Origin of the sequence: Pseudoalteromonas undina, assembly GCF_000238275.3 — a bacterium.
In the GTDB taxonomy this organism is placed as follows: Bacteria; Pseudomonadota; Gammaproteobacteria; order Enterobacterales; family Alteromonadaceae; genus Pseudoalteromonas; species Pseudoalteromonas undina.
In genome coordinates, this window is sequence record NZ_AHCF03000004.1 from 115,343 (window position 1) to 173,013 (window position 57,671).

At 39.2% G+C, this 57,671-nt stretch carries 42 protein-coding genes (2 of these 42 running past the window's edge); 23 read left to right on the forward strand and 19 right to left on the reverse strand.

The features are described 5' to 3' along the window. Positions 1-777: the 5' portion of a substrate-binding periplasmic protein gene (locus PUND_RS15605; RefSeq protein WP_240539525.1), read on the reverse strand. It extends 54 nt beyond the left edge of the window; the window shows 777 of its 831 coding nt (coding positions 1-777); the start codon lies at positions 775-777; the stop codon falls past the left edge of the window. A 469-nt stretch (positions 778-1,246) separates the two neighbouring features. Between PUND_RS15605 and PUND_RS15610 the strand changes: the two genes are divergently transcribed. Beyond that, entirely contained in the window at positions 1,247-2,368 is a 1,122-nt protein-coding gene (locus PUND_RS15610) for a cysteine desulfurase family protein (RefSeq protein WP_010389544.1), read from the forward strand. Positions 2,369-2,378: 10 nt separating this feature from the next. On the opposite strand, the gene PUND_RS15615 is transcribed toward PUND_RS15610, so the two are convergent. The 3 genes from PUND_RS15615 to PUND_RS15625 are packed head-to-tail and all read right to left on the reverse strand — an operon-like array spanning position 2,379 to position 7,585. Beyond that, positions 2,379-3,275 carry a phosphoadenosine phosphosulfate reductase family protein gene (locus PUND_RS15615; protein WP_008465183.1) on the reverse strand — a complete coding sequence of 299 codons (897 nt, stop codon included), beginning with the start codon at positions 3,273-3,275 and terminating at the stop codon, positions 2,379-2,381. Further along, positions 3,259-6,657 carry a hypothetical protein gene (locus tag PUND_RS15620; protein WP_010389542.1) on the reverse strand — a complete coding sequence of 1,133 codons (3,399 nt, stop codon included), beginning with the start codon at positions 6,655-6,657 and terminating at the stop codon, positions 3,259-3,261. Before PUND_RS15620 ends, PUND_RS15615 begins: the two co-directional genes overlap by 17 nt. Next, positions 6,650-7,585 carry a DUF4007 family protein gene (locus PUND_RS15625; RefSeq protein ID WP_010389541.1) on the reverse strand — a complete coding sequence of 312 codons (936 nt, stop codon included), beginning with the start codon at positions 7,583-7,585 and terminating at the stop codon, positions 6,650-6,652. The genes PUND_RS15620 and PUND_RS15625 overlap by 8 nt, the downstream gene beginning before the upstream one ends. A 268-nt stretch (positions 7,586-7,853) precedes the next feature. Here PUND_RS15625 and PUND_RS15630 point away from each other — a divergent pair, with 268 nt between their 5' ends. From PUND_RS15630 to PUND_RS15650, 5 genes are read left to right on the forward strand one after another with little or no spacing between them, the layout of a single operon-like run. Beyond that, complete coding sequence (locus PUND_RS15630; protein WP_052024225.1) at positions 7,854-9,500, forward strand: DEAD/DEAH box helicase; 1,647 nt, start codon at positions 7,854-7,856, stop codon at positions 9,498-9,500. Then, positions 9,500-11,305, forward strand: a complete 1,806-nt coding sequence (locus PUND_RS15635) for an ATP-binding protein (protein WP_010389538.1) — start codon at positions 9,500-9,502, stop codon at positions 11,303-11,305. The genes PUND_RS15630 and PUND_RS15635 overlap by 1 nt, the downstream gene beginning before the upstream one ends. After that, positions 11,305-12,228, forward strand: a complete 924-nt coding sequence (locus tag PUND_RS15640; protein ID WP_010389537.1) for a phospholipase D-like domain-containing protein — start codon at positions 11,305-11,307, stop codon at positions 12,226-12,228. The genes PUND_RS15635 and PUND_RS15640 overlap by 1 nt, the downstream gene beginning before the upstream one ends. Positions 12,229-12,231: 3 nt before the next feature. After that, positions 12,232-14,604 carry a DUF262 domain-containing protein gene (locus PUND_RS15645; RefSeq protein ID WP_010389536.1) on the forward strand — a complete coding sequence of 791 codons (2,373 nt, stop codon included), beginning with the start codon at positions 12,232-12,234 and terminating at the stop codon, positions 14,602-14,604. A gap of 2 nt (positions 14,605-14,606) precedes the next feature. After that, a complete protein-coding gene (locus PUND_RS15650) occupies positions 14,607-15,401 on the forward strand; it encodes an HNH endonuclease (RefSeq protein WP_010389534.1) in 795 nt (264 codons plus the stop codon). On the opposite strand, the gene PUND_RS15655 is transcribed toward PUND_RS15650, so the two are convergent. The 3 genes from PUND_RS15655 to PUND_RS15665 are packed head-to-tail and all read right to left on the reverse strand — an operon-like array spanning position 15,398 to position 18,433. Then, a complete protein-coding gene (locus PUND_RS15655; RefSeq protein ID WP_010389533.1) occupies positions 15,398-17,428 on the reverse strand; it encodes a DNA phosphorothioation-associated putative methyltransferase in 2,031 nt (676 codons plus the stop codon). The two genes, PUND_RS15650 and PUND_RS15655, sit on opposite strands and share 4 nt — an antisense overlap. Before the next feature lie 3 nt (positions 17,429-17,431). Then, on the reverse strand, positions 17,432-18,268 hold the full coding sequence (locus tag PUND_RS15660) for a DUF6997 domain-containing protein (protein ID WP_010389532.1): 837 nt from the start codon (positions 18,266-18,268) through the stop codon (positions 17,432-17,434). Next, a complete protein-coding gene (locus tag PUND_RS15665; protein ID WP_010389531.1) occupies positions 18,269-18,433 on the reverse strand; it encodes a hypothetical protein in 165 nt (54 codons plus the stop codon). It abuts the gene before it with no gap. 218 nt (positions 18,434-18,651) lie between these two features. Here PUND_RS15665 and PUND_RS15670 point away from each other — a divergent pair, with 218 nt between their 5' ends. Together PUND_RS15670 and PUND_RS15675 are read left to right on the forward strand one after the other, a co-directional pair. Continuing rightward, positions 18,652-18,984, forward strand: a complete 333-nt coding sequence (locus tag PUND_RS15670; protein WP_084601846.1) for a putative quinol monooxygenase — start codon at positions 18,652-18,654, stop codon at positions 18,982-18,984. Positions 18,985-19,317: 333 nt separating this feature from the next. After that, complete coding sequence (locus PUND_RS15675) at positions 19,318-20,235, forward strand: histone deacetylase family protein (RefSeq protein WP_010389529.1); 918 nt, start codon at positions 19,318-19,320, stop codon at positions 20,233-20,235. 434 nt (positions 20,236-20,669) lie between these two features. Here the strand turns inward: PUND_RS15675 and PUND_RS15680 are convergent, their stop codons facing one another. The 3 genes from PUND_RS15680 to dgt form a co-directional block, all read right to left on the reverse strand. Beyond that, on the reverse strand, positions 20,670-21,518 hold the full coding sequence (locus PUND_RS15680) for a substrate-binding periplasmic protein (protein ID WP_010389528.1): 849 nt from the start codon (positions 21,516-21,518) through the stop codon (positions 20,670-20,672). Between the two features lie 345 nt (positions 21,519-21,863). Beyond that, positions 21,864-23,354, reverse strand: coding sequence for a hypothetical protein (locus PUND_RS15685; protein ID WP_010389525.1), 1,491 nt, complete (start codon positions 23,352-23,354; stop codon positions 21,864-21,866). A 93-nt stretch (positions 23,355-23,447) separates the two neighbouring features. Then, entirely contained in the window at positions 23,448-24,911 is a 1,464-nt protein-coding gene (gene dgt, locus PUND_RS15690; RefSeq protein WP_010389524.1) for a dGTPase, read from the reverse strand. Positions 24,912-25,064: 153 nt separating this feature from the next. Here dgt and PUND_RS15695 point away from each other — a divergent pair, with 153 nt between their 5' ends. After that, positions 25,065-26,279, forward strand: coding sequence for an alkaline phosphatase family protein (locus PUND_RS15695; protein WP_010389523.1), 1,215 nt, complete (start codon positions 25,065-25,067; stop codon positions 26,277-26,279). A 93-nt stretch (positions 26,280-26,372) separates the two neighbouring features. Here the strand turns inward: PUND_RS15695 and PUND_RS15700 are convergent, their stop codons facing one another. Continuing rightward, positions 26,373-27,116: a M12 family metallo-peptidase gene (locus PUND_RS15700; RefSeq protein ID WP_010389522.1), complete on the reverse strand. Its 744-nt coding sequence runs from the start codon at positions 27,114-27,116 to the stop codon at positions 26,373-26,375. A 65-nt stretch (positions 27,117-27,181) separates the two neighbouring features. Continuing rightward, on the reverse strand, positions 27,182-27,895 hold the full coding sequence (locus tag PUND_RS15705) for a hypothetical protein (protein WP_010389521.1): 714 nt from the start codon (positions 27,893-27,895) through the stop codon (positions 27,182-27,184). Between the two features lie 368 nt (positions 27,896-28,263). Here PUND_RS15705 and PUND_RS15710 point away from each other — a divergent pair, with 368 nt between their 5' ends. After that, positions 28,264-29,421 carry a benzoate/H(+) symporter BenE family transporter gene (locus PUND_RS15710; protein WP_010389519.1) on the forward strand — a complete coding sequence of 386 codons (1,158 nt, stop codon included), beginning with the start codon at positions 28,264-28,266 and terminating at the stop codon, positions 29,419-29,421. A gap of 145 nt (positions 29,422-29,566) precedes the next feature. Here the strand turns inward: PUND_RS15710 and hemH are convergent, their stop codons facing one another. From hemH to PUND_RS15730, 4 genes are all read right to left on the reverse strand, one after another. Further along, positions 29,567-30,586 (reverse strand): ferrochelatase, encoded by a 1,020-nt coding sequence (hemH, locus tag PUND_RS15715; protein ID WP_010389517.1) that lies wholly within the window; start codon positions 30,584-30,586, stop codon positions 29,567-29,569. Between the two features lie 78 nt (positions 30,587-30,664). Continuing rightward, entirely contained in the window at positions 30,665-32,002 is a 1,338-nt protein-coding gene (gene nosR, locus PUND_RS15720; protein WP_010389515.1) for a response regulator c-di-GMP phosphodiesterase, NosR family, read from the reverse strand. A 239-nt stretch (positions 32,003-32,241) separates the two neighbouring features. Beyond that, a complete protein-coding gene (locus tag PUND_RS15725) occupies positions 32,242-33,651 on the reverse strand; it encodes a sensor histidine kinase (RefSeq protein ID WP_010389514.1) in 1,410 nt (469 codons plus the stop codon). Continuing rightward, positions 33,648-34,832 (reverse strand): FIST signal transduction protein, encoded by a 1,185-nt coding sequence (locus tag PUND_RS15730; protein WP_010389513.1) that lies wholly within the window; start codon positions 34,830-34,832, stop codon positions 33,648-33,650. The genes PUND_RS15725 and PUND_RS15730 overlap by 4 nt, the downstream gene beginning before the upstream one ends. A 209-nt stretch (positions 34,833-35,041) precedes the next feature. On the opposite strand from PUND_RS15730, the gene PUND_RS15735 reads away from it, so the two are divergent. The 5 genes from PUND_RS15735 (at position 35,042) to arfA (ending at position 42,394) form a co-directional block, all read left to right on the forward strand. Next, the gene (locus PUND_RS15735) at positions 35,042-35,620 is read left to right on the forward strand and encodes a response regulator (protein WP_010389512.1); all 579 of its coding nucleotides are present in this window, start codon (positions 35,042-35,044) and stop codon (positions 35,618-35,620) included. A 3-nt stretch (positions 35,621-35,623) separates the two neighbouring features. Further along, positions 35,624-37,633, forward strand: a complete 2,010-nt coding sequence (locus PUND_RS15740; protein WP_010389511.1) for an EAL domain-containing response regulator — start codon at positions 35,624-35,626, stop codon at positions 37,631-37,633. Continuing rightward, positions 37,630-38,787: an HDOD domain-containing protein gene (locus tag PUND_RS15745; protein WP_010389510.1), complete on the forward strand. Its 1,158-nt coding sequence runs from the start codon at positions 37,630-37,632 to the stop codon at positions 38,785-38,787. Before PUND_RS15740 ends, PUND_RS15745 begins: the two co-directional genes overlap by 4 nt. Positions 38,788-39,225: 438 nt before the next feature. Further along, complete coding sequence (locus PUND_RS15750; protein ID WP_010389508.1) at positions 39,226-41,754, forward strand: TonB-dependent receptor plug domain-containing protein; 2,529 nt, start codon at positions 39,226-39,228, stop codon at positions 41,752-41,754. Positions 41,755-42,193: 439 nt separating this feature from the next. Continuing rightward, on the forward strand, positions 42,194-42,394 hold the full coding sequence (gene arfA, locus PUND_RS15755) for an alternative ribosome rescue factor ArfA (protein WP_010389506.1): 201 nt from the start codon (positions 42,194-42,196) through the stop codon (positions 42,392-42,394). Positions 42,395-42,714: 320 nt separating this feature from the next. On the opposite strand, the gene PUND_RS15760 is transcribed toward arfA, so the two are convergent. Then, complete coding sequence (locus PUND_RS15760; RefSeq protein ID WP_010389503.1) at positions 42,715-43,698, reverse strand: helix-turn-helix domain-containing protein; 984 nt, start codon at positions 43,696-43,698, stop codon at positions 42,715-42,717. A 221-nt stretch (positions 43,699-43,919) separates the two neighbouring features. Between PUND_RS15760 and PUND_RS15765 the strand changes: the two genes are divergently transcribed. Genes PUND_RS15765 through eat form a run of 3 tightly spaced genes read left to right on the forward strand, consistent with a single transcriptional unit; the run spans position 43,920 to position 47,645 of the window. Continuing rightward, on the forward strand, positions 43,920-45,326 hold the full coding sequence (locus PUND_RS15765; RefSeq protein ID WP_010389501.1) for an ethanolamine ammonia-lyase subunit EutB: 1,407 nt from the start codon (positions 43,920-43,922) through the stop codon (positions 45,324-45,326). Further along, positions 45,323-46,195 (forward strand): ethanolamine ammonia-lyase subunit EutC, encoded by an 873-nt coding sequence (gene eutC / locus PUND_RS15770; RefSeq protein ID WP_010389499.1) that lies wholly within the window; start codon positions 45,323-45,325, stop codon positions 46,193-46,195. Before PUND_RS15765 ends, eutC begins: the two co-directional genes overlap by 4 nt. A 37-nt stretch (positions 46,196-46,232) precedes the next feature. Further along, a complete protein-coding gene (gene eat, locus PUND_RS15775; RefSeq protein ID WP_008114357.1) occupies positions 46,233-47,645 on the forward strand; it encodes an ethanolamine permease in 1,413 nt (470 codons plus the stop codon). Between the two features lie 200 nt (positions 47,646-47,845). Here eat and PUND_RS15780 read toward each other — a convergent pair whose 3' ends face one another. Continuing rightward, positions 47,846-48,862, reverse strand: a complete 1,017-nt coding sequence (locus PUND_RS15780) for a LacI family DNA-binding transcriptional regulator (protein WP_010389497.1) — start codon at positions 48,860-48,862, stop codon at positions 47,846-47,848. Between the two features lie 571 nt (positions 48,863-49,433). Between PUND_RS15780 and PUND_RS15785 the strand changes: the two genes are divergently transcribed. The 5 genes from PUND_RS15785 to nagP all read left to right on the forward strand — a co-directional run bounded on the left by PUND_RS15785 (position 49,434) and on the right by nagP (position 56,653). Continuing rightward, positions 49,434-52,124 carry a family 20 glycosylhydrolase gene (locus PUND_RS15785; RefSeq protein WP_010389496.1) on the forward strand — a complete coding sequence of 897 codons (2,691 nt, stop codon included), beginning with the start codon at positions 49,434-49,436 and terminating at the stop codon, positions 52,122-52,124. A 163-nt stretch (positions 52,125-52,287) separates the two neighbouring features. Continuing rightward, positions 52,288-53,199: an N-acetylglucosamine kinase gene (gene nagK / locus PUND_RS15790; RefSeq protein WP_010389495.1), complete on the forward strand. Its 912-nt coding sequence runs from the start codon at positions 52,288-52,290 to the stop codon at positions 53,197-53,199. Then, positions 53,199-54,197, forward strand: a complete 999-nt coding sequence (nagB-II, locus tag PUND_RS15795; protein WP_010389493.1) for a glucosamine-6-phosphate deaminase NagB-II — start codon at positions 53,199-53,201, stop codon at positions 54,195-54,197. The genes nagK and nagB-II overlap by 1 nt, the downstream gene beginning before the upstream one ends. Next, positions 54,198-55,325, forward strand: a complete 1,128-nt coding sequence (gene nagA / locus PUND_RS15800; protein ID WP_010389492.1) for an N-acetylglucosamine-6-phosphate deacetylase — start codon at positions 54,198-54,200, stop codon at positions 55,323-55,325. A gap of 32 nt (positions 55,326-55,357) precedes the next feature. Next, on the forward strand, positions 55,358-56,653 hold the full coding sequence (gene nagP, locus PUND_RS15805; protein WP_010389491.1) for an N-acetylglucosamine MFS transporter NagP: 1,296 nt from the start codon (positions 55,358-55,360) through the stop codon (positions 56,651-56,653). A gap of 68 nt (positions 56,654-56,721) precedes the next feature. Here the strand turns inward: nagP and PUND_RS15810 are convergent, their stop codons facing one another. Next, positions 56,722-57,671, reverse strand: partial view of a phospholipase effector Tle1 domain-containing protein gene (locus tag PUND_RS15810; protein ID WP_010389489.1) — the 3' portion only. 550 nt of this gene lie beyond the right edge of the window; 950 of the gene's 1,500 nt are visible here — the last part of the coding sequence; the start codon falls outside the window, past its right edge — the gene reads right to left on this strand; it ends in the stop codon at positions 56,722-56,724.

Here is a 57,671-nt window from a genome sequence, read left to right on the forward strand (position 1 = left end):
CGCTTCTAGCTCACCACTGGCAAGTAACTTAGCAAAACCAGCATCAAAAATTTGTGCTAACTCGCGGCCTTTAGCGTTATCGGTAAAGGCAATGTATTGCTTTATTGGAACTATGTTTTCAATTTGGTACTGCTGTGGGTCAAAGTTTATTGTTGATAACTCAGCGGCATTAGCAATCAAGGTTTGCTGCAGCGCTTTACGGCTATCTAAAAAGAAATCAAGCCTATCGAGCTTGAGCATTTTAACGCCCTCAATCCGCTGAGTAACCTGTTGTAAATCAATCGGCACGTACAAATAATTATTGTAGTTAGATCCCCTTAATGTGCCTACCGAGCGGTTTTGTAACGAATACTCACCTTGCCAATTTTTAAATCGGCCTTTTTTAAACATCGCCGACACAAAAGTAATATCGTAATGCCAAACCGGAAAGTACAACCCCTCCACCTCATTTTGCCTTGCACTTAACATAGCATCGGCATTGCCGTTAGCCGTCCACCAATAAGCACGCGACTGAGGCACAATCATAATATTGAGCTCAATCGACTGCGCAGCAAAAATTTTAGTCAGCATATCAACGTAAAGGCCAGAGCCGTCTTTTTCTACCAGCCCGTCAATGGTGTCGGTAGCCAGTACAATTTTTTTAATATCGCTCGACGCCCAACCACTGCTAGGCACGCCTAAACAAAGCGCTAAAAGTATAGCTAAAAACCACCTAACCCTAACATTCATTGAAAGTAACACCTCGGTACTTAAACACAGCCACACTAGCCAATACATTTTTTATACTAGTAAGCGCTGAAGAGCGATCTTATGAGTAAACATAGCACACCTCGCTGACCAATAAATGAACGGTGCAATACGTGTTCATACTATTACACTGAAGGGTAAATAACAGCCATGTTTTTAGTGTGGATTAAGGTAAGTGTTTAATATCGCGTTGGCGATGGCAACCAGAGAGAGGCTGCCGCCGACCTCTCTCTGGACTCTCTCGGCGCACCCGAGGATCACACTGTGTCCTCAAGCTATAAATTGATGTGAACGTAATCGCCGTGTATTCGCCATCCATGGCGAAGTCACGGCTTAACTTGCATCCATGCAAGTGATTACTCATCAATTTATAGCTTGAGGGTGTGATCACGGGGGAGTTGTAGCGGGTCTTCGCATTATTTTAAAAGTATACTGTTAAAGGGGTTAAGGCCTTATCTCTTTGTGTTATTCTTAAACCCTCAAATGAAGGATTAATTTAATGATATACCTCGATACAGCTGCCTCATATCCAATTTTACCTGAAGTCAAAAAATCACTGATGAATGCATTTGAGAGCTGCTATGCCAACTCTGCTTCTAGCCACTTCTTAGGCGAATCTGCATTAGTCAAGGTCAATGAAGTAAGAGAGCTCTTAGCAGGTGAAATAGGAGCCTTTCCTAGCGAGGTTGTATTCACTAGCGGTGCCACTGAATCTAATAATGTAGCTTTTAAAAGTATGTTATTAGGTGATGAAACCCTCAGGAACAAAAAACACATAGTGATCTCTTCAATTGAACACAAATGCATTTTTGCTATATGCGACTACTTTCAAAATTTAGGGTATGAGATTACGCTTGTTGACCCTGATGAGAATGGCGTTATTAAAGCTGAGAATGTTAAAGCTGCTGTAAGAGAGGATACGGCTCTCGTATCTATAATGCATGTTAATAATGAGCTAGGGACAATTAACCCGATCAGCGAAATTGGGGAATTTTGCTTTTCAAAAGGTATTTTATTTCACTCAGATGCAGCTCAAAGTTTTTGTAAAACAGAAATTGACGTTGATGATATGAATGTTGATGTAATGTCATTCTCTGCGCACAAAGTTGGTGGACCTAAAGGAATTGGTGCTGTTTACATTCGCGACCTTAGAAAACGAAACTTATTACCTGTTATACATGGAGCAGGACAAGAAGAGGGTTTGCGAGGTGGAACAGTCGCAACACCGTTAATTATTGGTTTTGGTAAAGCTATTGAAGTGTTTCAAGAGGCGTATAGTTATTTTAAAAATGAAGATCCAAAATCTTATTTTTTGAAAAAGTTAAATGAAAATAAAATTGAACATACTGTAAATGGTAACGGTAGCACGCTACCCCATATCCTTTCCCTGTCCTTACAGAAAGCTAATGTAAGCTTACTAGTACGTGATAATGAAAATTCTCTGTGCCTTGCTCAAGGCTCAGCTTGTTCCTCGAAAGAAATAGAAGCTTCACATGTTTTAACTGCTTTAGGCTTATCTAGAGAACAGGCAGAGCATACGTTTAGAATTAGCTTTACTCATGAAATTACTTGTAAAGACATTGATTTTTTAGTTCAAGCTATAAAAAAAGCGGCTATTTAGCCGCTTCGTATTATTTATAACATGTCACACAGGCTCCACCGCCTTCTGCTTCGTCATAAATATCATCTAGCTCGTTAAACTCACAATAACCTTCAAAGTCACCTAATAGCGCATTACGGCGTTTTTTCTTGTTAAAGCGAGCAACTTTTTTCTCGTGATTTTCAATAATACGTTTTTGTACTGCAGGGTCTTCTAATGTTTCTAATGGCTGACCTTGGCCCATCCAGTAAAAACGTTCACCAACGGTCGTATTATTGTCATCGCCTTTTTCAAAAGCTTTTGCTTCTTCAAACAAGTCAGGGTGCTTTTCCATGAGCTTAACCCATTCAATCTTTCTCTGATAAAAACAAAATGTACATCCAGAGCGAGAGCGCCATTTGTAATATTCCGGCAATTCTAAACCGTTTCGCTGTAATATATTCTCTATATCACTTCTTACTATGCCATGCTCCCTAAATGGAAAAACTGATTCGATTGGTTTTTCAATTGTCATGTAGCCAACACGTTCAGGTTCATCTGCTCTTATGCCAACATAGTTCTTTATTTTGTAACCATCTTTAATAAAGCTATCTAACCACTGTTCAAATGGTTTTAACTTCATCTGAACAGTACACCACCGATCTCTTTGAGAAGGTAAGTAATTACCATGCTCTTTTAATAAATGGGCAAAATCTTTCTCGCCACGCCCCTCTATATTATTTAAAGAGCGGGCATTTAAGCGATGAATATATCCTAACTTTTCTTCAAGTTGGTCAATAAATTCATTAGTTTCTGGAAGCTCATAGCCTGTATCAGTAAAAAAGTACTCAACATCCAACTCTGGATAAGTTTCTTTAACAAATAGTGCTAAAGCACTACTATCTTTACCACCTGAGAGGCCTAACACATGTTTAACTTTTTCCGTCATCTGGTACCTCAGCTTCTGTTTGATCCATCAAATTAGTTAATAGGTTTGTGAGTGCAGCAAGTTGCTTTTCTTTAGGCATTGCGGCAATAGAAGTCTGGATGCTATTAACTGCATTTTTTACTTCTTTATCATTGTTAAGATCATGTCTAATGAACCCACCAAACTCTTGGTGGTTACCATCATTGTCCGTAGTGATAAATGCCAATGGCTTGGAATTACCTCGAGTTTGAATATTACCAAATGATTCAATGCGTCTAAACTGTACACATAAGTTTTGTAGTTCATCTAAACCGTTACGAAGGTGTTTATCAGTCCAATTACGTTCTGGTGTTCCTGCAGCTAAATTAATAATAAACTCAAACTTAGTTTTACCATCTATGTGCTGTGAAATACGTTTAGCAAGTTCTTTCACATTAGGGCGCTTTGCAACTTTTTCAACAAAATCACATCGTTCCTTTAATGCCTGATTAAAATCTTCACCTAGCATTTGAATAATAATCTGCTTAAAACCGGTTAGTAAAATATCGTGCTGAGCACTTAAATCTTCGATCGCAGTTTTAAGGTATTGGCCCAGTTTTTCTTCGACTTCAACATCGTCTTCCTTAAAGCCAAATACCGCAGGTAGATCATCTAAAATAAGCTTATAAGGGTCGTTGGCAGCAATAACTTTATTTCTGAAATCACGGGCTTGCTTTGTTAAGCCATTACCTTCATCACCAGTAAAACTTTCACCGCTGGTTTTTTTTACCCATGTTGGTAACTTATGAACTATCCCCACAATATGCTTAGCTATGTTTAATATTGCAGCGTCATTTTTAACTTCGCCAAGTGTTGCTTGGGCTAAGTTATCTAGCAAGTGGCTTTGTATTTCAGATATTTCAAAATATCGAACACCAGCTTCATTCGGATGCTTATAAATTTTATTAACTAACTCTTCATCTAACTCTGGTATAAAAATAAACTGGTTGGTTGAGTCCCAATCATAAAAAGCAACTTGCCCTTCGAGTGATTTTAATAAAGCTAAGCCATAGATACGACATAAACCCGCCGTTAGCCCAAAGGGAGGCAGCATCCAAAAATCATAAAGTTCAGCTAAAGTGACTTGCTTGTTTTTGGAGTTGTTTTTTATAAAATTAAAGCCGCTTTTAAATAACTCATGCATTTCAGGGTTAGCTTTTTGCGATTCCTTACTCCACTCACTTGGGAATAAAAATCCCTCTGAAGTTTTGCAGTGCCAACCTTTACTTTTTAAACAAGATAGGTAAAGGCCCTTTTCAGGTGGAAAGGCTTTTTCATCAAAACCAAGATCTTTTTCATCGCCTTTTTCAAACATGGCATTCATTAACTTACGAATAGCACTGTTTGCACTACCAGAAGGCTTTGAACGGTTCACTAATTCGTTTATTACCACTGGTGATTTGTCAAATAGCTCATTTGCAATTTTTGAGGCGATAGATGTTAAAGGTGCCGTTTCTAACTTTTTACCGCAATGAAACCAGTCTGCATTTTTATATACGTATTGAAGCTCATGATCAACATTCGACTGCGCAAATTTAATACGATTCTCTAGCTCATTTTTTGCAATTAAGTCATGAGCTATTTTTTTCTCATCTTTGAGTATTTGTTTTAAAGCTATTAACTCAATAGCAGCATTTTTAAGGTTTGAAAAGTCTTCAAACTTTCCAACAATACTGAAAGGCATTGCTTCTTCATGAGGTTTAAGTGCTTTAGCAATATCTTCATTCACACATAAAATAAACGTAGCAAATGCTTCTCCCGTTTTAGGTGGGGTAACAAATGGCTTGATAAGAGCAACATCGTATTTGTTTATCAGCTTTGTTGTTGCCCAGCGCATAGTACCGGTTTTATGGTAATGTGCAGTTGCTAATATATTTTGCGGAATATCACATATTTCAGTCCAATCCACACCATAACTTATAGCTTCAATACGTTCGTTGATTAGGCTATTTATATCAATGTCACTACCTTGGAACACAAATAAAGCATCGTGTTTTTGGCGATAAATAACAACTGTCCAAGTTTCTAAGTCAATCAAAGATTGCATTATTTCAGCAGCTTCGTATCCGCGACTGATAAAATATTTTTTTATAAAATCACGCTTAGCATGTAACTGGTGATGGAAACCAAAAATAGTGAGTAGAGCGATTAGTTTAGTAATAGCAGTATGTAGTTCGCCACCTTTTTGTTCAGCTCTATAAATTGCATCGCAACCCTCTAGCCATGCTTTACTATCTTGTGAAGTAACAATTAAATGGTGTAAATTATGGTGTAAATAGTCCCAATACATTTCAGGGCGGTACAAACTTAGCGCTTCATTAAGTTCGCTATATTCTGTTTCTAAAAACTCTCTAAATCCATATTTCTCATGTGACGCTAAAAAGCCGAACAAACTACGCTCATTTTGAGAAAAACGACGACGAGAAACAGGGCCAAGTAATAAGCTAACTATAGGATCTAGCGGTAAGGTATTACTTAATGCATCAATATTTTTGTTTTGATTTGCAAACGCCGAACTTACAACCTCGACCAGCTTTTCATATTTTGATTCTATAGCTTTTACTACTTTTGGGGCTCTAAATATTGAGTCACCTACAAGTACTAAAGATTCATCAATCGAAGGGTTAAAGCTTAAGTCTCTATAGCGGCCTTGAACTTTACTCCATTCTTGCTGTGTTTTTACGTCTTTATTTTTAGCGTAATCAGAGAATGCTTGATGTAAAAAACCAACCAGTAATACAGGGCGTTTTACTTGTTGAACAATATCAGCGAGAGACTGAAATAAATGTAAGTCTTTATTTGCTCGCGATTGATAGTCTAAAGCTTTACCCATTTCATCGAGCAAAATTAAAACGCCGTCTTCGTTATCATTTTGTTTTTGTAAAATAGATTTTATTTTTGCTAAGCACTTATCATCATCAAGAGCGAGTATATCTTCTGCATTAAACTTGATATTAAACGCTTTCAATAAGCTTATTAGAATACTATTTGCGGGGGCTTCAAGGCCACAGACATGCTTAATGGTTTTCCAACCATTAGTAATTTTAAACCTATCATCAAACCCAGTTATTACTTTTTGAGAATTATTAAGCTTGTTTAAAGCGTAACTACGTTGTTCTGAATCTGTAGAAAGCAAGCAAGATAAAAATAAGGCTATAGTCGATTTACCAGAGCCATAAGGGCCCGTGATTGTATAGGCTCTTTGTGTACTGCCCTCAAACTCACGGCTTACAGTATCAAGTACATTAATAGCCGTTCCATGTACGATAAAGTCATCTATAAAGGGGTTTAGGTTAGCACTATCAACATCAATGCGAGTGGAGCTTTTATATCGTTGATTTATTTCAATAATAGATTCAGACATTGGATTTGCCGTAATAGTCATTTAAGTATTTGAAAGTATTGTTTTTTACTGATTCAGATATATTTACTTGTCTTAGCCCTAATGAATCAACCCATGATATTTCTTTTTTAGTATGTTGCTGAGCTTCATCGAGTTTTTGCCCTAGGCCAGCCTCAGATAATCTAAATATTCGGCCAGGTGAACACGGTTTAGTAAGTAACGAATCAAAATCAACAGTGCTCACTTTTGATTCAGTTGTTTCTACTTTAAAGAATTCGAGTAACGCATAGATAAATACTTCAATAGGTAACTCAGGCCTTTCAGTTAAATTACTGACATAAAAAGAGCGGCCGTTATCTTGTAGTAAATTAAGCTCAGCAAGGGGAGAAGTGAAGTGATCTTCATCTATCTTCTTAGCTGTAGACTTAACCTTTTTACTGTACATATTTAAAAAACAATCCATGTCTTTTTTTATAGTCGTAATATTACCAACTTCGCTTTTAACTAGGCGCTTTGCATCTTCATAGCAATCATCGATCAGCTTTGATTTTTCAAAATACTGAACATTAGAGTAATTAAAAAAGTAGCGATAGGCGGTTAGGTGTTCATCATTAAAGTTTAGCCAAAAGTGCAATAACCAAATAGAACCATGCAATTCGAGGTAAGGATCTTTGCCGTTGTCACCAAACAAAAAGTGCCCTTTGTTTTTCGTCACATTATGAAAGGTTTTATTATTTTTTCTGTCGCTTTCTATAATGCCGCTCGACTCAGCCCAATACTGAATAGCTTTAACCATATTTTTACCAACGCCAAGCTCTACGATAGAATGACGAATACTTTCTTCGTCAGAACTTGAAAAATTACCATTTGAATTCAAATGATTAACCGCTTTGAATAGCCATCCATAGCGCAGAGGGAATGTATCGTGACCTGTAAACTTAGCTTTCATTGCTTTTAGAGTTCCTCTGGAGAAATTGTCCAAGCGGCGATATTAACTTGAATTAAGGTTAAGAGGAAGTCTTCTAGGTAATTAATCATTAAAAAACTGTACCTTTATACAGTTTTATTTAAATTATCTCAATACCCTTGTAGATAGGAGGGGTTTATTGTAAAGTTTTGAATATAAAGACAAATAATCAAGTGATTTAGTCTGATCTGTACCCATGGGCTTACATGCAATGGAAGCTATCACATTGATTTACATTAAAGGACTAAAGATGCTTGCTAAAATTTTATTAAACTTTTCTGAAGATGAATTGTTAAGCTTTCTTCCTAAAAATTCAATAAATTTCGCACTTCAACTTGATGCGCAAGACAATCAGGTCTCAGAGGCCAATTCATATAATAAAAATAAACTTGCCGGAATAGTTGCGAGTGTTAAACAAGTCGATTTTATTTTTGACTCACGACTTCGAAATAAGTTAGTTGAGCGCCTATCAGCAAAGCAGCTAGCTGAGCTGTTTCCTAGTTTTGAACTTCAAGCAAAGCAAGTAACCCCCGAACATTACGATGCAATAATAAGTTGGGCAGATGAAAATCCTGACAAATTTGCTGCTTTAATGGGCCTATCTGCATTATACGAAAGCCAATTAGAGCAAGATAACGCGCTAGAGAGTATTACTCATATAGATCCTAACTATGGTTTATACCCTTACCAACAAAACATTAGCAAACAGGTGTTTTCTGAACTTGTACAGGATAAAAGGCGAGTGCTTATTCACCTGCCTACAGGGGCAGGTAAAACACGAACTGCAATGAATATTGCTGCCGAACATTTAAGGCAATCTGAGAATAACTTAGTTTTGTGGCTAGCAGACAGGGAAGAACTTTGCTCGCAAGCCTATTCTGAATTTTCAAAAGCATGGCAGTCACTAGGTAATCGTTCTACTTCTTTATATGGCTTTTATTCAAGCTCTACAGAAAGTTTAAGTGGTATTGACTCCGGGTTTGTCGTTGCTGGGTTACATAAATTTTTAAGTTTACGAAAAAGCGATTCAAGACAGTTACAACTTTTATATAGCAAGTTGGCTGAAAAAGTAACATTAGTAATTTTTGATGAAGCCCACAAAGCTGTAGCTCCTAAGTTTCAAGAAGTTGTTCAAGACTTTATTGATGACAAAGCATTTCACGCTGACTTAATTGGTTTAACTGCCACTCCTGGCAGAAGCTACTCTGAAGATGGACTATCCGAAGAAGATGCTCGTTTAGCTAATTTTTTCTACAACAATAAAGTTTCTATGCAAATATCAGGTTATCTCTCGCCAATAGATTACTTGGTTGAAAAGGGTTATTTAGCTAAAGCAAACTTTAAGTCATTAAACTATGACCACTCCGGTATTGCTGCATATGAACTAAGAGATGCCGGCGGTGTAGAAACAATGACGACGTTAGCAAATAACATAGAGCGAAATCGTCAGATCCTCAGTGCGATTATTGATGAATGTAAACTTGGGTCACAAATCATTGTTTTTGCCTGCACCGTTGATCACGGAATTAACCTTGCCACTGCACTTGCTTATCAAGGTATTAAAGCAGCTTCTATTGATAGTAAAAATGACACAGTAGAGAGCCGCAGAGCAAAAATAGCGCAATATAAAAATGGTGAGCTGCAAGTTCTTGTTAATTTTAATGTCCTAACAGCAGGATTTGATGCACCTAAAACTAACGTTACTGTAATTGCTAAGCCAATGAACTCCTTAGTACAGTATTTGCAAATGGCGGGCCGTGCTATGCGTGGCTATAAAAGCGGCGGTAACAAAGAATGCAATATTTATACAGTGATGGATAACATACCTGAATTTCAAAGTATTAGCCTCGCATTTGGTTATTGGAATGATATGTGGGCAGAAAAGGATATAAAATAATGAGTAATAGATTTTTAAGTGCTGAGACTGTTATTGAGTCATTAAGGGATAATGGTTACAACAATACAGCATACGCTTTAGCTGAACTTATCGATAATAGCTTACAAGCAACGGCCACCCGTGTAGAAGTTGGTTTTATAGAAGAACAACTAAAAGCCCGTAAAAATTATACCGTATCAGAAATCTCCCTTTGGGATAATGGTGTAGGTATGGATATCGATACCCTTAGAGTTGCTATGCAATTTGGTGGCGGTACACACCGTAAAGATACGGGCGGTATGGGTAAGTTTGGTATGGGATTACCAAATTCATCCATTTCACAGTGTAAGCGCGTTGATGTATGGAGTTGGCAAGCCGGTGCGGAGCCCCACCATACTTATTTAGATGTTGATGAGATGAAAAGTGGTGCGCTAGAAGAAGTCCCAATGCCCACAGCAAAGACAATACCAGCTAAGTACGAAAAAGCATTTTTTACTAAAAAACCGGAATCTGGCACATTAATTATTTGGTCCAAGCTTGACCGTTTAAGCTGGAAAACGGGAAAATCTATTTACCGTCATTGCGAACATTTAGTCGGTCGTATGTATCGTAATTTCATTAGTGATGACAACATAAAAATAGAAAGTATTACTTATCGTAAATCAGCAGATGACAGACTTGATGTTTACGATAAAGATACTTTTAAAGCAAACGATCCAATGTATCTTAAGAAGAATACTTCACTCCCAGAATTACCTGGTAGTTATAAAAATGAAGCGTTTTTTGAAAAAATGGATGAAGAAGTCATCTCCGTTGAATATATCGATGAAAATGGTGAGCCTAAACGAGATGATGTAACTGTTACCACCTCAATGGTTAAAAAGAATATATCAAATCGTATTTTAAAGGATACTGTTGGTAAGTTAGGCGGTACTACTTGGGGTAAGCATTGCAGCAAAAATGTTGGGGTTTCAATTGTTCGTGCTAATCGAGAGTTAGTTTTAAGAGACTCATTCTTAACTTCTGCTTTAAGAGAGAGTAAAGGACGTTTTATTGGTATTGAAGTATCCTTCCCGCCAACGCTTGATGCTGTGTTTGGTGTAACGAATAATAAGCAAGATGCAATTCGTTTAATTCCTTATGAAATGAAAACTATTTTTACTCAAGCTGGATTCGATTCTGAGCAAGAATACCTACGAGATTTAGAAGAGAATTCTGATTCATTACTTCAAGTACTTAAAGTAGTGGCAGTAATTAAAAAGCATGTATCAGCTTTAACTAAAGAGTTAGATACAATAAATGTTGAAGGCAAAGCTGTAAAAGGGGAAGAGCCTAAAACAGTGTCTGAAGGCGCAGCATCTAAAGCAACACAAGGCTCTGCACATCGTGAAACTCATGGCCATAAAACTAAAGAAGAAGCACCAAAAGAGCTAAAGAAAGAGGATGTTGTTGATCATCTTAAAAAAGCAGGTGGAATGAGTGATGAAGAAGCTGAAGAAAAAGCTGAGCGCCTTATCCTTACAGGAAACCGTTTTTTAATTGAAGACGTAGCACGAGATTCTGAAGCCTTTTTTGACGTATCAACAAGTAAAGGTTTAACGCTTGTATTATTCAATACCAACCACGTATTTTATCAAAAGCTTGTAAGCAAACTCGGTGGTGATGAGCTTGAAATAATGCAAACTACAATTGCAGGTTTTGCACGAGTGATGAATGAAACAACTGACGAAAAGCGTTTAAATTATCTAAATACTATTCGCCGAGAGTGGGGGTTAGTGATTAGTGAGTTCCTTCAAGGCCCTGAAGATGATGCGGACGACTTTTAATGTCGAGCTTAATCTCAAGTTCAGAGCTTACATATCAGCTAGAGAAATTATTACCTAGCTGTAAAAATTTAACTATTATATCTGCTTTTATGACCCGATCAGCGACAAGCTGGTTGGGTCGATTAATTTCTAACAATAAACCTAAAGTGCAATTGATAGGCCGTTTTACACCAACTGATTTTGCAAAAGGTGCAAGTGACTTAAATGCACTTCGAGATTGCATTAACAGTGGCTACCAAGTTAAAGCACTAATAAACCTGCACGCAAAAATTTATCAAATAGATCAAGACACTATTTTTAATGGCAGTGCTAATTTAACGGGTAAAGGGTTAGCCTTAGTTAATAACGGTAACTTAGAATCCTGTAGTAGGGTAAATGCTTGTGAACAATCTAAAGCATTCATTAATAAAGTTGTTGAATCAGCAACTGAGTTAAGTATAAATACGCTTGATAAAATGCAGGCGTTTTTAGAACAATTTGATGATGCGGATGAAACAGAGTTACCTGCTGTATGGCCCGAAGAGATAATGCCTCAAACAACTGAGCTGTTTGTATCAGACTTCCCGCTAGGTAAACCAGGTGTTACTTTGAATGAATACCAACTCAACTCTTCGTTACCTTTTGCTCAAATTGAGAATGCTAAAGACGATTTTGCATTAGCGTCAACTTTATTTAAGCAAGCAAAGGCATACCGTTGGTTAAAAAAACAAATTACTGAAAATCAGTCAGAACGAGACTTGGGTTTCGGGCAAATATCAAGGTTGCTGCATGACGCATTAGCTGATGACCCAGTACCTTATCGGCAAGAAATAAAAGATCTCCAAGCAAATTTATATTCCTATTTAAAGCTCTATGCAAGTGATGAAATAGAGGTTTATATGCCAGGTAGACGAAGTGAAGTTTTAAGAATAATTAAGGAATAAGTAATGAGTATTTATGAAGGTGCGTCAAAAAGTATAGGGAGCTATTTACAAGGGGAAACATATTTCTTTATACCTGAATATCAGCGCAAGTACTCCTGGTCTGAAAGAAATGTGAAAGAGTTAATTAGTGATATTGAAATTGGACTTAGATCACTAACTATAGCTCAAGAAGAAAAGCGAGAGAAGAACTCTAGTACTTACTTAGGTTGTGTTATTGATTGGCATCGTGATGCAAAAGATAGTGATTATTTAGCTGAACATATTAATAATAAATATATAAATAAAGTTCGCGAGCTAATCGATGGTCAACAGCGAACTTCAACTCTGGCTATTTTATCGTCTCGTTTATACCTAAAGCTGGAAAAAATCCTACTTACACTAGATCTAAATATTGATGAGGAGAAAAAGTTAGCTGAGGATGTTTTCAAAACCTACCAGGAAGGTATCCTTTTACCTTCCTTTTCTAGAAAAGATGCGAGTTCGGAAACTCTACGCCCATTCATAATACGAGAAGGTGAAGATCTATGGTCACTGGAGTGTAGTTCATCATATAAGTCACCCTTGAGTAATTATTTATCTCAAATCATTGTATTTATAGAAAAAATAAATTCAGGTTTAGATGGTAGTATCGAAGTTGAGGATGCTCCATGTTCTGATGATGAACAATTGAAAGTAGCTATCGACACTTGTGACCAACAAATCGAGTGTTTGTTAGATAATTTGACTGAGTGTAGAATTATTGATGTATTTTTTAAAGGTAAGGAGTTATTTCCTGGTCTGAATACAAAATACTCAAAGGTGGATTTGAATGAGTATATCTTAAATAACCCTAAGAGAATCCAGGTTATTTCTGAGATTATAGGGTTGTGTTCTTACATTAAATACATGCATAAATATTGCTTTTTGACAATTATATCATCACCTTCTCAAGAAAAATCGCTTGATATCTTTCAGTCAATTAATTCTACTGGCGAGCAGTTAACAGCATTTGATCTTGTAAAACCTATGCTTGCGAAATGCTTTAAAGCAGACAATTTGCTTTTCAAAGATTCTGGGGCATTTAAAGTCTTTAATGAAGTTGATGAGTGGGTTTCAAAAGGTAATAAGTGGTATCGTTCTCAAACAAGAATCAAAAGCTTTTTCGAAATTGCTAAGTTTTATTTTAATATTGATTCGCAAGCATCTAATTTAACAGGGCAGAGAAAAATAATAACTCAAGGATTGAGTAATTGTCTGAAAAACAGAGATGAAGAAGGCGATGGCGTTGGCACTTATAACAATCTAAACCAATCGGAAATTGCTACAGAGTTTTGTGAAATTTTACTTAGCATAAAGTGTTACCTTGAATACTTTACGTTAAACAAGGACTTTAATACAAAATTTTCTGACGATGCAGTATATTTAGACAAGAGCAGGCAACACTTATTTGATAGAAAGGTTGCTTTCAATTTCTTCTATATCTTAGATTCTCATGATATATGTAATGCTTTCCTGGTCTCTATTTACCATAAATATCGAATGTCACATTCTGAAAACAGCGAAAGCTATAAGCTTCTACTGTTTAGAGCAATTAACTTATCAGCGATAATTTTCACAAAGTGCAGATTGTTAATTAATAAGTATCCAGATGGGTTTTGGAAGCAAAAATATAAAGATGGCCTTCTATACAAAAAGGAGATAGAGCTCAGTTATGTGGAAAATATAAAAGCTTCATTTGATGGACATATGGAAGTTCAGTTCGGTTTGAGCTCTTCAGATGCAAGCTTTAACGAAGTACAGCAACAGCAAATAGTGAAAAACCTCACTTACTCATCAGCAAAGCCACTTATTAAGTTTTTTATGTTTTATGCGGCGACTAATACACTACCCGGTACAGGTGAGGAAGTAGGTTTGAATCGTTATTCTACAAAAGGAAATGATTTAATCAGACCATCTAATTGGATTAATAATGATTACCAATCGGTCGAGCATATTGCTCCAAAAGATCTTTTAAATAAACAGATACCTCCTTGGGACATTAAGCTTTGCGATGCTTCTGATTCTATCAATTCCGTGGGAAATTTAACCTTACTAAATCCAAGTATTAACTATTCTATAAAATGTGGGGCTAAGGCTAAAGCTGAAGCTTTTGCTAAGTTATTGGATGACAATTTTACAGTTGAAGCACAATACATAACTGATTACTGCTCTTCTTTAGTTGACTACAGTGAAAGGTTGCACCATTTAAAAGCAATTTCCGAAAGACTCTGTAAATGGGTTTTAGTTGATCTTGAAAAAGAAGATGTAACTTTTGATTGGGACAAAGATTTTATAACAAAACGCTCATTAAGATTGGCAGAGATATTTTTAAAGAACTTGCAATTAGAGGCTCTTTAATTATGGGTTCAATATTAAAGTACCCATTTACATCACACTCATGGACTTTACTTTCTGAAAATATAGTGATAAAAAAAGCTGATAAATCTTTAATTAATAGCTTTGAGTCAGGCGTACCTAAAGATATAGTTATTTTTTTCATTGATAAAAAACTAGGTTTAGGGGAGCATAGTGAACCTCTTGAGTTTTATATTAATAGCAATGTCTTTTATATTACACTCAATCGTAAATCATCAGGCAGACATTACCTTACTTTTTCCAGTGCAAAAAATGAACTTTCAGAAATGGGAATATCAATAGGTGATAACGTTTGGTTCGAAAAAAGCCCTACCCAGAAAAATAAATTTTATCTCTATACTAAAGGCTATTCTAAAAATTCAATTTTACCTGATTTAAAAAAGTTTGAGGTAACAGAAGGTTTAGGTTTAGTTAACTATAGGTTAGGTCAATCGTATTTCAGAGATAATGTGATTCAAGAGTGTAAAGGAAAATGTATCGTTACCAATGTGACTGATCATTCAATATTGGTTGCAAGCCATATAAAGCCTTGGAAATACTCTAATAATATTGAAAAATACGATGGTTCAAATGGATTGTTACTTGCCCCTCACGTTGATAAATTATTTGATAGAGGTTTAATTACTTTTAATAATAAAGGTCGTATTGTCATTTCTCAATTATTGTCAAAACGTGTATTAGAATTATGGAATATTAATAGAGATAAAAATTATTTTTTTACAGCTAATCAAATGCATTATATGGAATACCATGGTAAGGAAGTTTTTAAGGGTATTTAACTTCGGTAAAAACGATAACTCTTAATCCGCAATTTCACCTGGTTTAATAATGCAATAAGTTGATTATATTTAATATTTCGATACTCACTATCAAGCTTGCTAAGTTCTTCCCAAAGGCGTTTATTAAACGCCTTTTGTTTTTTATAGTCCTCAAACGTATCGTCAATGTAATCTATTTTATTGAGGAGGAGCGGTCGTTTTTCTTCAATGACGTAATCAAAAAAATCAACATCCTGATCTGCCATTTTTATTTTAACGCGTTCTTTTAACTGTGGGAGCGGAGAGTCATAAAACCCTTCATAACCAAGCAGTGTTACCTTACCCGAATGTATATGAACTTTTATAAGCTGAATATCATCAAGCTCGCCATACATTTGTAGGGCTGCGCCAATATATACACGAAGTACGAGTGGTAATAAGGTGATAAAGTCTTTATGCAGTGTTAGTGCATGGGGCTGGCCGTTTTCAAAATCGATTTTACCTGCAGGTAATATCTTCTCAGCTTCTAGGCATAGTGATTCAATCAATGCACTATCTGCTATTTGAAAAAGCAGCTCAGTGGCTTGGTGCTGCGCTATTTTGTAAGTGTCGAAGAATGCTTTAATGTCGCGCTTTAAGTCTTCAGGTTGTTGTGCATATGGTTTACGCTTTTCAAACATAGCAAGAGCAAAATAAAGAAGTAAATCTTCTTTACGCATTGTTTCAGCGGTTGTTAGCTCGTCTTCTTCAAACCACTTTAAAACAAGTTGTAGGGCTTTTTTATTTGAACCAATAACTTCTTTTATTTTGTCACTTTGCGCAAATTCATTGTTTGCAGGGCAGCGGCCTAGCGTTAAACACGTTAACCAAAACGATTCAAAAAGTTGCTGATGCTGCGTAAATAAAATACGCGCTTGTTCTTCATTAACAGGCTCAGGCGCTGTTAGGTGTTGCCACTTATAAGTACGTTTATGACGGTTTTGTAAAAAGTGCTGTTCTAGTTGTTTGTCTTTAAATATATAGTAAATACCAGGAGCTACAGCAATCGCGTTTTCGTCAACGCTCATTTCTATAAACGCTTTAAGCTCAGCTTGCGTATAATATTTTTGGAAAGTATTCCGGCTTGTTATTACACCATCTTTGTATGGTTGAAACTGACTAACGAGTGATTCGTTACCTAACATTGCAGATACAACCAATAGTTTTTGTGAAAGCTCCCACGCACCAAGTAGCGCTTCTATTCGTTCATCTCGGTCTTCTATTACATTAATTACAAAACCAATATTAACAATGTCAGAAATAACTTTATCTGCATCAGGTCGGTAATTAAGATCCCAACCTAATGCATCTATCCCATGAGCCTCTAACTCTCGTAAATCATCACCTCTACCGCACCCGTAATCAAAAATAGAGTAATCACCATTTAAAAAGCCGTTTTTAGCTAATGTTTTTAAAGGGGCAGAAAGTTCATGCCGTACAATTGCCGTTAAATGTCGATCAATTGTTTTGTCATCAGTAGGGCTTTGTACTGCAGAGCTTCGGAATAAACGACCATCAACTAGCTCGTATCCTTTTTTTGTAATTAAACGTTCCCACGAGCCTCTAAAGCCGATCATACGCGTGTTTTCGTATAGGCCCGCTTGCTCGCCTTCAGCAGTTAAATCACAAAATAATTGATAGTGTTTATTAGTAGGCAAAACCATGGTTTCTTTTCGATGCAAAATAGGTGGGTTTTCGCTGTTATCGTATTTAGTTATTTTGTGCGACAGTTTTGCTAGATCTACAGTTACGCTTTGCTTAAGCGCAGGGTATGAATCTTCATAAAAGGTTGGGTAGCTTAACAGTGAAAGTCTAAAGTCACTTTTAAATAACTTTATAAGATCGTAATCGGATTCATCAACCTTTAAAGCTTGCGCAACAACTTTAATAAATTTAACTAAATCGGCAGGTGCATCAGCAAATGCATCTTTGTGGAAATAGATTGCATCAGGTAGCTTTTTTGCTATTTTTACTTTTTTTACAAGCTGCTTAAATTGCTCTGCGTTCATAGTCTAATAATTTGCTAAATGTAGTGCCTGCAATTTACAGGGGCTCAATGTATCCAAACTATATAACTCATCTTGTTGATTTACAATGCAAGGGCACTCAGCAATGTAGAAGTCGATACCGTTAGGCGTTTTTATGCTCCGTAAATAAACGGGCACTATTGGCATAGACGAGGGCAGCTTTTGTAATAGGCTTAAACTAGGGTAAAGCAGTTTATGTTTGGCTAAAGAATCAAATTTATAGCTATGCTTTGCCTCAATTACAAATAAGTGTTCTTTACCGTTTCGCTTAGCAACAAATACAGCATCGATTTCAACTTGGCCTTTTATATGCTCAAGAACGACGTTTTCGTTAGCGAGTGGTTTAAAGTTAAACGTAAATGTACTTTGCCCGTTTGCAGGCACAACCATTGTTTTATCATCTTCGAGATTAAGCGCTTCAGCCATTAACCCTGATGCTATAGCTAGATTTACAACTGAGGTTTCAGTTACTTTTGGCAGTAGTTGGAAAGCAAATAAGCTGCGAATAGAAACATTAGGTAAAAATAACTCTGGCTGTAATTGACTAAAGAGAGATGAATCGTCAAAAAAGAATGTCTTCACATCATCCGTTTTCACAAGCGAAAAGTAAGTTTGATTAGAAGCAGGGCGAGAACCAAGCCTTAACACCATCATATTTTGGTCTTTTAAAACTTTAGGCAGTTTTTTGATTGAGTCTATAGATATTGAAGCTGCGGTGTTTGCTTTTAAATTATTAGCGTTAACATAGTCTTGGAAGCCTTGAGGAATAGATACTTTTTGTTCTTTGGCTTGCATTTCTTGCAGTAAATCGTGAAAAATCACTTATTGATCCTTGATTTCAATATAATAAAAATACGCGCGTCCGCGCTTTTCAAACTTAAGTTCACCACGCTCGCGGCGGTGCATTAACTCACAGTCTGTTATTTTTAGATGTTTGATGGTCTCTTTGCTCGAAAGCCATTTTCCTTTTTGATCTTGATTAGCCATTTAAGTTACTCAAATAATTAAGATAACTCAATATACCTAACAGCAATAGCAACAACAAATTTGAAGGCGGTTGCCAAGACAATTCCCCCGTGATCACACCCGAAATTGAATTAATGATGAGTAATAACAGCGCATGGATGCGCGTTAAGCGATGCCTACACACGGACGTGTTTCATCGCCTTTACGTTCATATCATTAATTTGAATTGAGAGAACAGTGTGATCCTCGGGGCGCCGAGAGATTCCAAAGAGAAGTCGGCGATTACTTCTCTTTGGTTGCCGTCGCCAACGCGACATGTAACTTCATTATTTGATGACTGTAAAGGGCGTTTACAGCAAATTTTAAAGCCTACACAGTCTGAGGTTGGCTGTATTCGATTTGAGCTATACAGCAATAGTGAGCAAACATGCTTGTTTTTAGTCGAACAATTTACGTCGCAAGCTGCTTTGGATACGCATTATTCACAGCCCTATGTAAAAGAGGTGTTTGCATTTTATGAAACGGCGTTAGCAAAACCGGTAGAAGTAAATAAATTAGTCGCGATTGAGTAAGTTTAATTTATCGTGTGTACCTCATTGGACTGGGGAGTGTGTGTCCTCGGACGGTCGGCACACGCTAACGCGACATGTATAAATAAAGATGGCGAGCGGCGGGTTGCGGGGAGCGGGCTTTGAGCCATTAAAAGCTACGCTTTTCACGTCAGCAAGCTGCACGCCTATAGTAAAACTTAAAGAACACTACTAAGATAATTCTCTCGTCATTCGTGCCCGAAAAGGCTAAATTGATAACTAATATAGTGCATAGGCGTTTTTAATTTATTTAACAGTAGCTCACGAGGTATTACGTTACGCTAAAGAGCTTGCAGAAACGGAAAATGCATAAACATGAAAGTTATTTATGAGCCAGGTTTTAATTATCAGTTAGGGTTATTAAAATACTTGCACCCATTTGATGGTGAAAAATTTGCTAAGGTTATTTCAGAGCTTGGCGGCTCAGATATTGAAATAATCTATCCAAGTGAACCTGTTCCAACTAAAGTAATTAATGAGTACCTCAATGAGTTAATGAGAAAGTTGGTTTTGAGTAAAACACTTGTTTTACGTACACTTGAAGTACCCAGTATTCCTTTTGTTAGCTTTGGCTTTATAGATAAAAAAATTCTGACACCTATGCGCTTAGCTGTTTCAGGTACTTTATTGGGTGCTGAAAATGCCTTGAAGTCTGGTGAGATTATGTGGAACTTATCAGGCGGTTTTCACCATGCTAGTTATGCAAATATGGAGGGTTTTTGTGTTTATAATGATGTTGGTATTAGTTATCAACAATTGCGAAAGAGTGGCCACTTAAGTGAAACTGATAAAGTTTTAATTATCGACGTTGATGCCCATCACGGAAATGGCAATGCTTTCTCGTTTAAAGACAACGAAAATGTACATTTGCTAGATGTATATAATGAGGATATTTACCCGACCTCACAATATACTCGTAACAGAGTAAACTTTCCGGTTCCGTTAAAAAGTGGTGTAGAAGGCTGCGAATATTTAGAAAAGTTAACTCAAGCGCTTGAGTTAATAACGGTTAATTATGCTTTGGTTTTTGTTGTAGCTGGGACTGATGTATTGGCTGTTGATAAATTAGGTGGCTTTAAACTTACTGTTGAAGATGTTGCCAAGCGTGAAAAAATCATACTGTCTCACTTAAAAACGCTTGAAATACCAACTGTGGTCACTGGTGGCGGCGGTTACTCAAAACAAAGCGCTTCGGCCATAGCTGCTGCAATTAAGGCTTGTTCAACACTATAAACTCATCACTTACTCTTTAAATAAAATCAAAGCCGAATATACACTTCAGCTTGCCATTAAAAGCTACGCTTTTCGCGTCAGCAAGCTTAACGCCTATGATGATAAAAGGCGCTAGGTTGTGTTCGTTGCCAGTCGCTTGCTGCTCGAAACCGAAATTGGCGTTTAAAATAATCACAGCTAAAACTGGTTTCTACGATTTCAACTTACCAATTAATACAATGAGGCAATTAAGTGCGCTATTCGCCTCATTTTTTGAGGCGAATAATGCGTGAAAGTAACGTAATTTAAAAGCGGTGCTTTTCGCGTCAGCAAGCTTAACGCCTACTGTGGTAAAGGCAGCGGGCTTCGAGTGACGAGCAGCGAGCTTGTGCTAAAACCTAAAGCCTAAAGCCTAAAGCCTAAAACCTAGCTCGTAGCTTGCAACCCGTGCCAGGTCAGTCGGCCAGGGCGTTATTTGTGGGTTGATAAGCGCCATTATCTAACGCATCAAAGTAGGCTTGATAGCGGCCGTTTTGTTTAAATTTAAGTAATTGCTGATTAAAAATTTCAAGCCGCTGTTTACTGTATTTGTTATTTTTAGGGAACATCATAAAGCTTTGGTTTATGAGTAAAGCTTTGGGGTGATGGTTAATAGAGCTAAATAAGTTAGGTAACTTACTGGCCAAGGTGTAATAGCCTACGCTTTTTTCCTCGGCAAAGGCGTCTATTCTGCCCATAGCTAAGCGTTTAAAGTTTTGCTCTGTAGTACTTACTCGCGACATATCAAATAGACCCGCTTGTAGTGCTTTATCAAACTCTTCGCCATAACTGTAAGCAAGCCCACCACCGAGTAATAAGCCTTTTAAATCGTTTAGGTTTTGCCAATCAAAAGGGCGTCTTTTGTAATAAAAAAATACAAAACGCTCGTTTAACACTGGCTCACTGTAAAAATAATCCTCAGTACGTTGTTGTTCAAACATCCATACGGCGGTGGCTGCGTATTTATCATTAATAGTGTCGTGGTAAGCACGCGGCCAGGGTAAAAAGGTAAAGTTAACCTTAATATTGGCTTGTGCAAATAAGTCGGTGATTAAATGGGCAATCACACCTTGATGAGGTAATGATTCACTTAAAAAAGGGGGCCATTCGCCGGTACTTATATTTAAAGTAGTGGTATGTGTGGGCTGTTCGTTTTTGGGTTGAATTGCTTCAATTGCGTTACTGTAATCACTCACTAAAGCCATCAGACAAAAAGATGCGGTAAAAATAAGGTATCTTAATTTAGCTGATAACATCACATGCATATGTATAGTTTACTCCTTCTTAGCCATTAGGTTGTGACCGATACTGTTTAAAAAGTAGGCTATTGTAGTGAGTGAAACTGAATGCACGCTTAAGCTAGGTCAGTCGGCAATAATACTTAATCATTTTACGGGGCTAAACGTGTCGCTACCTGCGTTAAAAAACTCTCATTTACGACTGCATGGATGCAGAAGGTAGAGCAATGCAGGAGCAATTGCTGAGAACAGCTAAATAGCAAATTTTTTGCCTAGCTATTAACACATTTTTCCTGCCTCAAAACAGACCACTTGATTAAGCGAATTGGTATTAGATTTAAAGCCACCTTTTAATAAGTACAGCGTACTCTATTATTCTTTTGTTTGCATGTTTTTTGCGCGCTCTTCAGCTTCAATTAGTGCTTGTGATTTAGGGGCGCGTTGCTTTTCTTCCACTTTCGGTTTTTGTGGTGAATTTGGATCCCAACTTTCATCAAGCGATAAGTTAGCAAATGGGTTACTGCTTTGTGGCGGTATATCAGGCTTAGTGGGTTCAACTGGCGATACCTTTACTTGTTCTGGTTTTATCGCACTTTTTTTAGTGGGTAAGGGGGCGTTGGGATCGAAGGTGCGTATTTCAGGCTCTTTAAAGTCGTGCTCGGTAGATGGCGTTAACGGTGAGCGCGGTTGTTTAGGCGAATGTAAGTCTGCCTTTGGTTGTTGAGGCGAAATGGGCTCAGCTGCAATAGGTGCTTCTTTTTTAGTCGCTGGTACAGGCTCGCTAGGCTGATTAACCGGCTTGCGCTGTTTTTTGATTTGTTTGGCTTCGGGGTCAAAGTCTCTTACTTGTGGCTCTGCATGCTCGGTGGCATTTTTTATTCGTTCTAAAGTGGCTTTAGCGGCGGCTTCAAACTCTGCGGTATTCGGGATTTGCTTTACTTTAGCTGTACTCACTTCGTTTGCGTTTGGCTCGGCACTTTCGGTTGTTGTTTTTGGCTCGCTTTTGCTAGTATCAAGAGTCTTAGATTCATCAATAGCAGTACTACTTTGCTTGTCATCGCACTTAGTAGGGGGAGCAGCTGGTGGCATACTGGTATCAGCAGGCTCGTTATTTTGCTTAACATGGCGTAGGCGCATTAATACAACAACCCCAATTATTACCACTAAGAGTAGCGCCACACTGGGTAATACTAGCGACAACATGTTTGATTTTTTAGGGATTGATGAGGCAACACCGTTAACTTGCTCTGTGGCATTTACGGTAACCGGCATGGCCGTTTGTAAAGGCTCTACTGTTGATTTTGTAACTGCTGGAGTTGTGTTGTTTTGCATGGTTGTATCAATGCTAGGCTGATCATTTGTTGCAGCATCAGTTTGTTCATCGTTTGTTGTTTTATTGGTTTGCGGCTCATTAGGCTCGGTACTTGCTGATGCTGGAACAGTTGTACTTTGAGTATGTTTAATACTTTGCTCAATATCTGGCTCAGACGCTGTTGCTACTGTTTGTTCAACGTTTGATTTTGCGCTTTGCTGTGTAAGTGATGACTGGGTTTGACTCTGTGCAATAGGGGTATTTACAACAGATGAAACAGGCTCAGTTACTTGCGGTTTTGTAATCTCAGGGATGGGTTGTTCAATAATGGGTTGCGCTTTAGGCTTTGCTGCTGGTTGAGTACGTGCTGGGTTACTGCAGTTTTTTTTGTAGTCGCGAGCGGCGTTACGGTACTTACGGCTAGTTTTGTCGTTACTATATTGCTGCATTTCTTGTTTTATAAGAATGCACATCGCTTCGTTGTAAGCGACACTGCTGGCACTATAAAACAAAGTAAAACAAAAAAGTAAGCAACTCAGTAACGGTTTCATAAAACTCAAAAGCGGTTAAGCATCAATGCACTAATTTTAAGCGTAAAGTAAAAAATTATCTAGGGCTTAGCAATTTCGCGCGCTAAGCCTAAATTAGTCAATCACCATTAAGCTGCGGTACTCGTCGTAAGCAAATTGGTCAGTCATGCCGCTTATGTAGTCTTGAATGAGTCTACATCTGTAATAAAACTCATAAGCTGCAAAGTGGTCGGGCTCTTCTTGCATGGCATTTATAGCGTGCTGATAGCTACTTAAATGTTTTTTAGAGAGTTTTTTAACTAATCTCGATTCTATTAATAAACGGTTGTCGCCATGTAGTGCGCGTTTAAAGTCGTCGCTAGTTAATTGCAGTAACGGTTTATAGCATTCTAGTAGGCCGTTAATAATACGGTAGCCTTGTAGTTCGAGCTTTTCGACCTCTTTATGAGAAAATACATGCTCAAGTGCCACTTGTTTTAGGGCTTGGGTTACTGCATGCAGGTAGCTGCGGTCTTCTAATAATGCATGGTTAAAGTCACCATGATAAATTGGCTCTATGTTTTCAATAAAGCGTTTAGCAGCATGATTTACTAATGGGTGCAGTAACGATACACGCAAATAAATAAAAAATTCACTATTAAAATTAAAGGGCTGTGCTTGCGCGCGTTCAATAGCGTAATTAATTGCATCATCGACAAAGCTTTGATGTTGGGTGTCGTTTAAGGCTAAGTTAATTAACGCTTTTTGATACTGTTTTTTTAGTTGCTCGCATAATAACTGTGTGGTGATTATGTCTTTTTCTACCGCATCTTCTATGTCAGCCAAGCAATAAGAAATATCGTCAGCGGCTTCCATTATGTAACTGGCTGGGTGGCGGCAATTCGGCTCCATTTTGAGCTCAGTTTGCAGTGCCTCTACAAAGCTTTTTTCACTGTAGTAGTAGCCCACTTTTTTCATAATGTAGTTTTTATTTTGTGGGATATCTTGCTTCGCTAAGCTGGCAGGGCGGGTGTACTTTAAAATTGCCGCACTTTGGCTGTAGGTTAAATTTAGGCTGAGCAATGAGTGAATAATACGTATGCCTTGGGCGTTGCCTTCAAAACTGCAAATATCTTGCGCTAAATGTTTAAAAATAACGCCTATACTGCTATTGGCTGTTTGGCAACGCTCAGGCGTAATACTGGCCAAGTTAGCATTAAACCAATTATTAATGGCGGCCTCGCCAAAGTGACCAAATGGCGGGTTACCAATATCGTGCATTAGGCAGGCCATTTCTACTAGGGTTTCTAGCGGGCGCTCTAAGCCTGATAAACCATATTCTTTTTGCTGTTGGTAATTTAAGTTGGCAAAAACACGCTGCACAATAAATCGACCAACTTGTTGTACTTCTAATGAGTGAGTAAGGCGCGAGCGCACGGCTGCATTGCGTTCAAGCGGAAATACTTGGGTTTTTTGTTGCAGCCGACGAATGGCTGCACTATTAATAATTCGGCCACGATCGCTCTCAAGCGCCATTTGTAAATTGGCCGTCGTGCGCTGCATACGCGCTGGGGTGATTTTGCTGCTGAAGTCGATCATGGCAATCCTTTTATTTTGCACGTTGGGCTCTTATTAAGTGCACAGTTATATTTTTTAGTGAGCCATCTTTAATCTATCAGCATGTATCATAAAGTAACAACTTGCTTTAGTATTATTTTTTATAAAATTAACATACATCTATAGGTGTTTAAAATGAAGTTGTGGATCACAAAGGCAGTCTGTTTTTGCCTTTTATTAGGGATGAGTAATGCGTTTGCAGCCAAAGAGCAAACTGTAGTGATGATTTCAATTGATGGCTTGCGTTGGGATTATATTGAAAAGCACGGTGCTCCCAATTTAAAAGCAATGGCTGAGCAAGGGGTTAGAGCACAAAAAATGCAGCCAGTTTACCCTACTAAAACGTTTCCAAATCATATTTCGGTGATTACTGGTTTACTACCCGTTAACCACGGTATTGTTGACAATAAATTTTGTGACAAAGCGCGCAATAATCAATGCTACAGCATGGGTAAAGGCCAAAAAGACAGTACCTGGGTACGTGGTACTCCATTATGGAATTTAGTAAAAATGCATGGGCTTAAATCGGCGGTGTATTTTTGGCCTGAGTCTGATGCGCGCTTTAATGGTATGACGCCAGACTACTATTTTCATTATTCCAAACAAGGTAAATACCAAGACAGAATTGACCAAATTGTACAATGGTTAAGTTTGCCTCAAGCGCAGCGCCCACGTTTTGTAGCCAGTTACTTTTCGCTGGTTGATAGTATGGGGCATGAGTTTGGCCCAGATGCAGCACAAACACGTGACGCTGTTCATAAGTTAGATGCCTTAATGGGGCAATTACGTACTCGCTTGAGCAAATTATCTCAGGATATAAACTTAGTAATTGTTTCTGATCATGGCATGGCACAGGTTGATCCTGAGCAAAGCATTATTGTTAGCAGTTTACCTAAAGATGATAATTTTATTATTGTGAATACCGGTCCTCGTTTACTTATTTATACTAAAAGCGATGCTAAAAATGCTGATATTGACGCGTATAAAGCACGTTTACAAAAAGCGGCTAAGGGGCGTTATAGTGTTTTAAGTAGCGAACAGCTTGAAGGCTACCATTATAACAGCGGGAGCCGAGTGGGCGATATTGTGGTGCAAACCAATGCGCCTGCGGTATTTAGTAACGGTACTAAAGCGCCTTATTTAGGTACACATGGCTATGCTTATAGTGATGATATGGCAGCCACCTTTGTAGCAGCAGGTCCTGCGTTTAAAAATGGGGTAAGTATTGAGCTGGTGAATAATTTAGATATTTACCCTGTACTTGCCAAGGTAATGGGGTTAACGCTAATGAGTAAAGTAGATAGCGATGGCAAAACCTTAATGCCTGCAATAAAAGCAGTTAATCATTAAAAAGAGCGCCGAGGCGCTCCGCAAGGGAAACTTAATTGGTGTAAATGGGTAATAATTTACCCATTTATTTAATGCTAATTCTTAGAATTGGGTTTATTTAAAGTTAGCAATACTGGTTTTTGTGTCGGTTACAGTACGAATAGCATATGCTTGGTTGGTTACACCAAATGAAATGCCGTTTACGCTCCAATTTGGGTTAGAGAAATAATCGTACTGAGTTGCACTACCAAACACATGCGGGTAAGCCATAATACTGGCAAATTCATTTTGTACACCGTGGCCCATACCATCAACATATACGCCACCGGCCGTATCGCCTTGCTTACGAGAATGCGCCAAACCTTGGTTATGACCTAGTTCGTGTACGAACGTTGTAGCTCCACAATCAACGGCTGTTATTGAATACATACGGTTACTCATTGAGCTGTATAAATTGCCATTCGTACCTTGACCAACCCATGCTAGTCCACAAGAGATTAAACCGCTGCCTGCACTTTGGCCTGTGCCTAATACGGCTACCATGTCGGCTTTCCAATCATTACGTAAACCATCTACGTAGCTGCTATTTGTCACAGCGTTAAGCCAATCTTCTGAAGGGGTTATTGCATGGTTGCCTAAGTTTTGAGAACCGACTAAACGCAGTGTTATATCAACGCCATTTTGACTATATACTTGATTACTAAAAGCAATAAGCTGATTAATTTTAGTATTAATATTGCTGGTAGCGGCAGCTGATTGGTCGGTATATAGAATACCAATATCAATTGTTTCTGCTGACACTGTGCTAGCGGCACATAATGCCGTTGCAATAGCGGCTGTTGATATTATTTTTTTCATAGTCGTATTTCCTTTCTTTTGTAATTGCAGTTTTACTGCTGAGTCATCTTGGTTTAGGTTAAAAGTTAAATTGAGGGTGATTCTTCATCACTGGGCGCAAACGGATCTCCACCGTCAGTATTTTTTGGTGCGGGTTCACCTACTTGGTGTTCTATATGGTTTTTATATAAATCGCGTTTTGCTGCAATCCAGCCGTATTGGCCTTTGCTTTCAAAAACATAATTGCCACTTGGGGCAGTAAATTGACCATAAACCGCGTCATTACCAACGGTTAATATAGTGGTATGCAACGCTCCATTAGCGCCAATCACTTGGCCAACAATGCTTTTATCACCGTTACTGGCATTGGTAACATTCGTTATTTCAGCGCTGTAGGTTTCTGCAGTTTGCGGTATAGCTAGGTCAAAATTATCCCCTGCTTCAAGGGTTTTAAGCGCTGCTAGATCAAATTCTATATAGGCTTCATTTTGTAAATCGGTAGGCAGTACTTTTGCCGCTTTAAGTATTTCTTTGGCCTTGGTTGAAGGTTTATTGATTGCGTCAAATGAGTTTTCAATAACGGCTAACTTTGCTTTTGAAGGGGCGCCTTTTATAGGATCTTTACTCATATCGATTGGTAATGGCTTACGTGTTTGTTTTGCAAATTCAGAATCAACAGGAACGATATCAATAGCTATTGGGGCTTCTACCTCATCGGTTTTATTCTGATTATTAAGCAGCGTATATATGGTAAATACAGACAAAGGAATAGCGATAATTAAAACAATGTAACGTTTCATCTGTTTCTCTTTTAGGGTTATTGGTGAACTAATTGTTAAGTTTTATATTAAAAATAGGATGAGATCAAATTTAAATTGTAACCATAAAGTGTTAATGGGTGTTTTTGTAACTTATTGTAAGTATTTACTTTACCTTTTTTAGGTATTTGTTTTTGATTTAATAAGTGTGGTTTTTTGTAGTAATGACGCACCCTGTGGCATATTTTTAGGTACGTATGTGTTTTTTAAATTGCAATGATTTTGAAAGACAAAACTGACCAATAAAATTTTTTAGCAACGTGATCATTTTTCATTATTCATTATTCAAAATTGCAAAGTATAAATAGGCAAAGTATGTTGTAACATTAGGGTTTCTTAATGAGGGAATTATGGCAGGGACTGATCAGTTACTTAGTCGCACTATGGCGGGACTTGTTGCCGTTATTATTGGTTTTTCAAGTTCAATAGCATTGATTTACCAAGTGGTGATCACTTTAGGTGGCACACCTGAACTAGTGGCAAGCTGGATATTAATGCTGGGCTTGGTAATGGGCAGTACCTCTATTGTGTTGTCGTTTTATTATAAAGTGCCTATTTTAATTGCATGGTCTACCACTGGAGCTGCATTACTAATTTCAAGTGCTCAAGGCTATAGCCTACCTGAAGCGATAGGTGCATTTATGCTCTCAGCCTTATTGGTGCTGGTGTCGGGAATAACGGGGTGGTTTGAAAAAATCATGAACCGCATTCCCAGTGAACTGGCTTGTGCCATGTTAGCGGGGGTATTAGTCACATTTGGCATTGATGTGTTTAACTTTATGAACGATATGCCATTAGTTATTGGTTTAATGGTGGTGGTGTACTTTATTGGTAAGCGCTTTTTTGCCCGTTTTGCGATGCTAAGTGTGTTGCTAGCGGGTATATTTTTAGCGTGGTATATGGGCAATATCGATACCAGTACCGTGCATTGGCAAGCCAGTAGTTTTACTTATATTGCGCCAAGCTTTAGTTTGCAGGCATTTGTAAGTATAAGTATTCCTTTATATATAGTAACTATGACCTCACAAAACTTACCCGGTTTCGCTATTTTGAAAGCGCATAATTATAAAGCGCCTATATCATCGTCATTAACTGTGACCGGGTTAATAAATTGTGTGACGGCTCCCTTTGGTACCTATTCTATTAATCTAGCAGCCATAACAGCGGCTATTTGTATGAGCGAAGAGGCCGATAAAGACCCTGATAAGCGTTATTGGGCAAGTATTGCTGGTGGCGTGTTTTACATAATTATGGCGTTATGTGCGGCTATGTTAGTGGCAATTGTGGCAAGCCTGCCACAGGCCTTAGTATTGGCGCTGGCGGGTATTGCTTTGTTTGGCACTATTGCCAATAGTTTGCAGCAGTCTTTGCATAGTGCTGAATATACTGAAGCAGCCATTATTACTTTTTTAGTCACGGCCTCAGATTTAACTTTATGGTCGGTGGGCTCTGCTTGTTGGGGAATAATTGCCGGAGCAATCACATTAATAGTGACACGTAAGCGCTAAGCGCAGCTTTGAGTTATAAGTTGTCAGCTATCAGAAAGTGATACAAGAGAAAGCGCGAGATATACTCGCGCCTACAAGCTTTCACCGCACTTGGCTAATCTCCAGCTGAACGCTGAGAGCTAAAGCCTAACCGCTGCTCTCTTTTTTATAGCATTGGCTTTAACACATCAAACATGGCGTCGATGTGATCGTCACGGTCATTTAGGGCTGCAATGTATCGGTATTTTTCGCCGCCAGCTTCTTCAAAAATTTCGCGGTTTTCACCTTCTAATTCTTCAAGTGTTTCAAGGCAGTCGGCGCTAAATGCAGGGCTGATAATTGCGATATCTTTAATTCCTTCGCTAGGTAAGCTCTCAAGAGTTGCATCAGTGTATGGTTTTAACCATTCAGCTTTACCAAAGCGACTTTGAAAAGTAGTGATCACTTTATCTTTGTCTAGCCCTAGTTTTTCAACCACTAAACGCGTGGTTTGTTGGCATAGGCAGTGATATGGGTCGCCATTATCTAAAAACTGTTTAGGCATACCGTGGTATGAAAACACCATTTTTTGTGGCATTCCGTGTTTTTCTAAATCTTCGCTAATGCTGTTAGCGAGTGACTCTAGGTAGGTTGGATTTTTGTGATACCCATTTACAAAGTGCAGCTCTGGCACCCAGCGCCATTTTTTTAATACATTGGCAACCGCATCAAATGTGGAGCCTGTGGTTGGGCTTGAATACTGCGGGTAAAGTGGCAGCACAATAATACGGGTTAAACCTTTGTCTCTAAGCTCTTCAAGGCCCGCTTCGATTGATGGATTACCATAGCGCATCGCCATAACCACTTCGGTGTTGGTATAGCCATGGTGTTTTAATAAGGCATTTAATTTAAGGCTTTGCTGGCGTGTAATGTGAGTAAGCGGCGAGCCATTTTCGGTCCATATACTTTTATATAATTTAGCTGAGCGTTTTGGGCGAATACGCAAAATGATGCCGTGAAGAATGATCATCCACACTATACGTGGTATTTCTACAATACGCGGATCTGACAAAAACTCACGTAAGTAAACACGTAACGCGCTTGCTGTGGGGGCATCGGGGCTACCTAAGTTGGTTAATAAAATACCTGTTTTTTGGTTAAAACGCCCGTCGTGGGGATTATCGGTAACGGCAGAAAATCGCGACACTGTGTGCTCCTTCAAGCAATATATTTGAAAGTAACTATTATGGCTTAGTATAACGAATAAAAGAGCATTTTAGATCAATCATTTAGCCGTTTTAACCATAATTCTAAACGGAGTCGGCTTTTTGGCTTCGAGTTGCTGTAGTTTCACAATCGATTTTGAATTGAAAACGTGCCCTTTAGGTAAAAGCATAATACCTGTATGGCTGTGCAGTGAGTTTGCCAGTGTCATACTCTCTTCAAGTTCTTGAGCGCAAATTACTTTAATCGAGCCAATAGACGTGTCTGAGGCCATAAGCTGTACATGACTTGCCTCAAGCGATTTTACTATTTTTGGATGATATAAGCTGCCACTACCAAGCTTAATATTATTAAGTGCCACCTCATGACGCATTTTTGTAGTTAATAATGGATCGCTTTGCTCATAATGCTCCCAGTAATCGCGAGCAACGCTGAGCACCATAGCCCCAATGGGAATATCGTTTTTAGCAAGCCCTTTGGGTATTCCTTGGCCGTTGTAGCGTTCGAATTGATGATAAATTGCATCAGAAACATCGCTTAAATGCGTTGCAGGCATGAGCATTAATTGTGAAATACTCGGGTGGGTGTAAAACGTTTTGCGCTGTACTTCATTGAGTTCGTTAATAGGTTTGTTGTAAAGCTCAGGGTCCATCGCAAGTAAACCAATTTGAGCTAAATACCCTGCAATAGGCGCAAGCGTGATACTTCTTTGCGATACATTAAGGTAACGCGCTATTTGCGTGCATGTGCCGGCAATGTTCTCGGCTCTTTTACCATCGAGATACGGATTTGCATTAATAAAATTATAAAGCAGTTCAACAGTAGATTGATGCTCTCGTTTTTCACTTTCATTAGCGACTTCAAGTTTTTTCAGCACGCTTCTAATTTGTTTTGTTCGCTTGTCGACGAGTTGTTCTAAATTAGTATTAAGTTCTTTTAGCTGTTGATTTTGTTGATTTACTTGAAGTTGTAAAATTTCATTTTGTTTTTTTAGTCTAAACTTTTCTACACCCGATTGGATAACGCTAATTAAGTGATCATTTTGCCAAGGTTTTTGCACATAGGCATGAATGCCTCCTTCGTTAACCGCACTTATTGTTGACTCTAGATCAGAAAAACCAGTTAATAAAATACGCTGGCTATCGGGAGCGATTTTTCTCGCTTTAGCTAAAAACTCCGCCCCACTCATATGTGGCATACGCATATCACTAATAACGACGTCAAATTCCTTTGCATGCATTTTTTCAAGTGCATCTTGGCCACTGGTTGAAACACTCACATCAAATTTATATTGGCGTAATAAACGAACTAAAGATTTAAGCACATTGGCTTCATCATCTAAGCATAAAATACTCGGTGGTTGTTGATTTAATTGCTCTAATGGGTCAATGTCCGTCATTTTTTTACCAATAAGAAAGTGTATTAAATGGCTAAAGTTAGTCTAAGCTTTGCTTGTAAACAACTGATTTATTTAAGCCGTATCAAGATACTGTACTTTAGCAGTACGTAAATCACAGCGGATAGGATTAAATACCATAGCGCAGTACCTTGGTTTGCAAATATTTTAACTATATTACTCTTAAAGTTAACGATGATTATTACAGCTTACTTACACAAAATCAGTGCTGTAAATAGAGCTTATTCAATCGGTTTGTTAGCATTTAAAATAGTGAGTACATCGTCAGTTAATTTGGGTTTTTTAGGTAAGGTAATATAAAAAACAGTACCTTGGTTTAACTGGCTTTCAACTCGAATTTGACCACTATGCTGCTCTATAATTGCTTTGCTTATAGCCAGCCCTAACCCTGTGCCTTGGCCTATTGGTTTTGTAGTATAGAAAGGGTCAAAAATTTTATTTAATTTGTCCTCATCAATTCCACTGCCATTATCGGCAATAGTTATATAGGCATTTTTTTTATCGGCTTTAGTGGTAATACTGATCACTCCAACCTTGTCGAAAATGGCTTGAGCGGCGTTAAAAAATAAATTTAAAAATACCTGAGAGAGCTGGGTTGAACGCCCTGTGATGATAACGGGTTCTGTGTTGTAGTTTTTTTCAACGTTGGCGTTATATTTAATTTCGTTCCAGGCAACACGTAATGTGTTATCAATGAGCTCGGTTATATCAATATCGCCAATTTGGGTTTGATCCGGATGAGCAAATTGCCTTAACCCTTGAACAATCTCTTTAACTCGATCAGCCCCTTCAGTCATTTCAGCAATGATATCGCTTGAGTCTGTTTGTAATTCATCAAATTGGTAATGCTGTAGTGTATCTACTAATGTTTGCTGCGTTATGGCTTTTTCTGCTTTGAGTGTGTTAATTAAATGACTAAATTGCTCAAGGTTGTAAGCCAAATTTTGGATATTACTGACAATGTAGCTTAAAGGGTTATTTATTTCGTGTGCAACGCCTGCCGCCATTTGCCCTAACGAAGCCATTTTTTCAGAGTTGATTAGCACTTGTTCAATGTTGCTTTGTTTTTCCTCCATTTCTTTTTGTTTCACAAGTAAGTTTCGTTTTTCAAATTGTGAAATCGTATTCCCTGCAAAACTGACAAAGCGTTGCATTAAAGTAATATCGTGCTGATTAAACGCGCCAATTGTTTCAGAAAAAATATAGAGCTGGTAGCTCTCTGTGCTGGTACTTACTGGAGTGGTGAGCATTGCATGCTGCGAATTCCAAAAAGGATCGGTTACTTGCCAATTAGGAAGTTGGTGTAAGTTAAACACATTTTTAATGTTTCTATTCGGTTTATCGAGAGCTGTAAGCTGGGTAATTATTGCATCGCTATGAGGGTGCGATGCTGTAACTAATGTAGATAATTCATCACTGGGATTTATTTTAATTAAAATAGCCGCAGAAAAAGAGATCGCTTGTTGCAAAATATTAAAAAACTCAGTGAGTAAGGTTTCTGTGCTGTCGTTTTTTAAGATTGCATCTAGGCCGTCTAAAATCAGGCTGTTAAAGGCACGGTTTTCTTCAAGTGCTAAATTATGAACCTGTAATAAATGCAGTTTTTCTAATAGTATTTCGTTGGTAGTCATACAGAATCACCAAATATTTCGCATGAGATCATTAAGTTACCGTGCTTACTAGTTGAGTCGCTAAATGTGCCAAGTTCTCCAAAGGTAAAGCCCATAATAAACGGTGTGTTGGGTAATTGTGCTGCAATAGAGTGTTTTACTTCTTGCATTGCACTTTGAATAGATAACATGCAGCCGCCACAAAAAATAATAATAGCGCCCTTTATATTTTTTATTGCATGTAAGTCTGCCAGTTTGGTCAGTGAAGAAACGACCATATCGCCTCGTTTTATTAATTGTTCAGGGCTTCCCGAAGCAAGATAAACAGTATCGCCAACGCTTAAATTTGAAAATAATTCTAGCGTGCCATTTTCAGCTACCGCTGGGTGGCTTAGCAGCAGCCTAGGAATATCATCATCAGAGGAAAGGGCTCTTGCCAGTGGGGTCATCGTTGATTGGGCAAGTATATTTCCCGCTTTTAACTGTTCAAACCCTATATTTTTTCGCCACTGATTATAAACATCAAAGGCGGGCTGGTTATCGATAGTATTTAATATGCGACCATCAACGTTTGTAACTGTACCCAGCTGGTCGGTTTTATCATAGCCTGAACTATAAAAGCCGAATGTTTCTACCGAGGGGTATAACACTGCAATAATAAAGCCTTGTTGGTATACATTTTTAGTATCGCTAAAGCACCACTTTGCTGAAATGTCGTTGTCGGCACAACTTCCTCCAAAAACAGGTATACGCTGCCCGATAGCATCTTGAATTCCTTGTAATACCAACTCCTCATTACCTGGAACTTGAAAACACCAGACCATTTTTGGGGCGAGTCCAGTTTGGCCTGCATTAGCAATGGCTTCGAGTACGGTTTGAGCAGCATTTTCTCTTAGATTATCGGTTGCATTACAACTTGCAACACCATAATGACCATTTGGGTCTTTAATCGAGAATAAACTAATGCTGTGCTCATTTAATGAGAGGGTTTGCTCGGTTGATGAACCAAGGCATGATGAGATAAATAAACCGTTTTGAGTGTTTTCTATCAAGCTTGGCTGGTTGTTGCAAAGGTGCTTAATGGTATCTGTTGTTGCAAACCCAAGCAGCAAATCAGGGCTGTTGTTCGTAAACTGATTTACAGGTTGGATAAATTGATCTATATCGCTGCCGTGAGTGTGAAAAGTATCAATGGCGAACATAGATGCCCCTTGGTGATAACGATAGCCACAATTGTGGGTGTTTTTAACTATTAATAATAGCTTAGGATTTATTCTAGACTATTCTTGAATAGGGTGTGTTATTGAATTAGCTGCTAATAAATGTCATCTATGTCTTAAGTGTCTCATTTGTCGCCTTGTTATTAAATTTATGTTAATGTAAATTTAAAATCAAGTTGAATTTTATTAGCATGCTAAAAACATTAAAGCCAAGTGAGATTGCTCGTTACTGCGATGTTCACCAACGAACGGTAAGCCGTTGGATTAACGCGGGAGACTTAAAAGGGCATAAGCTGACTGGTCGAGGCAATTATAGGGTGCAGGTAATTGACTTTATTGATTTTTTAGTCAGACATAAAATGCCAGTTCCACAAAGTTTGTCGCACAAGCCACAGGTCTTAATTATTGACGATGAGGCTAATGTTCGTTCTGCAATTAGGCGTGTTTTAAAACAAAGCGGTTTTGATGTAGTAGAAGCCGCAGGCGGGTTTGAGGCTGGTACGTTAATGCACCAGAGAAAACCAGAGCTGATAACTGTTGATTTATCTATGCCGGGACTAAGCGGCATTGAGGTCATTCGTTTTATCCGCTCTTGCGAAGAGTTTAAAGATATTAAGGTGTTAGTGATTTCAGGGATGCCTGAAACTCAACTAATCGATGCAGTTAATGCCGGTGCTGATGGGTATATTTGTAAGCCATTTAGTAACGATACATTGATAGACAATGTAAATATTTTATTTGGTAAAAATAGAACTCTTCTTGGGGTGTAAATAGTGGCTTTGCGAATTTTATTAGTAGACGATGAACTCAATGTATTGAAGTCTTTAAAACGAGTACTTGTTCGTTCTGGTTATGATGTAATAACAGCATCCACTGGTTTTGAGGCGCTTGAAATATTAGCGGCTAATCAAGTTGAGATAATCATTACTGACTTTAGAATGCCAGAAATGAACGGCGCTGATTTATTGCGGCAGGTTAAAAGTCGCTGGCCCGATTGCGTAAACTTAGTGCTAAGTGGATATGCTGATTTTAAGTCTGTAGTTGAGTTATTGAATCAGGGATTGGTATTTCGTTTTTTAGAAAAACCATGGGTCGATAGTGAACTACTTGAAAACATTAGCGAGGCGCAAGTAAAATATGAACAGCCCCGAGCTAAAAGAGTAAGAGATCAGTTATTAATGGGCAGCATGTCTGGCCTAATAGAAATAGACAATAACGGCATTATTAATCGTTTTAACGCGCCTGCCGCTGAAATCATTCCTGATATTCATTTATACGAAAACAAACACCTCGCCCATTTAGATACAGCTCAAAATAAAGCGGTAAGCCAGGCTTTTATTGACAAGCAAAGCAGTACACTTTTTATTAACTATGCACGCGCCTCTGATCTAGCGAAAAGCGAAGAAATTATGATAGAGCGTTGTTTAAATGATGATTCTTTCCAACTTTTGAAGCTATCAATTAACTCAAACAGCTTGAGTAGTATTTTTCAACTTACCAGAACACAGTCGGTAGTAACCAACGAGTCTGATTTTTATCATCATTTAACGCTGTGTGAAGCGAACAAAGAATGTTATGCCTTGGTTTATATAGGTATCTCGCAGTTTCAATTAATTAATGATTTGCTAGGGGGCGAAGATGGCAGCCACCTTATAAAATTGGTTTTGGAGGTGCTAAAAGGCGTATCAGAAAAAGCGGTCAAAGTTCTTCATAAGAGCGCCGATAGGTTTGTATTATTTGTTCCTGAAATTAAATCTGATAGTGAAATTTTAACCGTTCTAAATAAGGCGATGAATGATCTGAAAAAAGCACTTCCTAGTAAATATACCGATGCCCATGTGCAGCTTTATGGTGTGTATGGTTTGTTTCCTGAGGATAGTTTAGAGGGAAAAGAGCTCGTTAATCAAATGCAGTTGACGATGAATTACCAAGTAGGTGAGCAGCAGCGTATTTGTTCTCGCTTTGACCCTCAGCTGGTCGCAGATTATAAAAAGAACTTTGACTTAAGCCGTTTATTATTAACAGCGGTAAATAAAGATGAGCTTTCATTACGCTTTCAACCAAAGGTTGATACTAAAACAGGCCAAATATTTATTGCTGAGGTGTTAATTCGCTGGTATGAGCCGAGTAAACATGGCTGGGTAGCGCCAGCTCATTTTATCCCGATTGCTGAATGCGATGGTCAAATTATCTCAATAGGGCGCTGGGTTATTTCTCAAAGCTGTAAAACACTAAAATACTGGGCAGACAACAAAACAGGGGTGGGTGTATTAGCAATTAACTTGTCTGCTAGGCAATTAAAAGATGATCCGGATTGGATTGACTACATGCTCGAGTGTTTAAGCAGCAATAGTTTAAAGCCGTCACAGTTAGTTTTTGAGTTAACAGAAACTTATCTAATCGAAGATTTTACTACCTGCGAACAGCAATTAATAAGGCTAAGATCGTTGGGGTTTAAGCTATTAATTGATGACTTTGGTGTAGGTTACTCATCACTTGGCTATCTTTCTAAGCTCCCTGTAGATGGCGTTAAACTAGATAGAACCCTTATTACTGATATTGAATCGTCTTTAGCGATGCAAAGTATGATTCGTAATATTACGCGTATGTCGCATGATCTAAATTTAAAAGTTGTTGCTGAGGGGGTAGAAACAGCCTATCAATGTGAATTAATTAAAAAGTTAGGGTGTGACTACATACAAGGCTATTACTACAGTGAGCCTTTAGAGCAGGATGATTTTTGTAATTATTTAAACCATTTTAATTCTCAAGGTGCGCAATGAGTTCGATTACGGTCGTCATACTAGACGATGATGCTTTTTTATTAAAAGTATTACAAAGGACTATTCATCGAGCCTATCCAGAGGTTGATATAATGACAACCTCTGATATTGATGAATTTTGGCAGCTGCTAAACACTAAGCAAGACTTAGATTTAGTATTAAGTGATTATTTAATGCCGCAAATGAATGGGTTGGATGTTTTAGAGCAATGCTCTTCACAAAACCCCTACCCAGTCAGAGCATTACTTACTGGTGATATGACATTGAGCACCATGATGCGACAACCTAATGTTGTGCATGCTTACCTTGCTAAGCCGTTTAATGAAGCAGATATAACCGCGCTTTTTGACAATGTAGCGGCGTTAAAGTCGTTACCTTTTGCTTTTAATGTGCGCAGGCAGTTAGGGGCAATGATCAGCTTCCCTGTTTACCCTCTTATTTTAAAAGAACTCAGAGACTTAGTACAAAGCGATGAATTTGATTTACATGATATTAGCCATGTTGTCTCTCAAGAGCCAATAATAACCGCTAAATTGTTGCAACTTGCAAACTCTGCTTATCTTGGCTTTATAAGGCCTACCTCGTCAATTGATGAAGCTGTGTCGAGGCTCGGAACCACTATATTAATGGCTATCACCACTTCTTTATTGGTTGCCAAAAATTTTGAATCGTCTATTCCTGTTGATGTGCATGAAAAGCAATTAAATATAGCGGCGAATTGCGCTAGTTGTGTTAAGCGTTTTGCAAAGCAAGCAGGTTTTAACTTACATGATCAAGAACTATTATTTTCAGTGGCGTTATTGAGTTTTGTTGGCAAAATTATTTTACTGTCTCAAGGCGAAAGTGAACCGCCAGATGAACATGCGCAAACCATCAACAATGGATACGTGAGTGCCAATTTTATTTCGGCCTACGTTTTAAAGTTATGGGGGTACGACACGAAAATATGTAACTTACTGATGAGTTGCCATGATTTAGCTGGTACTGATGATAATGAGTTAACTCTGTTTAATCATATGTTGTATATTGTTTGGCAAATTATTTTTGATGAACAAACTCCCATGCAATTACGTGCATACTGTGACTCAAAAGGCGTAGACCCATTACTTTGCCATGTTATTAGTGAATTTGATTGGCAGAGTTATACCTCTTAAATAGACTCTGTATAAAATAACGTTTAAAAACGGGCAGTATTACAAAACCACCTATTTATAATTTCCTCTGAGTTCTCCTTCTTCTCTTTATTATCTACTTTAGTCTAATAAAAACCGCATAAAATATCATTGTAAGTACGTTTTATCACCAGCTTGGTTTAAAAAACGTACAACCACGTTGTTTTTAGTTCTTATAAATATAACTTTATATTTAACATTGTATTAACTTGTGGTGGTGTGATATTAAATTGCCACTTTGGTTGTATTTTGAGCTCTTAAAGGTGTTATTTTCCTGTTTTTAAAGTTATTTGCATTTTTATGCTAATTTTATCAAGTTTTTTGTTTCTTTTGTTTGTGTATGTTGCTAGGATGTTGGCAAGGGGATACACGAATATACCCCACACACATTATAAGAATACACAAAACAGGGTCATCATTATGTCAACATATCGTTTAAACACCTTGGCTGTAGCGGTTGCTTTTGCCTTCAGTGCGCCAAGTATGGTTAATGCACAAGAAGCGTCAGCTAAAGCTGAAAAAAATATCGAACAAATATCTGTTTTAGGATCGCGAGTTTCAAACCGAACTGCCACTGAGTCGTCATCACCTATTGATTTAATTGACGCAGATGATTTAAACAAAGGCGGCTTTACCGAGCTTGGACAGAGCTTACAGGCAACGGCGCCGTCATTTAACTTCTCACGAACACAGGTTTCTGATGGTTCTGATTTATTTCGCCCTGCTACATTACGCGGCTTACAACCAGATCAAACTTTGGTTTTAGTCAACGGTAAACGCCGTCATAATCAATCTATTTTTGGTTTAACAAGTACTGTGGGCGGCGGCTCTGCGGGTACTGACATGAATGCGATCCCGCTTATTGCTTTAAAGGGGGTTGAGGTGTTGCGTGATGGTGCGGCGGCGCAGTATGGCTCAGATGCAATTGCAGGGGTTATCAACTTATCACTTAATAACTCAACAGATTTAACCACCGGGTACGTACAATATGGCGAAACGGCAGAAGGAGATGGAGAAACAATTTCTGCGGGTTTAAATCGTGGTTTTGAATTAGGTAATGAAGGCGGTTTTATTAATTTATCGCTTGAGTACCGCGATGCAGATAAAACTAACCGCGCAGAGCGAGATACGGGTGGGTCACTTAATGTTGCACCAGGTACTTTATCGGACGAAGTACGTTGGGGACAAGGTAATGCAGAGAGTGAATTCACTTCGGTATTTTACAATATGGCGTTGCCAATGGGTGAGGGGGAGCTTTACTCATTTGGTGGTTACTCTGAGCGCACGGCACTAGGCAACGGCTTTTACCGTAATTTTAATGAAGCGTCTAAAAACGTAACGCAAGTATACAGCGACGGCTTTTTACCGAAAATCGACAATGAAGCACAAGATATTTCGGTAGCTGTTGGTTTTAAAGGTGAAATTAACCCTGATTGGACCTACGATGTTTCTGCTGTTTACGGTGAAAACCAATACGATTTTACCTCACGAAATACTTTAAATGCGTCATACGCGGCGGAGTATTTATTTAATAATCCGGGTGCAAGCGATGCCGATATAGCCGCGAATGCTGGCCCAACAGAGGGTTATTCGGGTGGATTTAGATTTGATCAAACAACGTTTAATGCAGATATAAACGGAATTATTGATATTGGTCGCAGTGAGCCTGTTTATGTTTCAATTGGCGCTGAATACCGTAAAGAAAACTATGAAATTGTACCAGGTGAGGTGGCATCATACGCATGTGGAGCAGCCAACACGGATACCTCATACCCATCGGTGAACGATCCGAGTCAATTTGCACAATGTGGCTTTCAAGCTTATAACGGCCTTCGTCCTGAAGCTTCAAACAAAAGCGATCGTGATAGTTACGCAGTATATGTAGATGCAGAAACCATGTTAAGCGATGCATGGAATGTGAGCGGTGCCCTTCGCTATGAAGATTTTTCGAATGCGGGTGACGACATCATAGGTAAAGTAGCAACACGTTATGAATTTAATGATGACTTTGCAGTACGTGGTGCCTTATCAACGGGCTTTAGAGCGCCATCATTACAGCAAAGTGGTTACACTGCGTTTACCACTAACTTAGGGTCTGACGGCACGTTAAGTCAGTCGTTTACAGCGACAACGGGCTCTGCATTTCCTGCTGCTTTAGGCGTTGATACATTAAAGCTTGAAACATCAACTAACTACAGTGCCGGTTTTGTTTACGATGTGACCAGTGATTTATCGTTAACGGTGGATTTTTACCGTGTAGAAATTGAAGACCGTATTACATTAGGCAGCTTGTTATCGGCTGATGATGTGGCGTTTAGTCCTGAGGCGGTTGCTGCTCTGCAAGCAACGGGTGCAGTGCAAGCGAATTACTTTTCAAACTCAGTGAATTCAACCACTCAAGGCGTGGACATTATTGCGTCATACCGCACTGATTTATATGACGGTAATTTTTCTGCTACGTTTGCGGGTAACTTAAACGAAACTAAAATTGATAGTGTGAATGCAGCTCCCGGCATTCCAAAAAGTGTAGCACTTGATGACATTCAAAGTAGCTTTTTAACCGACGGACAACCGGGTGAACGTGCAACGCTTACCTTTGATTATGAGCGTGATGCCTACAGCGCAATGATCCGCTTTAATTACTTTGGCGAAACTGATGTGAAGTACTTTGGTAATGACCATATTGAGCTTGCAACAGATGGCTCGTTTAAAGCGACGAGTACCGTAGAGACTGCAGTACTCGTAGATTTAAACGTAAGCTATGAAATTAATGAGATGTTTTCGTTATCGGTTGGAGCAGACAACGTATTTGATGAAACACCGGATGAGCTAGGTGATGATGAAGTACTAAATGCTATCTCAAATGGGGCATTTAAATACCCGTTACGTGCAGTACCATACGGTTTTGATGGCCGTAGTTACTATGCAAAACTAAGCTTTAGCTTTTAATTTTAAACTAGGGTCTGTTGGCCTTTGCGGATTAAAATTTGTTCAAACTAGGGGCGGTTTAATCGCGGCGCGAGGTTTGTAACCTAGTGGGCTAAGTAAAAACCGAGCAACAAAGAGTAAATCGCCCCTAGGCAGAACCCTTCGGGCAGCGCCTGTTTGGCATTGATGCTGCGTTATCGCCTATTTATGGGGAATAACCACACTACATAGGCGCTGCCTTGCCTAAATACCAAACAGACTGCTGCAAATTTAACCTTGAAAGGTCAACAGACCCTAAATTAACCAGCAAAGGCGCCGTTTTAAACGGCGCTTTTTTTATGCTTAAAAATATTGAAAAAGGCATTAAAAATGGTTGCATGCTTGAAAATTAAGCATACAATCGCCATCAATATCAGTGTGGGATATGTATCCCTCTCATTTTACTAATAGGAAAAAACAAATGGCTAAAAAAGGCAAAGCAAAAGCGGTTAATAAATCCGCAGTAGACACCGGTCGAGGAGTGATAAAGCACAACGCATTGGCGGCACTGGTAACCTCTAAAGTATTTAAACCGCAAGTGGTTAAAGCTAAAAAAGGTAAAGGTTCGTTTAAACGTAACAACAAACATGCAGGACAAGAGTCCTATTTAATCGCGGCTTAATTAGCACCGATCAAATAGGACTTTTGAACTTACCGAAATAAGGCTGGCTTCGAGCTACGGGTTTCGAGTCACGAGCAGCGAACATAACCTAGCACCTTTAGCCTTCTCTTTCCGCGCAGCGTCTCATGATCTCTTTTTGAATTAATCACTTAAAACATGTTTGCACAAAGAGAAGTGAATGAGAAGGCAACGGGCCTCGAGTGACGAGTAGCGAGCTTGTGCAAACAGTCTAGCACCTAGTCATATCAGCCCTTAAATCTATTCTTTCAGCGCAGCGCCTCCCGCAGCTCGTAGCTCGCCACCCGAAACCCGTATCCTCGTTATCCATGTATTATCGATTTAGAATTTGCCAAATAAGAAGCATGGTTTATCACTGTTTGCGAAGGGTTCTCACCAAATAATTGCGTGTAGTCTTTGGTAAATTGCCCTGCATGCCAAAACCCCCAATTGGCAGCAACCACAGAAATGGGTTTATCTTGCTTTGCTAATTTTAGCTCTCTTCTAACATTATTTAATCGGGTTAAACGTAAAAACCGCAGTGGGTTTATCCCTAAAATACTCTCAAAACTATATTGTAAGGTACGCCTGCTCACAAAGGTGAGTTCGCATAATTGAGTAATTGTTACCGTGTTTTGTGGATGCGCTTTTATATAATCTTTTACTTTATCAACAACCGCTTTGCGGTGTTTATAACTGGGAGCGATGCGTTGACATGGGATCTGTTCGTTTAGTAAATGTAATACCAGCATATTAAGCATGTCTTGCTGTAAATCGGCATTTAGGCCAAAAGCGTTGTTGCTAACCATACTGTTTATTATACCCCGGGCACTTTTTAGCATGGCGTTGCATGTTGTCAGTCGCTCAGTACCTGAAGACGTTATATTTTTTAAGTGCATCCCTTGTATCTGAGCCATATGTTCTAACGATTGCGTGTCTATTACTAAACCATAAATATTAAACTGCTCAGGTGTAATAAGCTCAAAGTTACTCTCACTAGTGCGACACATAAATTGATTACTTGCCACATTTAAGCCATTAATTTTGCTCTGCTGCGACTGCTTTGGGATCCCGAGCCAAATTGATCGTGGCGCTATTGCGCATTGTTGGTGAAGAGCACGCTCCGTGTATTCTTCAAATGCATGAATATTAGAATAATCCACGCTTTCTATACACCCAAAAAATCGCCCATCACTGAGCTGATCATATTTTTGCTGCCACTGCGTTAGATTATGCGCCTGCTCATCTATATCTTGGGTATGCACCATGCTCTTTTGTGGTGCGCTAGCTAAATCTTGCTGCGTCATAATGGCGTTACTCTTTGCTTTTTTTATTTTTATTAAGATTAAGTTACCACCTGTAACTATAGTTAACTATATGAAATAAAGCTAAAAATGATGATTTGCCAAAATTCGATAGTGTCTTGGTATGAATTAAGCTCTCTTGAAACTAAACAAAATTGATTTATAGCTTATAGGTCAGCAAAACCTGTACCAAGGTTTGAACTAGTTGTTATGTGGAGTAGATCATGGGGCAAAGGTACCGATATACACTGGGCACGCAGGTGTATAATTTTAAAAATTTGGCGCAAGTAATGGCAAAAGCCACTCCTCATCGCTCAGGTGACAGGTTAGCGGGTGTTATTGCACAATCAGCGCAAGAGCGAGCGGTTGCCCAAATGACCTTAGCGGATATTCCGTTGAAGGCATTTTTAAATGAGGCACTGATTGCTTATGAAGACGATGAAATAACTCGCTTAATTATGGACGATCACGATGCTAATGCATTTATGGCGATTGCTCATTTAACCGTGGGAGATTTTCGTAATTGGTTGTTAAGTGACTTTGCAACTTCCTCGGTACTTGCAAGTGTAAGACAGGGGATCACTCCGGAAATGGCTGCGGCTGTTAGCAAAATAATGCGTAATCAGGATCTTATCCTTATTGCTAAAAAATGCCATGTAACCAGTGCATTTAGAAACACCATTGGTTTACCTGGGCATTTATCCACGCGTTTACAACCTAATCATCCAACAGATGATATTAACGGCATTGCCGCCTGTATTTTAGATGGGTTGCTGTACGGTAATGGTGATGCGGTGATAGGTATAAACCCCGCAACCGACAACGTGGCGCAGGCTATTAAATTGATGACATTGATGGATGAGGTGATTCAAAAATATGAAATTCCTACCCAAAGCTGTGTGCTTACCCATGTCACTAATACGATTGAATGCATAGAAGCGGGGGCGCCAGTTGATTTAGTGTTTCAGTCTATTGGTGGAACAGAAGCCACCAATTCGAGTTTTGGTTTTAGTTTAAATACTTTAGCTGAGGCACAAGATGCCGCGCTGAGTTTAAAGCGTGGCACGGTAGGCAATAATGTGATGTATTTTGAAACAGGGCAAGGCAGCTCGCTTTCGGCTAATGCTCATCACGGGCTTGATCAGCAAACCTGCGAAACTCGCGCGTATGCCGTTGCACGAAAATTTAATCCGCTATTAGTTAATACGGTGGTGGGATTTATAGGCCCGGAGTATTTATTTGATGGCAAAGAAATTACCCGCGCGGGGCTTGAGGATCATTTTTGTGCCAAATTACTGGGTATTCCGATGGGATGTGACGTGTGTTACACCAATCATGCCGAGGCTGACCAAAATGATATGGATAATTTACTTACGCTGCTTGGTGTAGCTGGGTGCTCGTTTGTGATGGGGATTCCGGGCTCCGATGACATTATGCTCAATTACCAAACTACCTCATTTCATGATGCGTTATACGTGCGCCGAGTTCTAGGCTCTCGTCCCGCGCCAGAATTTGAAAAGTGGCTTACTAACATGAACATTATGAAAAACAGTAGCGATGTTACTTTATCGCACAGTCTTCCCGCTGCATTTGCTAAGCCGTTAGATGCACTGGCGGGAGGCCGTTCATGACTGCTGATTTTAAATCAAATGACCTTGCTAATACTGATCATAAAAATAATGGCAATGTGGTACACAACCCATGGCGTGACTTACGCCAGTTTACTGATGCTCGCATAGGACTTGGTCGAGCGGGTATTAGTTTACCAACCTCTGAAATGCTGGCGTTTCAACTGTCGCATGCGCAAGCGCGCGATGCAGTCAATTTTCCACTTGATATCAATGAAATGAAAGCAAAGTTAGCGACTGTTAATACAGCTAATGCGCGTGTATTGCATTTACATAGCCAAGCGGTTGATAGAGTTACTTATTTACAACGACCAGATTTGGGTCGAAAGCTAAATGAGAATAGTCGTCAATTATTACTTGATTTTGTTGCTGAGCAACAGCAAAGCACCCAAGAAAAATACGACTTAGCAATTGTAGTCGCTGATGGTTTGTCATCGTTGGCGGTTCAAAAAAATGCAGCTCCTTTTATAACTGAATTACTTTCACAGTTGAGCGTTAATAAGCCACTTACTTTTGCTCCAATCACCTTAGTTGAACAAGGGCGAGTAGCCATTGGTGATGACATTGGTGAGTTATTGAATGCCCAAATTGTGATGGTGCTCATTGGTGAACGTCCTGGGCTTAGCTCACCAGATAGCTTGGGGCTTTATTTAACCTGGGAGCCTAAAACAGGGCTTAACGATTCGCTGCGTAATTGTATATCTAATATTCGTCCTGCTGGTTTGCCCTATATCGATGCGGCAAGACGGGCAGCCTACTTATTAAATGAAGCTAAAACATTAAAACTAACGGGAGTGAACTTAAAAGATCGGACACAGGATGATGTGATTGAGCATCAACAATCGAGCCGTCATTTTTTAAATGCGGAATAACGGTAACTAAAAATAAAAAATCGATAAAGAGGATGTTATGTCTACTAATAATTCAGAATACTTAGCAAAAAGGCAGCTCAAAGGTGGCACTGCAGGTTGGTTATTGCTGGCAGGGTTAGGGGTATCGTATGTTATTTCAGGTGACTTTGCTGGGTGGAACTTTGGTATTGCAGAAGCTGGCTGGGGCGGCTTCGCGATAGCTGCAGTGTTAATGGCGATTATGTATTTAACTTTGGTGTTATCGCTGGCTGAAATGTCAGCTGCTATTCCTGCTGCTGGAGGGGGTTATAGTTTTGCTCGTCAAGCAATGGGGCCAACGGGTGGTTATTTAACCGGTCTTGCGGTATTAATTGAATATGCGTTAGCACCGGCCGCCATTGTGATATTTATTGGCTCTGCAGTGGAGGCGTTAACGGGGTTCAATGGCCCATGGGTTTATGCACTATTTTATTTGGTGTTTGTAGGTATTCATTTAGCGGGTGTAGGTGAAGCGCTAAAAGTAATGATGGTCATAAGCGGTTTAGCGGTACTGGCTATTGTTGCAACGGCAGTGGTTTTAATTACAAATTTTGATGCTACCAATTTATTTGATGTTGCAGTAACAGATGCCGCAGGTGCGAATGAATTTTTACCTTTGGGTTGGTATGGGGTGTGGGCTGCATTACCTTTTGCTATGTGGTTGTTTTTAGCGGTTGAAGGCGTGCCATTGGCGGCTGAAGAAGCAAAAGATCCGGCTAAAGATGTACCTAAAGGTATTATTGGCGCTATGGTATTTTTATTGTTTACTGCGTTGTTAGTGGTTGTGTTAGTACCCGGCGCAGCAGGTGCAACAGCAATGGGCGCAAGTGCAGTTCCGCTGGTAGATGCGTTAAATGCGACAGGCAATAGCGATTTAGCAACCGTGGTTAATATACTGGGATTAGCAGGGCTGGTGGCTTCATTTTTCTCTATTATTTATGGCTATAGTCGGTTGGTGTTTGCGTTATCGCGTGCAGGATATTTACCGCGTTCGTTATCAATTACTACAGTGCGTAAAGTGCCAGCACGAGCGCTTATTGTACCTGCTGTATTTGGTTTTTTAGCTTCACTAAGTGGTGAGGGCGATTTAATGTTAGCTATGGCGGTGGTTGGTGCAACAGTATCGTATGCGTTAATGGCGTTCAGTCATATAATGTTGCGCTTAAAACAACCCGACTTACCTCGACCTTATAAAACGCCTGGCGGCATTGTCACTTCAAGCATAGCATTGTGTTTATCCTTGATTGCTCTGACCGGTGTGTACGCCTTTGACCCCCGTGCTTTTTTATACACTATGGTGCTGTTTATAGTCGGTGCGGCGTATTACTTTGGCTTTAGCTCTAAACATTTAGTGGCCAAAAGTGCAGATGAGGAGTTTGCTATGCTCGCTGATGCTGAGGCCGGTTTAAATACAGCGATAAGTGAGGGGTAATTTTCATTTACCAAAATAACTCATGTGGCTTTAACCTTCGAAGAGTTTGTAATGGCGCGGTAAGTTTTAACTTACCGCGCTTTTTATTGTAAATAAATTCAGTAATACAGAAGGTATATTCAAAAAGTAGGCCGTTTTTAATACAACACTGCGCTGACCCTTTGTTACAGCGCAGAAGTGAATTATATGGTTAACCTAAGCTAAAGAGGACGTGCGGTAGAGTCTCTTACGACAAGTTCAGGAGTGTATAGTTTTATAATATCGCGGTCATTGCCATTACGAATTTGGGCTATTAACAAGCTGGCCGCATCTTCGGCAATTTTATTATTAGGCTGATGAGCTGTGGTGAGTTTTGGCCAGGTTTGACGCGAGAATGGACTATCCTCAAACCCTGTTATAGAAAGCTCGCTGGGTATATCAATGTTCATTAATCTGGCTGCAAATAACGCACCGGCGGCTATTTCATCATTACATGAGACAATAGCGGTTGGCCTATTTGTTTGGCTAATGAGTGTTTTAGCGCCCTCAACCCCCGACTCAAATGAATATTCGCCATCAATAATTAAGCTTGGATCTATAGTAATGTCGTATTGGGTTAGCGCTGCTTTGTAACCTTCCAAGCGCTCTTTGGTCGAGTTATGCTCGCTGCCACCGGCTAAAAAGCCAATGCGCGCGTGGCCGTTATTAATTAGATGCTCAGTAATTGACTTTGAGGCGAGATTATCGTCAATCATAATACAGGGTGTTAATGAGTCAGGCGCGTCGTGCCCTGATAAAATACGCACAACTTTTAGGTCTAGTTGAGTTAGCTTTTCAACAAACTCAGGCATTTCAGAAAAGGGCGGGGTGAGTAAGATTCCCGCGATACGAGTGCGTTTAATCATATTAGTAATTTCATCAAAAATATGCGCTTCTTTGGCATCACATGGGTGAATAAGTAGTTCAAACCCCTGCTTTTTGCACGCATCTAAAATACCATTTTGCATGTCGATAATGTAGTACGCATTAGGATTGTCGTATATGTAAGCTATGCTGTAAGCTTTTGTTCCTGCAAGACTTCTTGCTGCTAAGTTTGGCTGAAAGTTCAACTTTTCGACTGATGCCATAACTCTTTCACGGGTATTGTCACGGACCGAGGTTTCGTTATTTATTACTCTTGATACCGTTTTTATTGATACCCCGGCATCTTTTGCCACGTCGTTTATTGTTGTTCTCATAGGCTTAATAGACCTTTATATATCATTTTAGGTACTAATTTATCTTTATCGGTTAACGACTACAGCAAGAGTAGTTAACAGTACTCGGTTTTTATTATTTGACGACTAAATTATAAAGACATCATTGAATATTAACAGTTAATTTATACGCCTTTCTTGTGAGAATGGTAGATAAAGTTTTAGGTAATAATTTAGTAATATTTAAATTTAATTTAAATACAATGGTTTAAAAGAATATTAAGCTCACACTTGTAAATTTTTTGTATCTTTTTTGCCCTTCTGTGTAGCTATAAAAGAAAAAAAAGGATACATTAACAGCTTAATGACAGCGTTGTCATAAATTAAAGCGCAATGTTAATTATTATTTAGAACCTACATAGTGGATTGTTTGGCTGAGGTAGCAATTACTAGATATGAATAGTGATTAACTTAAAGCATAAAATATTTTTTAGCTGATGGTACATTATAAACTAACCGCACTAAGAATAAATGCATTCAAAAATCGATTTAATTTTTAGCATTTGAAAGAGATGCTTGAGTGACTAAGTTAATAATAAAGGGAGAGTAGCGAATGAAGATTAAATCATTACTGACAGCATGCTGCTTAGCACTAGGTTTAAGTGCATGTCAGGGCAATGTTGAAGGACAAAAAACGGCATCGGTTCAGCTAAGCCCTGCAAACGATAGTGCGGTGGAGTTACTTGCTAAAACATTACAAATAAAATATCAGCAAGTTGATAACCGCCCATCAGCACAGTGCGATCCAGATATTGAAAACGGTCACTGTTTTAAAGCGAATTTACATTTAACTGCCAACTCGGCGATTAACGTTGACCAATGGAAAATTTACTTTAGTCAAATTACGCCAATACAAAAGTCGATTAGCGATGAATTTACTATTAAACACGTTAATGGTGATATTCATGTCATTGAGCTTAAAGATGGGTTTACTGGCTTTAAAGCCGGTGAGACTAAAACGATTACTTTTTATGCGCATTTTTGGTCATTATCGCAAAGCGACGCTATTCCTAACTATATCGTGGTGAATAATAACGACACTGCTAAAGTGATTGAAAGTACAAAGCCTAAAATTGACCCAGATACGGGCTTAGAGCTATTACCTCATGTAGAACCTTATACCGATTACACTCGTCAGTTTAAACGTACTGCGGGCGACAAAACACAGTGGCTTACTGCTGAGCGCTTGTTTGAGCGTAATGAAAAGTATGACTTTTCAGCTTATTTAACCTCGCAAAATCAAGTGAGTAATGTCATTGCTCAGCAAATTATACCCACCCCACGCGTTAGCGAGTTTAGTCAAACTCAAACACTTGATATTAGCCAAGGGCTTAATATTAATTATGCAGAAGTTAATAAATCAAGTGCATTAGCTGCAATCGAGCGGCTGGAACTACTAGGTATTAATTTAAACGATGATGCAGCGGCAATTAAGGTCACACTTAATTCCACTGTTAAAAAAGATCAGCTTAATGGTAGTTATAAATTAGCAATTAAAGCCGATGAGGTTGTAATCGATGCAGTTGACGAAACGGGTGTTTTTTATGCTCTGCAAAGTTTAGCGAGCTTATATCAGGTTAACAGTAATATATTACCTGTGGGAGAAATTACTGATGCGCCGCATTACCAGTTTAGAGGTGTGTTGGTTGATGTAGCGCGAAACTTTCGTGATAAAGGCTTTATTTTAAAGTTACTTGATCAAATGGCTGCTTATAAACTTAACAAGCTACATTTACACTTAGGTGATGATGAAGGCTGGCGTTTAGAAATTCCATCACTGCCTGAACTTACAGATATAGGTGCAAAGCGTTGTTTTGATCAAAGCGAGCAGCAATGTTTAATGCCACAGCTAGGCGCAGGGCTTGACACTTCAAGCGCAGCAAACGGCTATTATTCGGTAGCTGATTACCAAGAAATACTTAAAGCGGCGAGTGCGCGTCACATTCAGGTGATCCCATCGCTTGATATGCCAGGACATTCTCGCGCTGCGATTAAATCTATGCAAGCGCGTTATAATAAATACATACAACAAGGCGATAAACAAAAAGCCGAACAGTTTTTACTTTATGACCCGCTTGATACAACGCTCTATTCGTCGGTACAGCACTACAACGACAATACCATTAATGTGTGTTTAGACTCATCCTATGCGTTTATCCGTGAAGTAATGGAACAAGTAAAAAGTATTCATAGTGAGGCACAGCACCCGCTAACTCGTTATCACATAGGTGCCGATGAAACCGCCGGAGCATGGGTCGATTCACCTGCTTGTGCTGATTTTATTAAACAAAATAAGTTAGAAATTACCGAAGCAGGTCAGCTGGGCAGTTATTTTATTGAACGTATCGCTAATATGTTGGCTGATATGAATATTGAAACCGCAGCATGGAGCGATGGCTTATCGCATACTAACCCAGAGAATATGCCAGAGGTTGTGCAAGGTAATATTTGGGATTTATTAATGTGGAATGGCCATCAGCGTGCACATGAATTTGCCAATAGAAATTGGCAAGCAGTGCTTTCGTCGCCAGATGTGCTGTATTTTGACTTTCCGTATGAGGCAGACCCACAAGAGCATGGTTATTACTGGGCTTCAAGGCACATAAATACTGAGAAAATATTTCAGTTTATGCCAGATAATTTGCCTATTCATGCTGAATTTTGGCTTGATAGAGAAGATAAGCCTTATGTAGCTGATGACACATTACAGCATGATAAGCAAGGCAAGGTCGTATCCGCGCCTTTAGCTAAAGATAAACGTTTTGTGGGTATTCAGGGTCAATTATGGAGCGAAAATACGCGTACCAATAATATGGCTGAATATAAGCTATTCCCACGATTATTATCGCTGGCACAGCGCGCTTGGCATAAAGCAGATTGGGCTGTACCGTATGATCACAATGGCTTTGTTTACAGCCAACAAAAAAATCGCTTTAGCTCTGAATTAAAACAGCAGCGCGATCAGCAATGGCAAACTTTTGCTGCTACCATGGGGCTAAAAGAATTTGCCAAGTTAGAACGTGCTGATGTGCATTATCGTCTTGCAAATGCAGGTGCTAAAATTGAGAATAGCATGTTGTACGCCAATATTGCTTACCCTGGTTTAGTGATTGAATACAAACAAGGTGATGAGCAATGGCAAACCTACACACAACCTGTCAAAGTAACACAAGATGTATGGGTTCGATCTAAGACTCCATCAGCTAGTCGTGTAAGCAGAAAGCTTAAAGTAACGCACCGTTAAGGTGCGTTTTTCCGTTAAATTATTGACGATTGAAGAAGTTATTTATTTGTAAATAAAAATAATGACAACGCTGTCATTTGTGCTAGTATAAGATTCATACAGTATGACAGTCCGGCTTTATTTTAGTGTTTTGCAAAACGGTCGAACAACTTAAGAGGCAAAAATGATCACCAACAATATTAAAAACAATCAACTCTTTGTGGGGATCGATGGCGGAGGCACTAAATGTAAAGCAATTATCGTCAATAGCTGTAATAACATAGTCGGCACCGGTGTGGCAGGCCCAGGTAACCCGTTACATGGTTTTAATCAAGCAACTCATTCTATTGAGCAATCAGCGCGTTTAGCATTACAAGATGCAGGGCTTAAAGATACGCCTTTATCTGAGCTTATTGCAGGGGTTGGCCTAGCAGGGGTTAACTTACCAAGTTTGCATAATCAAATGACACAATGGCAACACCCATTTAAAGCCATGCACTTAACTACTGATTTACTTATTGCTTGTATGGGCGCTCATCAGGGCGAGGATGGCGCAGTGATGATTGCTGGCACGGGTTCGTGTGGATTTTCATACGTTAATGGCCAATCGTTTATGATTGGTGGTCATGGCTTTCCACATGGTGACAAAGGCAGTGGTGCATGGATTGGCTTTACTGCTTGTCAGTATGTGCTGCTTAGCCTAGATAAATTAATCCCAAGTGGTGCGCTTACTAACTTGTTAATGAAGTATTTAGAAGTCAGCGATGCAATGCAACTTGTTGAAGTGATTGCCAATAAGCCTGCAGCCTTTTTTGCGCAACTTGCAGGTTGTGTTTTTCAATCAGCACAGGCGAACGATGCCACAGCAATTGCCATTTTAAAAGAAGGTGGCGCTTATTTAAGCGACATTGCACGACAATTATTAGATAAAAACCCACCAAGGCTTTCGTTTATTGGTGGCTTATCAACCGTGATGACAACATGGTTAGACCCAGACATACAAGCTATTTTATCAGCCCCATTATCGTCACCAGAAATGGGGTCTGTACTTTACGCTAAACAACAGCACGTTAATTACAGCAGCCAGGAGTTATGATGTTTAACACACTAATGGAAAAAGAAGCGGCGCAAACGCCAAATGTTATTGAAAAGCAAATTATTGCCAACCAACCTTTAGTGGAAAAAATTGGTCATAAGCTTCGCGATATGGCCCCTAAGGTGGTTATGATGATTGGTCGCGGTTCATCAGATCATGCTGGCGTTTTTGGTAAGTATTTAATTGAAATTGAAGCGGGTGTACCGGTCAGTTCAGCAGCGCCATCAGTGGCGAGTGTATATGGTAAAACATTAAAGCTTGAAGGCGCTGTTGTGATTGTAATTTCTCAATCAGGACGCAGCCCAGACATTCTTGCCCAGGCAAAAATGGCGAAAGAGGCGGGCGCTTATTGTATTGCGCTGGTTAACGATGAAGCGTCACCTCTACAAGACATAGTCGATGATTTTGTTCCTCTTAAAGCTGGCGATGAAATTTCGGTGGCGGCAACAAAAAGCTATTTGGCAACGTTATCAGCCCTAGTACATATTGTTGCTAATTGGACTCAAAATGAGTCATTATTACAAGGGCTTGACGAGTTACCTAGCGCGCTTAATGCCATTATAGATTCGCCAACTCAGCTGCAACCTACTGAGTTTGCAAATATTAAGAATATGGTGGTATTGGCACGTGGTTTAGGATTTTCTATCTCAAAAGAAATGGCACTTAAGCTTAAAGAGGTGTGTGCTATTCATGCTGAGTCATTTAGTAGTGCGGAGTTTTTACATGGTCCGGTGACCTTAGTTGAGCAAGGGTTAGTGATTTTAGATTGTTCGGTTGATGATGAAACCAAAGAGTCACATCAGCAGCAAATTGCTGAGGTCAAAAAACGCGGTGCACAAGTGATTAGCCTTAACCAACAAGGTATTAAAGTACACCCGCGATTAGCGCCATTTTTAGTATTACAGCGTTTTTACCTTGATGTGGCAAAAGTGGCATTAAGCCGTGGTTTTAATCCTGATGAGCCAAAGGGGCTTAAAAAAGTAACAAGGACATTATAAATGTCAGTTAAACGAATTCATGTAGCCCAGTTTTTTGATGGCGAGCACTTTGTTAACGACAAAGTGCTAAGCGTTGATGCGGGTATTATTACGGCAATAGATGATAACGTACAGCAGGCAGACGAGCACCTAACGGGTTTAGTCGCACCTGGCTTTATTGACTTACAAGTTAATGGCGGTGGCGGTGAGTTGTTTAACCGTACTAGCAGTGTTGCAGGGGTTAAAAAAATACTGCTAGCACATGCCAAATACGGTACAACTGCTATGCTGCCAACGTTAATTACTGACACTGTAGAAGTAATGCGCCAAGCAGCCGATGTAATTGCTAAGGCGATAGCCCAAAAAACGCCAGGTATTATTGGTATTCACTTTGAAGGGCCGCACTTATCAGTGGCAAAAAAGGGGGCTCACAGCGCTGATTTTATTCGTCCTATTTCTGAACAAGAGTGGCAGGTGTTATCTCGTCAAGATTTAGGTAAAGTCGTAGTCACCTTAGCGCCTGAAAATGTACTACCAAGCGATATTACCAAAATGCGCGATTTAGGGATTCAGGTTTGTTTAGGTCATACCAATGCAAGCTTTGGACAGGCTCAACAGGGCGTTGATGCTGGGGCAACCGGATTTACGCATTTGTATAATGCTATGTCACCACTACAAGGGCGTGAGCCGGGAGTGGTTGGCTGTGCATTATTAAATGATGATACTTATTGTGGCTTAATTGTTGATGGCCATCATGTTGATTACGCAGCATGCCAACTGGCATTAAAAGCAAAACCAATAGGGCACGTGTTTTTAGTTACTGATGCGATGCCACCAGTGGGAACAGATGACACTCAGTTTGCTTTTTTTGACCGAACTGTCAGCTTAGAGAATGGTAAACTCACCTCTACAACAGGCGAGTTGGCGGGTTCTGCGCTTGATATGGCAACCGCAGTTAGAAACACCGTGATTCATTTAAAACAGCCATTAGCGCAAGCGCTTAAAATGGCGAGTTTATATCCTGCTCAGTATTTAAAGTTGCCTGCCACACACGGGCGATTAATACCGGGTAGTCCAGCAGATTTTGTACAATTAAACACACAACAACAAGTCATTAGCACGTGGATTGGCGGCGCTCGGGTTTGTTAACAACATAATAAATATAAATAAAGGAAAATAACATGACAACCAATGTTATGGATACGTCCAAAAATAGTAGCGTGGTCCCCATGGCCATTGTTGCGGTATTATTTTTTATACTGGGCTTTGCTACTTGGCTTAATGGCTCGTTAATGCCTTACTTAAGTCAAATTTTACAATTAACCCCATTTCAAGGGTCGTTAATTTTATTTTCCTTTTATATTGCAGTCACATTTACTGCGCTGCCCTCGGCAGTACTGATCAAAAAGGTCGGCTACAAAAACGGTATGGCATTGGGGATGGGCTGTATGATGTTAGCAGGCTTAATGTTTATTCCTGCTGCTATGTCGCAGTTTTTTCCTTTGTTTTTACTAGCGCAGTTGGTAATGGGCGCAGGGCAAACCTTATTACAAACCGCGGTTAATCCGTATGTAGTACGTTTAGGGCCAGAAGAATCGGCTGCTGTACGTATTAGTATTATGGGGATTTTAAATAAAGGCGCAGGAGTTATCTCACCGATGGTTTTTACCGCCTTAATTTTAAGTAACTTTACCGGTACCGTGGGCACAGATCTAAGCCAAGAGCAAGTTGATGATATGGCAAATGGTCTTATTTTACCTTACTTAGGCATGGCCTTATTTATTGGTGTATTAGCTTTTGCGGTTAAAAAGTCTCCGCTGCCTGAGCTTATCAATGATGAAGTAGAAGCAATAAACGACAAAGGTGAAATTCGTGAAACACTCTCTCATCCAAACTTGGTGTTAGGTGCTATTGCTATCTTTTTGTATGTTGCGGTAGAGGTTATTGCTGGCGATACCATAGGTACTTTTGCACTATCGCTGGGTATTGAAAACTATGGGGTAATGACTTCATACACTATGATGTTTATGGTGTTTGGTTATATTTTAGGTATTTTACTTATCCCTAAATTTATCTTTCAACAAGCGGCCTTAACAGCATCGGCTGTATTGGGTATTGTGATCACCCTTTGCATTTTGTTTATTGATGCGCAGTCTTTTGTTATTGCCAATGCCATACTGGTGCCTTTAGGAGGCGCTAATTTACCAGATGCTTTACTGCTAATTGCCTTTTTAGGCTTAGCAAACGCCATTGTTTGGCCAGCGGTTTTCCCACTTGCGTTATCGGGTTTAGGTAAACTAACCAGCACAGGCTCAGCACTGTTAGTAATGGGTATAGCGGGCGGTGCATTTGGTCCGGTGTTATGGGGCTTACTGAGCGGCTTTACCTCGCTACAAACTGGCTACTCTGTATTGTTACCTTGTTACTTATTTATATTATTTTATGCCGTGAAAGGGCATAAAATGAAAAAGCAATAACATCCACCAGCTATCCCTAGCTCAGTGCACTTTGCAGTATAAAGTGCACTGATTATTAGGGCACTTTATCAGCTTAAGCGTGTTACCTTGAGCTTTATTCTGCCAGCATTCGCCCCATAAAAACGACTTAAATCATTAGCAAATGGACAAAATTCTCCTGACTTTTTAATGGTTATTTCAACGCCTTCGGCAATTTCAAATGCATGGTCATCGCTTTGGCCAATGGTCCCTATTAAGCTAAACCACTGCGCCGTGGCTAAACGCCTAAATGGCTCAAGTAATGCCATAGGGATTTCTTTAACGCCGAGTTGAACATTATCGCGATGCCAGCCAGAAGGAGGGCACTTTACACCATCGTCATACCAAAATTGGTTAGGGTAAGGAGTAAAGCGATACGTTGCATCTTGGGCAAGCATTAAGCCGGTAGCGTTGTAGGCTTCACTAGCGTACACCATCACATCTTTGCTTTGATTAACACTCAGTAAGCTCATATTTTGATTGGCGAGCATTATATGAGCACTTAGCCCCATAAAGTTTAGTGTACTGTCATCGCTGTAAATCATTTTATAATGTATATTTTTTAACGATTCAGGGCGATAGCTGGTTAGTTTATTAATTCGCTGTGCAACACTGTGATGTATTAATGGAGCGTTGTGGCTAATTTCATCGTTAATTAATACACAGCACAGCCTATCAACCAGCTTGAAAAATGGGTTTAACCAAAAGTAATTTTGTTGATGACTTAGCGCCAGTGGATCGGGAATAACAGTCACATCGTCTTGGGCAACCAAGTTACTCTCAGGTAAAAGGTTTTCATAGTCTATGTCATGGCTGGTTAATAACGAAACCGATAGCGGCTGAGCAATGAGCCACTCAAGCGCATAACGCAGGCAAATATCGGCAAGCCCATCGCGATAGTAGCCTCCTCCTACATCGGAGTGGGCTCCTGCAAACCACAGCTCGGTAATGTTTGCTTGTTGATTCATTAATGTGGGCTCAAAGGCCCGTCGTTTCTCAT

Bases quoted from the DNA above. Each gene is read 5' to 3' on its own strand.
- PUND_RS15655 (WP_010389533.1), bottom strand. From the start codon at position 17,428: ATGAACGCAGAGCAATTTAAGCAGCTTGTAAAAAAAGTAAAAATAGCA.
- PUND_RS15760 (WP_010389503.1), bottom strand. From the start codon at position 43,698: ATGACGCAGCAAGATTTAGCTAGCGCACCACAAAAGAGCATGGTGCAT.
- nagB-II (WP_010389493.1), top strand. From the start codon at position 53,199: ATGTTTAACACACTAATGGAAAAAGAAGCGGCGCAAACGCCAAATGTT.
- PUND_RS15700 (WP_010389522.1), bottom strand. From the start codon at position 27,116: ATGAAAAAAATAATATCAACAGCCGCTATTGCAACGGCATTATGTGCC.
- nagK (WP_010389495.1), top strand. From the start codon at position 52,288: ATGATCACCAACAATATTAAAAACAATCAACTCTTTGTGGGGATCGAT.
- PUND_RS15685 (WP_010389525.1), bottom strand. From the start codon at position 23,354: ATGAAACCGTTACTGAGTTGCTTACTTTTTTGTTTTACTTTGTTTTAT.
- PUND_RS15630 (WP_052024225.1), top strand. From the start codon at position 7,854: ATGCTTGCTAAAATTTTATTAAACTTTTCTGAAGATGAATTGTTAAGC.
- PUND_RS15780 (WP_010389497.1), bottom strand. From the start codon at position 48,862: ATGAGAACAACAATAAACGACGTGGCAAAAGATGCCGGGGTATCAATA.
- PUND_RS15725 (WP_010389514.1), bottom strand. From the start codon at position 33,651: ATGACTACCAACGAAATACTATTAGAAAAACTGCATTTATTACAGGTT.
- PUND_RS15650 (WP_010389534.1), top strand. From the start codon at position 14,607: ATGGGTTCAATATTAAAGTACCCATTTACATCACACTCATGGACTTTA.
- PUND_RS15665 (WP_010389531.1), bottom strand. From the start codon at position 18,433: ATGGCTAATCAAGATCAAAAAGGAAAATGGCTTTCGAGCAAAGAGACC.
- PUND_RS15675 (WP_010389529.1), top strand. From the start codon at position 19,318: ATGAAAGTTATTTATGAGCCAGGTTTTAATTATCAGTTAGGGTTATTA.
- PUND_RS15745 (WP_010389510.1), top strand. From the start codon at position 37,630: ATGAGTTCGATTACGGTCGTCATACTAGACGATGATGCTTTTTTATTA.
- PUND_RS15680 (WP_010389528.1), bottom strand. From the start codon at position 21,518: ATGCATGTGATGTTATCAGCTAAATTAAGATACCTTATTTTTACCGCA.
- PUND_RS15695 (WP_010389523.1), top strand. From the start codon at position 25,065: ATGAAGTTGTGGATCACAAAGGCAGTCTGTTTTTGCCTTTTATTAGGG.
- eat (WP_008114357.1), top strand. From the start codon at position 46,233: ATGTCTACTAATAATTCAGAATACTTAGCAAAAAGGCAGCTCAAAGGT.
- PUND_RS15610 (WP_010389544.1), top strand. From the start codon at position 1,247: ATGATATACCTCGATACAGCTGCCTCATATCCAATTTTACCTGAAGTC.
- PUND_RS15750 (WP_010389508.1), top strand. From the start codon at position 39,226: ATGTCAACATATCGTTTAAACACCTTGGCTGTAGCGGTTGCTTTTGCC.
- PUND_RS15730 (WP_010389513.1), bottom strand. From the start codon at position 34,832: ATGTTCGCCATTGATACTTTTCACACTCACGGCAGCGATATAGATCAA.
- arfA (WP_010389506.1), top strand. From the start codon at position 42,194: ATGGCTAAAAAAGGCAAAGCAAAAGCGGTTAATAAATCCGCAGTAGAC.
- eutC (WP_010389499.1), top strand. From the start codon at position 45,323: ATGACTGCTGATTTTAAATCAAATGACCTTGCTAATACTGATCATAAA.
- PUND_RS15625 (WP_010389541.1), bottom strand. From the start codon at position 7,585: ATGAAAGCTAAGTTTACAGGTCACGATACATTCCCTCTGCGCTATGGA.
- PUND_RS15620 (WP_010389542.1), bottom strand. From the start codon at position 6,657: ATGTCTGAATCTATTATTGAAATAAATCAACGATATAAAAGCTCCACT.
- PUND_RS15615 (WP_008465183.1), bottom strand. From the start codon at position 3,275: ATGACGGAAAAAGTTAAACATGTGTTAGGCCTCTCAGGTGGTAAAGAT.
- PUND_RS15705 (WP_010389521.1), bottom strand. From the start codon at position 27,895: ATGAAACGTTACATTGTTTTAATTATCGCTATTCCTTTGTCTGTATTT.
- PUND_RS15765 (WP_010389501.1), top strand. From the start codon at position 43,920: ATGGGGCAAAGGTACCGATATACACTGGGCACGCAGGTGTATAATTTT.
- nagP (WP_010389491.1), top strand. From the start codon at position 55,358: ATGACAACCAATGTTATGGATACGTCCAAAAATAGTAGCGTGGTCCCC.
- dgt (WP_010389524.1), bottom strand. From the start codon at position 24,911: ATGATCGACTTCAGCAGCAAAATCACCCCAGCGCGTATGCAGCGCACG.
- PUND_RS15785 (WP_010389496.1), top strand. From the start codon at position 49,434: ATGAAGATTAAATCATTACTGACAGCATGCTGCTTAGCACTAGGTTTA.
- nagA (WP_010389492.1), top strand. From the start codon at position 54,198: ATGTCAGTTAAACGAATTCATGTAGCCCAGTTTTTTGATGGCGAGCAC.
- PUND_RS15635 (WP_010389538.1), top strand. From the start codon at position 9,500: ATGAGTAATAGATTTTTAAGTGCTGAGACTGTTATTGAGTCATTAAGG.
- PUND_RS15710 (WP_010389519.1), top strand. From the start codon at position 28,264: ATGGCAGGGACTGATCAGTTACTTAGTCGCACTATGGCGGGACTTGTT.
- nosR (WP_010389515.1), bottom strand. From the start codon at position 32,002: ATGACGGACATTGACCCATTAGAGCAATTAAATCAACAACCACCGAGT.
- PUND_RS15645 (WP_010389536.1), top strand. From the start codon at position 12,232: ATGAGTATTTATGAAGGTGCGTCAAAAAGTATAGGGAGCTATTTACAA.
- PUND_RS15640 (WP_010389537.1), top strand. From the start codon at position 11,305: ATGTCGAGCTTAATCTCAAGTTCAGAGCTTACATATCAGCTAGAGAAA.
- PUND_RS15735 (WP_010389512.1), top strand. From the start codon at position 35,042: ATGCTAAAAACATTAAAGCCAAGTGAGATTGCTCGTTACTGCGATGTT.